At 43.2% G+C, this 57,671-nt stretch carries 62 protein-coding genes and 1 other RNA gene (2 of these 63 running past the window's edge); 51 read left to right on the top strand and 12 right to left on the bottom strand.

The genetic code is table 11. The features are described from left to right. The 3 genes from hisS to ssrS all read left to right on the top strand — a co-directional run. Positions 1 to 1,272, top strand: partial view of a histidine--tRNA ligase gene (hisS, locus tag ACZ444_RS09320; RefSeq protein ID WP_382360762.1) — the 3' portion only. Its footprint begins 18 nt before the window's first position; only the last 1,272 of its 1,290 coding nucleotides appear in the window; the start codon falls outside the window, past its left edge; it ends in the stop codon at positions 1,270 to 1,272. Next, on the top strand, positions 1,265 to 3,028 hold the full coding sequence (gene aspS / locus ACZ444_RS09315; RefSeq protein ID WP_382360765.1) for an aspartate--tRNA ligase: 1,764 nt from the start codon (positions 1,265 to 1,267) through the stop codon (positions 3,026 to 3,028). Before hisS ends, aspS begins: the two co-directional genes overlap by 8 nt. A gap of 113 nt (positions 3,029 to 3,141) precedes the next feature. Further along, positions 3,142 to 3,326: non-coding RNA, 6S RNA (ssrS, locus tag ACZ444_RS09310), on the top strand. A gap of 72 nt (positions 3,327 to 3,398) precedes the next feature. Here the strand turns inward: ssrS and ACZ444_RS09305 are convergent. Continuing rightward, positions 3,399 to 4,073, bottom strand: coding sequence for an RsfA family transcriptional regulator (locus ACZ444_RS09305; protein WP_382360768.1), 675 nt, complete (start codon positions 4,071 to 4,073; stop codon positions 3,399 to 3,401). 99 nt (positions 4,074 to 4,172) lie between these two features. After that, positions 4,173 to 5,459 carry a replication-associated recombination protein A gene (locus tag ACZ444_RS09300; RefSeq protein WP_382360771.1) on the bottom strand — a complete coding sequence of 429 codons (1,287 nt, stop codon included), beginning with the start codon at positions 5,457 to 5,459 and terminating at the stop codon, positions 4,173 to 4,175. A 154-nt stretch (positions 5,460 to 5,613) separates the two neighbouring features. Between ACZ444_RS09300 and cymR the strand changes: the two genes are divergently transcribed. The 17 genes from cymR (at position 5,614) to mtnN (ending at position 21,650) form a co-directional block, all read left to right on the top strand. Continuing rightward, complete coding sequence (gene cymR, locus ACZ444_RS09295) at positions 5,614 to 6,033, top strand: cysteine metabolism transcriptional regulator CymR (protein ID WP_382360774.1); 420 nt, start codon at positions 5,614 to 5,616, stop codon at positions 6,031 to 6,033. Between the two features lie 29 nt (positions 6,034 to 6,062). Then, positions 6,063 to 7,205 (top strand): cysteine desulfurase family protein, encoded by a 1,143-nt coding sequence (locus ACZ444_RS09290; protein ID WP_382360777.1) that lies wholly within the window; start codon positions 6,063 to 6,065, stop codon positions 7,203 to 7,205. Positions 7,206 to 7,221: 16 nt separating this feature from the next. Further along, positions 7,222 to 8,328: a tRNA 2-thiouridine(34) synthase MnmA gene (mnmA, locus tag ACZ444_RS09285; protein WP_382360780.1), complete on the top strand. Its 1,107-nt coding sequence runs from the start codon at positions 7,222 to 7,224 to the stop codon at positions 8,326 to 8,328. 46 nt (positions 8,329 to 8,374) lie between these two features. Next, positions 8,375 to 9,046 carry a tetratricopeptide repeat protein gene (locus ACZ444_RS09280; RefSeq protein ID WP_382360783.1) on the top strand — a complete coding sequence of 224 codons (672 nt, stop codon included), beginning with the start codon at positions 8,375 to 8,377 and terminating at the stop codon, positions 9,044 to 9,046. Between the two features lie 18 nt (positions 9,047 to 9,064). After that, a complete protein-coding gene (recD2, locus tag ACZ444_RS09275; protein ID WP_382360786.1) occupies positions 9,065 to 11,392 on the top strand; it encodes an SF1B family DNA helicase RecD2 in 2,328 nt (775 codons plus the stop codon). Between the two features lie 61 nt (positions 11,393 to 11,453). Next, the gene (locus ACZ444_RS09270; protein ID WP_382360789.1) at positions 11,454 to 11,645 is read left to right on the top strand and encodes a hypothetical protein; all 192 of its coding nucleotides are present in this window, start codon (positions 11,454 to 11,456) and stop codon (positions 11,643 to 11,645) included. 48 nt (positions 11,646 to 11,693) lie between these two features. Beyond that, complete coding sequence (locus ACZ444_RS09265; RefSeq protein ID WP_382360792.1) at positions 11,694 to 12,761, top strand: AI-2E family transporter; 1,068 nt, start codon at positions 11,694 to 11,696, stop codon at positions 12,759 to 12,761. A gap of 439 nt (positions 12,762 to 13,200) precedes the next feature. Then, positions 13,201 to 15,843, top strand: a complete 2,643-nt coding sequence (alaS, locus tag ACZ444_RS09260) for an alanine--tRNA ligase (protein ID WP_382360795.1) — start codon at positions 13,201 to 13,203, stop codon at positions 15,841 to 15,843. Between the two features lie 97 nt (positions 15,844 to 15,940). Then, positions 15,941 to 16,210, top strand: coding sequence for an IreB family regulatory phosphoprotein (locus tag ACZ444_RS09255; RefSeq protein ID WP_382360798.1), 270 nt, complete (start codon positions 15,941 to 15,943; stop codon positions 16,208 to 16,210). Next, on the top strand, positions 16,211 to 16,639 hold the full coding sequence (gene ruvX, locus ACZ444_RS09250; RefSeq protein WP_382360801.1) for a Holliday junction resolvase RuvX: 429 nt from the start codon (positions 16,211 to 16,213) through the stop codon (positions 16,637 to 16,639). Positions 16,640 to 16,641: 2 nt separating this feature from the next. Beyond that, entirely contained in the window at positions 16,642 to 16,926 is a 285-nt protein-coding gene (locus ACZ444_RS09245) for a DUF1292 domain-containing protein (RefSeq protein ID WP_382360804.1), read from the top strand. Between the two features lie 165 nt (positions 16,927 to 17,091). Next, positions 17,092 to 18,210, top strand: coding sequence for an endolytic transglycosylase MltG (gene mltG, locus ACZ444_RS09240; RefSeq protein ID WP_382360807.1), 1,119 nt, complete (start codon positions 17,092 to 17,094; stop codon positions 18,208 to 18,210). Positions 18,211 to 18,310: 100 nt separating this feature from the next. Continuing rightward, positions 18,311 to 18,955: an O-methyltransferase gene (locus ACZ444_RS09235; RefSeq protein WP_382360809.1), complete on the top strand. Its 645-nt coding sequence runs from the start codon at positions 18,311 to 18,313 to the stop codon at positions 18,953 to 18,955. A gap of 7 nt (positions 18,956 to 18,962) precedes the next feature. Beyond that, a complete protein-coding gene (udk, locus tag ACZ444_RS09230) occupies positions 18,963 to 19,604 on the top strand; it encodes a uridine kinase (protein ID WP_382360812.1) in 642 nt (213 codons plus the stop codon). A gap of 99 nt (positions 19,605 to 19,703) precedes the next feature. Beyond that, a complete protein-coding gene (gene greA / locus ACZ444_RS09225; protein ID WP_382360815.1) occupies positions 19,704 to 20,180 on the top strand; it encodes a transcription elongation factor GreA in 477 nt (158 codons plus the stop codon). Between the two features lie 98 nt (positions 20,181 to 20,278). Beyond that, positions 20,279 to 20,926: a YrrS family protein gene (locus tag ACZ444_RS09220; protein ID WP_382360818.1), complete on the top strand. Its 648-nt coding sequence runs from the start codon at positions 20,279 to 20,281 to the stop codon at positions 20,924 to 20,926. Positions 20,927 to 20,960: 34 nt separating this feature from the next. Further along, entirely contained in the window at positions 20,961 to 21,650 is a 690-nt protein-coding gene (gene mtnN, locus ACZ444_RS09215; RefSeq protein WP_382360821.1) for a 5'-methylthioadenosine/S-adenosylhomocysteine nucleosidase, read from the top strand. A gap of 162 nt (positions 21,651 to 21,812) precedes the next feature. Here mtnN and sigK read toward each other — a convergent pair whose 3' ends face one another. The 8 genes from sigK to ACZ444_RS09175 form a co-directional block, all read right to left on the bottom strand. Then, complete coding sequence (gene sigK, locus ACZ444_RS09210; protein WP_382360824.1) at positions 21,813 to 22,520, bottom strand: RNA polymerase sporulation sigma factor SigK; 708 nt, start codon at positions 22,518 to 22,520, stop codon at positions 21,813 to 21,815. A gap of 152 nt (positions 22,521 to 22,672) precedes the next feature. Further along, positions 22,673 to 23,050 (bottom strand): monovalent cation/H(+) antiporter subunit G, encoded by a 378-nt coding sequence (gene mnhG, locus ACZ444_RS09205; protein ID WP_382360827.1) that lies wholly within the window; start codon positions 23,048 to 23,050, stop codon positions 22,673 to 22,675. Next, a complete protein-coding gene (locus ACZ444_RS09200; protein WP_382360830.1) occupies positions 23,031 to 23,342 on the bottom strand; it encodes a monovalent cation/H+ antiporter complex subunit F in 312 nt (103 codons plus the stop codon). Before ACZ444_RS09200 ends, mnhG begins: the two co-directional genes overlap by 20 nt. Continuing rightward, on the bottom strand, positions 23,339 to 23,815 hold the full coding sequence (locus ACZ444_RS09195) for a Na+/H+ antiporter subunit E (RefSeq protein ID WP_382360833.1): 477 nt from the start codon (positions 23,813 to 23,815) through the stop codon (positions 23,339 to 23,341). Before ACZ444_RS09195 ends, ACZ444_RS09200 begins: the two co-directional genes overlap by 4 nt. A 6-nt stretch (positions 23,816 to 23,821) precedes the next feature. Continuing rightward, positions 23,822 to 25,297, bottom strand: coding sequence for a Na+/H+ antiporter subunit D (locus ACZ444_RS09190; RefSeq protein WP_382360836.1), 1,476 nt, complete (start codon positions 25,295 to 25,297; stop codon positions 23,822 to 23,824). Continuing rightward, positions 25,290 to 25,628, bottom strand: coding sequence for a Na(+)/H(+) antiporter subunit C (locus ACZ444_RS09185; protein ID WP_382360839.1), 339 nt, complete (start codon positions 25,626 to 25,628; stop codon positions 25,290 to 25,292). The genes ACZ444_RS09190 and ACZ444_RS09185 overlap by 8 nt, the downstream gene beginning before the upstream one ends. Beyond that, positions 25,629 to 27,965 (bottom strand): Na+/H+ antiporter subunit A, encoded by a 2,337-nt coding sequence (locus ACZ444_RS09180; RefSeq protein ID WP_382360842.1) that lies wholly within the window; start codon positions 27,963 to 27,965, stop codon positions 25,629 to 25,631. It abuts the gene before it with no gap. A gap of 171 nt (positions 27,966 to 28,136) precedes the next feature. Continuing rightward, positions 28,137 to 28,277, bottom strand: a complete 141-nt coding sequence (locus ACZ444_RS09175; protein WP_382360845.1) for a sporulation histidine kinase inhibitor Sda — start codon at positions 28,275 to 28,277, stop codon at positions 28,137 to 28,139. A gap of 391 nt (positions 28,278 to 28,668) precedes the next feature. Between ACZ444_RS09175 and ACZ444_RS09170 the strand changes: the two genes are divergently transcribed. The 11 genes from ACZ444_RS09170 to ACZ444_RS09120 all read left to right on the top strand — a co-directional run bounded on the left by ACZ444_RS09170 (position 28,669) and on the right by ACZ444_RS09120 (position 37,369). After that, entirely contained in the window at positions 28,669 to 29,184 is a 516-nt protein-coding gene (locus ACZ444_RS09170; protein WP_382360848.1) for a YqeG family HAD IIIA-type phosphatase, read from the top strand. A gap of 2 nt (positions 29,185 to 29,186) precedes the next feature. Then, on the top strand, positions 29,187 to 30,287 hold the full coding sequence (yqeH, locus tag ACZ444_RS09165) for a ribosome biogenesis GTPase YqeH (protein ID WP_382360851.1): 1,101 nt from the start codon (positions 29,187 to 29,189) through the stop codon (positions 30,285 to 30,287). Between the two features lie 12 nt (positions 30,288 to 30,299). Continuing rightward, positions 30,300 to 31,145: a shikimate dehydrogenase gene (aroE, locus tag ACZ444_RS09160; RefSeq protein WP_382360854.1), complete on the top strand. Its 846-nt coding sequence runs from the start codon at positions 30,300 to 30,302 to the stop codon at positions 31,143 to 31,145. Positions 31,146 to 31,148: 3 nt separating this feature from the next. Continuing rightward, complete coding sequence (yhbY, locus tag ACZ444_RS09155; protein WP_382360857.1) at positions 31,149 to 31,451, top strand: ribosome assembly RNA-binding protein YhbY; 303 nt, start codon at positions 31,149 to 31,151, stop codon at positions 31,449 to 31,451. Positions 31,452 to 31,465: 14 nt separating this feature from the next. After that, positions 31,466 to 32,029, top strand: coding sequence for a nicotinate-nucleotide adenylyltransferase (locus ACZ444_RS09150; RefSeq protein ID WP_382360860.1), 564 nt, complete (start codon positions 31,466 to 31,468; stop codon positions 32,027 to 32,029). Beyond that, on the top strand, positions 32,022 to 32,606 hold the full coding sequence (gene yqeK / locus ACZ444_RS09145; protein ID WP_382360863.1) for a bis(5'-nucleosyl)-tetraphosphatase (symmetrical) YqeK: 585 nt from the start codon (positions 32,022 to 32,024) through the stop codon (positions 32,604 to 32,606). The genes ACZ444_RS09150 and yqeK overlap by 8 nt, the downstream gene beginning before the upstream one ends. Next, positions 32,599 to 32,955 (top strand): ribosome silencing factor, encoded by a 357-nt coding sequence (gene rsfS, locus ACZ444_RS09140; protein ID WP_382360866.1) that lies wholly within the window; start codon positions 32,599 to 32,601, stop codon positions 32,953 to 32,955. Before yqeK ends, rsfS begins: the two co-directional genes overlap by 8 nt. 5 nt (positions 32,956 to 32,960) lie before the next feature. Next, positions 32,961 to 33,713: a class I SAM-dependent DNA methyltransferase gene (locus ACZ444_RS09135; RefSeq protein WP_382360869.1), complete on the top strand. Its 753-nt coding sequence runs from the start codon at positions 32,961 to 32,963 to the stop codon at positions 33,711 to 33,713. 198 nt (positions 33,714 to 33,911) lie between these two features. Beyond that, positions 33,912 to 34,469, top strand: a complete 558-nt coding sequence (locus tag ACZ444_RS09130) for a helix-hairpin-helix domain-containing protein (RefSeq protein ID WP_382360872.1) — start codon at positions 33,912 to 33,914, stop codon at positions 34,467 to 34,469. 52 nt (positions 34,470 to 34,521) lie between these two features. Continuing rightward, a complete protein-coding gene (locus ACZ444_RS09125) occupies positions 34,522 to 35,085 on the top strand; it encodes a ComE operon protein 2 (protein WP_382360875.1) in 564 nt (187 codons plus the stop codon). Positions 35,086 to 35,089: 4 nt separating this feature from the next. Then, the gene (locus ACZ444_RS09120) at positions 35,090 to 37,369 is read left to right on the top strand and encodes a DNA internalization-related competence protein ComEC/Rec2 (RefSeq protein WP_382360878.1); all 2,280 of its coding nucleotides are present in this window, start codon (positions 35,090 to 35,092) and stop codon (positions 37,367 to 37,369) included. Positions 37,370 to 37,425: 56 nt separating this feature from the next. Here the strand turns inward: ACZ444_RS09120 and ACZ444_RS09115 are convergent, their stop codons facing one another. After that, positions 37,426 to 37,560: a YqzM family protein gene (locus ACZ444_RS09115; protein ID WP_382360881.1), complete on the bottom strand. Its 135-nt coding sequence runs from the start codon at positions 37,558 to 37,560 to the stop codon at positions 37,426 to 37,428. 337 nt (positions 37,561 to 37,897) lie between these two features. Here ACZ444_RS09115 and holA point away from each other — a divergent pair, with 337 nt between their 5' ends. Further along, positions 37,898 to 38,905, top strand: coding sequence for a DNA polymerase III subunit delta (gene holA / locus ACZ444_RS09110; RefSeq protein WP_382361683.1), 1,008 nt, complete (start codon positions 37,898 to 37,900; stop codon positions 38,903 to 38,905). 109 nt (positions 38,906 to 39,014) lie between these two features. Here holA and rpsT read toward each other — a convergent pair whose 3' ends face one another. Further along, entirely contained in the window at positions 39,015 to 39,290 is a 276-nt protein-coding gene (gene rpsT / locus ACZ444_RS09105; RefSeq protein ID WP_464433275.1) for a 30S ribosomal protein S20, read from the bottom strand. Between the two features lie 174 nt (positions 39,291 to 39,464). Between rpsT and gpr the strand changes: the two genes are divergently transcribed. The 19 genes from gpr to yqfD form a co-directional block, all read left to right on the top strand. Next, positions 39,465 to 40,562: a GPR endopeptidase gene (gene gpr, locus ACZ444_RS09100; protein ID WP_382360887.1), complete on the top strand. Its 1,098-nt coding sequence runs from the start codon at positions 39,465 to 39,467 to the stop codon at positions 40,560 to 40,562. A gap of 109 nt (positions 40,563 to 40,671) precedes the next feature. Further along, positions 40,672 to 41,844, top strand: a complete 1,173-nt coding sequence (spoIIP, locus tag ACZ444_RS09095) for a stage II sporulation protein P (RefSeq protein ID WP_382360890.1) — start codon at positions 40,672 to 40,674, stop codon at positions 41,842 to 41,844. Positions 41,845 to 41,855: 11 nt separating this feature from the next. Beyond that, entirely contained in the window at positions 41,856 to 42,143 is a 288-nt protein-coding gene (locus tag ACZ444_RS09090) for a hypothetical protein (RefSeq protein WP_382360893.1), read from the top strand. Between the two features lie 135 nt (positions 42,144 to 42,278). Beyond that, the gene (lepA, locus tag ACZ444_RS09085) at positions 42,279 to 44,090 is read left to right on the top strand and encodes a translation elongation factor 4 (protein ID WP_382360896.1); all 1,812 of its coding nucleotides are present in this window, start codon (positions 42,279 to 42,281) and stop codon (positions 44,088 to 44,090) included. A gap of 51 nt (positions 44,091 to 44,141) precedes the next feature. Next, on the top strand, positions 44,142 to 45,302 hold the full coding sequence (hemW, locus tag ACZ444_RS09080) for a radical SAM family heme chaperone HemW (RefSeq protein WP_382360899.1): 1,161 nt from the start codon (positions 44,142 to 44,144) through the stop codon (positions 45,300 to 45,302). Between the two features lie 76 nt (positions 45,303 to 45,378). After that, positions 45,379 to 46,410, top strand: a complete 1,032-nt coding sequence (gene hrcA / locus ACZ444_RS09075; RefSeq protein ID WP_382360902.1) for a heat-inducible transcriptional repressor HrcA — start codon at positions 45,379 to 45,381, stop codon at positions 46,408 to 46,410. 192 nt (positions 46,411 to 46,602) lie between these two features. Then, the gene (grpE, locus tag ACZ444_RS09070; protein WP_382360905.1) at positions 46,603 to 47,193 is read left to right on the top strand and encodes a nucleotide exchange factor GrpE; all 591 of its coding nucleotides are present in this window, start codon (positions 46,603 to 46,605) and stop codon (positions 47,191 to 47,193) included. A 34-nt stretch (positions 47,194 to 47,227) separates the two neighbouring features. Further along, positions 47,228 to 49,087 carry a molecular chaperone DnaK gene (dnaK, locus tag ACZ444_RS09065; RefSeq protein WP_382360908.1) on the top strand — a complete coding sequence of 620 codons (1,860 nt, stop codon included), beginning with the start codon at positions 47,228 to 47,230 and terminating at the stop codon, positions 49,085 to 49,087. Positions 49,088 to 49,384: 297 nt separating this feature from the next. Continuing rightward, positions 49,385 to 50,503, top strand: a complete 1,119-nt coding sequence (dnaJ, locus tag ACZ444_RS09060; RefSeq protein ID WP_382360911.1) for a molecular chaperone DnaJ — start codon at positions 49,385 to 49,387, stop codon at positions 50,501 to 50,503. A gap of 159 nt (positions 50,504 to 50,662) precedes the next feature. After that, a complete protein-coding gene (prmA, locus tag ACZ444_RS09055; protein ID WP_382360914.1) occupies positions 50,663 to 51,619 on the top strand; it encodes a 50S ribosomal protein L11 methyltransferase in 957 nt (318 codons plus the stop codon). Between the two features lies 1 nt (position 51,620). Beyond that, positions 51,621 to 52,379: a 16S rRNA (uracil(1498)-N(3))-methyltransferase gene (locus ACZ444_RS09050; RefSeq protein ID WP_382361686.1), complete on the top strand. Its 759-nt coding sequence runs from the start codon at positions 51,621 to 51,623 to the stop codon at positions 52,377 to 52,379. A 143-nt stretch (positions 52,380 to 52,522) separates the two neighbouring features. Then, the gene (gene deoC, locus ACZ444_RS09045) at positions 52,523 to 53,182 is read left to right on the top strand and encodes a deoxyribose-phosphate aldolase (RefSeq protein WP_382360917.1); all 660 of its coding nucleotides are present in this window, start codon (positions 52,523 to 52,525) and stop codon (positions 53,180 to 53,182) included. 163 nt (positions 53,183 to 53,345) lie between these two features. Then, entirely contained in the window at positions 53,346 to 53,519 is a 174-nt protein-coding gene (rpsU, locus tag ACZ444_RS09040) for a 30S ribosomal protein S21 (RefSeq protein ID WP_382360920.1), read from the top strand. A 15-nt stretch (positions 53,520 to 53,534) separates the two neighbouring features. Continuing rightward, complete coding sequence (locus tag ACZ444_RS09035; RefSeq protein ID WP_382360923.1) at positions 53,535 to 53,987, top strand: GatB/YqeY domain-containing protein; 453 nt, start codon at positions 53,535 to 53,537, stop codon at positions 53,985 to 53,987. A 184-nt stretch (positions 53,988 to 54,171) separates the two neighbouring features. Continuing rightward, positions 54,172 to 55,506 (top strand): NfeD family protein, encoded by a 1,335-nt coding sequence (locus ACZ444_RS09030; protein WP_382360926.1) that lies wholly within the window; start codon positions 54,172 to 54,174, stop codon positions 55,504 to 55,506. Between the two features lie 24 nt (positions 55,507 to 55,530). Continuing rightward, positions 55,531 to 56,535 (top strand): flotillin-like protein FloA, encoded by a 1,005-nt coding sequence (floA, locus tag ACZ444_RS09025; protein WP_382360929.1) that lies wholly within the window; start codon positions 55,531 to 55,533, stop codon positions 56,533 to 56,535. A 30-nt stretch (positions 56,536 to 56,565) separates the two neighbouring features. Beyond that, positions 56,566 to 57,087, top strand: coding sequence for a hypothetical protein (locus tag ACZ444_RS09020; RefSeq protein ID WP_382360932.1), 522 nt, complete (start codon positions 56,566 to 56,568; stop codon positions 57,085 to 57,087). Between the two features lie 78 nt (positions 57,088 to 57,165). Continuing rightward, entirely contained in the window at positions 57,166 to 57,447 is a 282-nt protein-coding gene (gene yqfC / locus ACZ444_RS09015) for a sporulation protein YqfC (protein WP_382360935.1), read from the top strand. A 21-nt stretch (positions 57,448 to 57,468) separates the two neighbouring features. Then, positions 57,469 to 57,671, top strand: the start of a protein-coding gene (gene yqfD / locus ACZ444_RS09010) for a sporulation protein YqfD (RefSeq protein WP_382360938.1). 1,021 nt of this gene lie beyond the right edge of the window; the window shows 203 of its 1,224 coding nt (coding positions 1-203); it begins with the start codon at positions 57,469 to 57,471; the stop codon falls past the right edge of the window.

Below are 57,671 nucleotides of genomic sequence, written 5' to 3'. Positions count from 1 at the left end.
CGGGGAACGTTTGATATTTTACCCGAAGAGGCTGCCAAATGGCAGTTTATTGAAAATACAATCAAAGATATTTGCCGCAGATATCATTTTGATGAAATAAGAACACCATTGTTTGAGCATACAGAGGTGTTTCAGCGAGGCGTCGGTGATTCAACTGACATTGTTCAGAAGGAAATGTATACATTCGAAGACCGCGGCGGCCGCAGTCTGACACTGCGCCCCGAAGGAACGGCATCGGTTGTCCGCTCGTTTATCGAGCATAAAATGCATGGTTATCCGACTCAGCCGGTTAAATTATATTATTTTGCCGAAATGTTCCGGTATGAGCGGCCGCAAAAAGGGCGGATGCGGCAAATGAACCAATTCGGGGTCGAGGCAATGGGCAGTGCTGATCCGGCAATTGATGCAGAAATTATCGACCTGGCGATGTCAGTATATAAGGAACTTGGCCTTTCATCTCTGAAACTCGTCATTAACTCACTCGGTGATCAAGAAAGCCGGGTAAATCACCGGGAGGCACTTGTGAATCATTTTACGCCTTATAAAGATGAATTATGCAGTGATTGCCAAACACGTTTAACGCAAAATCCGCTGCGTATTTTGGATTGTAAGACAGATCAGGACCATCCTGCTATGAAGACAGCACCTTCCGTTCTCGATTACTTGAATGACGCTTCGACCATGTATTTTGAAAAAGTTAAGAACTATCTCACCGCAATGGGAATTGACTATGAAGTTGATCCTACGCTTGTCCGGGGCCTTGACTATTATAACCATACTGCTTTTGAAATTATGAGCGAGGCAGAAGGATTCGGAGCGATCACTACCCTGGCCGGCGGCGGCAGATATAATGGATTGGTCGAAGAATTGGGCGGACCGAGTACGCCAGGCATCGGGTTCGGCATGGGACTGGAACGTCTGCTGATGGCGCTGGAAGCTGAAAACATCACCATACCGACTGATGAGGAGCTGGATTGTTTTCTGGTGACGGTTGGTGATGAGGCGGATGAGGCCTCAGTCCAAATTGCCCATGAATTGCGCCGTAAAGGCATTCAGGTTGACAGAGACTACCAGGACCGCAAAATGAAAGCACAGTTCAAAGCAGCAGATCGATACCAAGCCAAATTTGTGCTTGTATTAGGTGAGAGTGAAATTGAGCAGCAAGTGATTAATGTGAAAGATATGCGTACAGGCGAGCAACAAGAAGTGCCTTTAGCACAACTCGCAAACTACTTGCAAGGCAAGCTGTCAGGAGGAAATGTTGATGAGTGAACGAACATTAGCAGGTACATTGGAAGTTAAAGATGTTGAACAGACAATCTCATTAAAAGGCTGGGTACAAACGCGCCGTGATTTGGGCGGCCTTATCTTTATTGATTTGCGTGACAAATCCGGTATCGTCCAAATTGTGTTTAACCCGGATCATTCCCAGGAAGCTCTGAAAACCGCTGAGGAAGTCAGATCGGAATATGTTTTGGAAGTGAAAGGTAAAGTCGTTGAGCGTGATCCAAGTACAGTAAATCCGGCTATCGGAACAGGACGCGTTGAAGTTTTGGCGTCAGAAGCCAGCGTTTTAAATAAGGCTAAAACACCTCCGTTTCTGATTGAAGACGAAACAGAGGTCAGTGAAGACTTGCGCTTGAAATATCGCTATATTGATCTGCGTCGTTCATCACTGCAGGAAACGTTTAAAATGCGTCACCGTATAACCCAGGCTGTCCGGAACTTTTTGAATGATGACGGGTTTATTGAAATGGAAACACCAATTCTTACAAAAAGCACGCCAGAGGGTGCCCGGGATTATCTGGTGCCGAGCCGTGTCCATCAAGGTGAATTTTATGCACTTCCGCAATCACCGCAGTTGTTTAAACAACTGATCATGATGAGCGGCTTTGAAAAATATTATCAAATCGCTCGCTGCTTCCGTGATGAGGACTTGCGGGCTGATCGGCAGCCGGAGTTCACACAGATTGATATTGAAACCTCGTTTATGACAAGTGATGAGATCATGGATATGACTGAAAAGATGATGAAGCACGTCTTAAAAGAAGCAACAGGTGTGGATATGCCGCTGCCATTGCAAAAAATGCCTTATCGTGAGGCAATGGAACGATTCGGTTCAGATAAGCCAGATACGCGATTCGGTCTGGAACTAATTCATGTGTCGGATATTTTAGCTCAATCATCATTTAAGGTATTTAAAGGTGCATTGGATACTGGCGGGAAGGTCAGTTTGTTAAATGTTAAGGGTCAGGCAGCCCGTTATTCCCGCAAGGATATTGATCAATTAACCGAATTTGTTAAAGTCTATGGTGCCAAAGGTTTGCCTTGGCTAAAAATTGAGGACGGACAAGTTACTGGTCCGATTGCTAAGTTTTTGACAGACGAGGAGGCAAATAGCCTGATTGACCGAGCCGAAGCTGAAGAAGGCGATTTGCTGCTTTTTGGCGCTGACAAAGCATCAGTTGTTTATGACAGTTTAGGTGCTCTGCGGCTTAAGCTGGGTAAAGAATTGGAGCTGATTGATGAGAATCGCTTCAATTTCCTCTGGGTTACTGACTGGCCGCTATTGGAGTATGACGAAGATGAGGAGCGCTATGATGCCGCTCACCATCCGTTCACGAAACCATTTGAAGAAGATATGGATAAGCTGGATACTGATCCGGGAAGTGTCCGGGCCAATGCATATGATCTTGTGCTGAATGGCTATGAATTGGGGGGCGGCTCGTTACGTAACTATAAACGGGACCAGCAGGATAAACTTTTTGATGTTTTAGGATTCAGTCCGGAAGAAGCAGAGGAGCAATTTGGATTTTTGCTTGAGGCACTTGAGTACGGAACACCGCCACATGGTGGCGTTGCGCTTGGCCTCGACAGGATTGTTATGCTGCTGGCAGGCAGATCAAACCTGCGGGATACCATTCTGTTCCCTAAGACCGCCTCAGCCTCTGATTTGCTGACAGATGCGCCAAGTCAAGTAGCTGATAAACAATTGGATGAACTGTCAATTAGAACCAAATATGAGTGATGGTGTCGTGATTAACGACTTGTAATAGTTACCATTTTACTTATTGGGTGATTCAATATTGATCATCCATGACCGTTATGTTAATATGAATTTACAGTTAATCAGCTGAACGTTCAATCCTGATGTGTGCGTCTGTTACATTCATTTTGACCGAACATCTATATACAAGGGAGCCCACATAGGTTTTCATATTGCGTGCACGCCCCGATACGGGGAAGCACAATAGATATGGAACAGGGCACCCACCTGCCTGAAGCGGGTTCAAAACTGGACAACAGACGGCACAATTGGGATTGATAGATACATATGTCCCAAAGAGGAATCGGCAGACTGCCGGTTCCTTTTATATTTAAAAACGGAAAGGCCATCTCTATTGGTGTGATGAGCTGTCGGCGACTTGTTCAAGATTTCCGTTCTTATCCATCCGGAATGCCGGTGCTTCAGAACTGTCCTGCTGCTTATCAAAAACAGTCATTTTGCGGGCCTTGTCCATAATCTGCATAAACACTTGATAGTCTTCCTGAACAGCTTTAAGCTTTTGGGATGTTTGTGTTAACTGGCTTTCCAGATCACGCACCTGGTAACGAAGCTGCTCATTTTCCTGTTCCATTTGCTCCAATGACTTTTGAGCCTGGCTGGAAGCATGATAGTCCTCGTTAAACTGCTGCAAGTATTGAATAACGCTTTTAAGCGTCAGGGTCTCTTGAGCCGTTTCCATTTCTGTAGTAACTGGAACTGGCTGGGGCAGATTCCTGTCACTTTCTGCTGAGTCTGCCGCGGATAAAACCGGCTGTCTTTCTTGAGAAGCAGCGGCCCGCTTTTTCTCTTTTCGCTGCCGTTTGGCAAGTTCGATAGCATCATGGTATTTATTGCGTACTTCAGCATTCCAGCGAAAGCCGCAAGCGGCAGAAGTCCGGTTTAACTGATCGCCTACTTCTTCAAAGGCATTTAATTGTGTGCTGCCTTCCCGGATATGCCGCAATACGGTTTCCGCCAGTAATAAATCATCTTCGTGGGACCATGCATCCTGTCTAACTTTTGTCATTATAGTCAACTCCTTTTTCAATTACGATCAAAAGCAATATTTCTAGCGAATTGTTAGCTGTATTGTTTAGTTTGACCGTATGAAAAAGGAATTATACCTCTAGAATCTAGTATTATTTTTTTCAGATTGAATATTTTCATGAATCCTTTTTAACTGCTGTTCAAATTTACTGCTGGCTTTTGGCTTGTAATATGTTTTGTCTTTAATCGTATCCGGCAGATATTGCTGGTTCACCCAGCTGCCTTCATAATTGTGAGGATACTGATACGCGAGTCCCCGCCCCATTGCTTGAGCTCCCTGATAATGGCTGTCTTTCAGGTGGGCTGGGACGTCACCGCTTTTGCCGCTGCGAATATCGCTCAGAGCTTCGTCAAGCGCTTTGTAAGCCGTATTGGACTTAGGTGAGAGAGCCAGTTCGACAACAGCTGATGCCAGCGGTATGCGCGCCTCTGGAAATCCAACACGCTCCGCGGCCTGAACAGCTGTAACGGCACGCGGTCCGGCTTGCGGATTAGCAAGGCCAATATCCTCGTAAGCACAGACCACCATGCGGCGCGCGATGCTGTCGAGATCACCAGCTTCAATCAGGCGCCCCAGATAATGTAAGGCGGCATTGGCATCGCTTCCCCGTATGGATTTTTGGAAAGCGGATAAAACATCATAATGCGCGTCGCCATCTTTATCATGTGTGAAACTTTTTTTCTGCATGCATTCTTCAGCAGCTTCAAGTGTCAAAACAATGTTACCTTTCGCGTCTTTAGGGGTTGATGAGACGGCAAGTTCAAGACCATTCAAAGCTGCACGCATATCCCCGTTGGCAGCAAATGCCAAATGCTCAAGCGCTTCATCCGTTAACACGACTGGTTCAGACCCAAGGCCGTTTGTATCGTCATCAATGGCCCGGCTGACAGCTGTTTTCATATTGGCTACCGTTAATGGGTGCAGCTCGAATAAATGGCAGCGGCTGCGTATGGCCGGGTTAATAGAATGATAAGGGTTGCTCGTTGTACAGCCGATCAGTGTCAAGAGATTGCTTTCAATATGCGGGAGCAAAAAGTCCTGTTTTGATTTATCCAAACGGTGCACTTCATCGAGCACCAGGACAACCTGGCCGCTCATTTTGGCTTCTTCAACGACAATTTCCATGTCCTTTTTCTTATCAACCACAGCATTCAGCATTTTTACTTGGATATTCAGGCTCCTGGCCAGAGCGTAAGCAAGAGAGGTTTTGCCAGTGCCGGGTGGCCCAAAAAGGATCATGGGCGCCAGACGGCTGGCCTGGACCATGCGGTTTAAGATTTTCCCTTGGCTAACCAGGTGCTCCTGTCCGATAATATCGTTTATATGGTCGGGCCGCATACGATAAGCGAGTGGTTTTTGGTTCATTTTGATCGTCCTTTATAAAAATGATATGAGCTGTCTATGTAAAAGCGTAAAGCGGATTATGCTAAAATGCAAGAAACAGGTGATTCATGCTATAATGGTTATTTAGAGAGCAACAATGACTAACAGATTTAGCGATGTCGCGGGGTGTTTTAAAATGAAGATTTCCACAAAAGGACGCTACGGCTTAACCATTATGCTTGAACTGGCACGAAACCATGGCAATGGCCCAATTTCGTTAAAGACCATTGCACGGGAGAAGGGACTGTCCGAACATTATCTGGAACAGCTGGCATCCCCTTTAAAAAACGCTGGACTGGTGAAAAGTGTTCGTGGCGCGTATGGTGGTTATGTGCTGGCACAGGATCCGCGCGACATAAAAACCGGTGATATCATTCGCGTGCTGGAAGGGCCAATCACGCCTGTTGAAGGAATGGAGGACGAAGAGCCAGCGAAACAGGCTTTATGGATACGCATTCGTGATGCTGTTAAAGATGTGCTGGATACCACGACTTTGGAAGATTTGCGTCGGCACGAAAACGATCAGCATCAGAATACGTACATGTTTTACATTTAAATTATTTTAAGATAGAAAGGGCATTAACCATGGATCATATATATTTGGATCATGCAGCCACAACACCGATGGATCCCCAGGTAGCTGAAGCCATGCAGCCAGTTATGACGACTGTGTTCGGCAATCCATCAAGTGTGCATAGGTTTGGCCGGAAAGCCCGCCAGTATCTTGATGAAGCACGGCGCAGTATGGCTAAAAGCATTCAGGCTGATGAAAAAGAGATTGTTTTCACCAGCGGCGGCACAGAGGCAGATAACTTGGCACTGATCGGGACCTCTCTGGCTAATCAGGCAAAAGGCAATCATATTATTACAACGGCTCAAGAGCATCATGCTGTATTGGATACGGCTGCGTATTTAGAACAGCTCGGTTTCAGTGTCACTTATTTGTCTGTTGATGAAACAGGCCGTATCAATCCGGATGAGCTGAAAGCCGCTTTGACGCCGGAAACAATCCTGGTTTCTATTATGTACGTCAATAATGAAACAGGCGTTATTCAGCCGATTGAGGCGGCTGCTGAGATTTTATCAGATCATCAGGCCTATTTTCACACCGATGCTGTTCAGGCTTTTGGTTTAATCGATATTGATGTTAACCAGACCGGGATTGATCTGCTGTCAGCGTCCTCACACAAAATTAATGGCCCAAAAGGGGTCGGCTTCTTATATGCAGCTGATGGTATTAAACTGGAGGCACGTCAGCACGGCGGTGAGCAGGAACGGCAGCACCGGCCGGGAACAGAAAACATGGCAGGTGTCGTCGGTTTCCAGACAGCGGTTGAGCTGGTGATGGCAAACAAAGCTGAGAGACGAGGGAAGTACAGTCAGTTCAGGGAACAGTTTATGGAGCGGCTGACTGCTGATGGCATCACTTATACTGTAAATGGCAAGCTGGATGACAGTATTGCTTCTATTGTTAATCTTAGTTTTCCAGGAACTGGTGTTGAGTCTTTGCTGACCAATTTCGATTTGGAAGGCGTAGCAGCTTCAAGCGGAAGTGCTTGCACAGCAGGCTCAATTGAACCCTCGCATGTTCTCGCGGCCATGTATCAGGACAATGATGAACGCATCATGAATTCGATCCGTTTCAGTTTCGGATCGTTTAATACGACAGAAAATGTGATCGAAGCAGCTGATCGTGTTGCTAAGATCGTTAAACGTTTAACCAGTTAAAAGGCGGTGACTATTTATGAAACGAAATGAGGATACACGGGTAGTTGTTGGTATGAGCGGTGGCGTAGACTCGTCTGTCGCGGCACTGCTTCTGAAACAGCAAGGCTATGATGTCGTTGGCATTTTTATGAAAAATTGGGATGATACTGATGAAAATGGCGTCTGTACGGCGACCGACGATTATGATGATGTTGTCCGCGTCTGCAATCAGCTGGACATCCCCTATTTTGCCGTCAATTTCGAGAAACAGTACTGGGATAAAGTGTTCACTTATTTTCTTGATGAATATCAATCAGGCCGAACACCCAACCCAGATGTTATGTGCAACAAAGAAATTAAGTTTAAAGCATTTTTGGATCATGCCATGTCGCTTGGTGCCGATTACCTGGCGACAGGCCATTTCGCCCGCGTGAGAGAGAATAATGGACATTATGACATGCTGCGGGGTGTGGATGATAATAAAGATCAGACATACTTTCTGAATCAGCTGACATCAGATGTTCTGGAGAAGGTTATGTTTCCTTTAGGGGATATGACTAAAAATGAAGTCAGGGAAATTGCTCACCAAAATGATCTGGTGACAGCATCGAAAAAGGACAGTACCGGTATCTGTTTTATCGGCGAACGTAACTTCAAGGAATTTTTAAGCAGCTACTTGCCAGCACAGCCAGGACTGATGCAAACACTGGACGGTGTCGAAAAAGGCACTCATGACGGTCTGATGTATTATACGCTTGGACAGCGCCAGGGACTTGGCATCGGCGGAGCTGGTGAACCATGGTTTGTTGTCGGGAAAAACCTCGATGATAATATTCTGTACGTCGGACAGGGCTTTTATAATGACAATTTGTATTCTGACAGTCTAGTTGCCTCAGAGGTTAATTGGATTAGAGAGATGCCTGATCAATTTACCTGCACAGCTAAATTCCGTTACCGTCAGCCGGATTGCGGGGTAACCGTTACCAAAAAGGAAGATGGCAATGTTCATGTTGCTTTCCATGATACACAGCGTGCAATCACGCCTGGACAATCGGTCGTCTTTTATGATGACGAGGTTTGTCTCGGCGGCGGGACAATTGATGAGGTTCTAAAAGATGACACGTATCTTGACTATGTCGGCTGAACCATGACAGCAGCATGCTACTTTAGACAGTTAACGAGGTGACATAATGGAAGATAAAAACCAGCAGGCGATTGAGTTGATGAAAGAGCAAAAATATGAAGAAGCAGCAGGGCTGTTTAATGCCATTATTGAAGAAAGTCCTAAGGATCCGGTCGGCTATATCAACTTTGGCAATTTGTTGTTGCATATTAATGATACAGAGCGCGCTGAGCTTTTCTACAACCGGGCGATTGAGCTGGATCAGAATGCAGCAACAGCCTATTATGGGCTGGGGAGCCTGTATTATGATCAGGCAGATTTTGCAACAGCCCAAAAGCATTTTTTTCAGGCGGTTGAAATCGGACTGGAAGAAGCAGATGTTTATTATTTGCTCGGTATGACTTTCTTTCACCAGGAGGATTACAAGCTGGCGCTTCCGTATTTAATGCGTGCAGCTGAGCTGGATCCAAATGAGGCAGATTATTTATTTCAGTATGGGTTGTCACTTGCCCAGGGTGAGTATATCGATGATGCCAAACCGATTTTCAAACAGGTCCTGAAATTGGATGAGTCGCACAGTGATGCGCATTATAATCTCGGGGTTATTGCGTTGTATGAAGAGGATCTTGAGGGAGCTCTAGACCATTTTGATCAGGCGTTGGCCATCCAGCCTGAGCACATGCTGGCTTCCAATGCCAAGAAACAGATTATGGATGTATGGCATAATTCTGACGCGTAAGATAGTGAGGTAATCCGTATGGCAACAGATCAACAAACCCAAACGGCGTATGGCTATATTAAAGGGGAGCTGCTGCATACGATTTTTCGTAATGAGCAGGAAAATTTCTCAATTGCTAAAATTAAAGTTCTTGCGACCAATGAGGATTATCAGGAAAAGGACATCGTGATTAAAGGTTATTTTTCGGATCTGCAGGATTCGGCTGCCTATTATTTTTATGGTGATTTTGAGCGGCACCCCAAGTTCGGACTGCAGTATAATGTAACTTCTTATAAGACGTTTATTCCCGATACCAAAGATGGGTTAATTGATTATCTTTCCAGTGATCTGTTTTACGGAATCGGCCAAAAAACGGCCCGGAAAATTGTCGAAACGCTGGGGACTAACGCTGTTTCCAGTATATTAAATGATCCCAGTGTTCTGAGGCAGATTCCCGGGCTGAAACAGGATAAAGCTGACCAGCTTGTAAAAACGTTAAAAGAAAATCAGGGCTTCGAGTATGCTGCCGTTTATCTGGCTAAATATGGAATTGGTCTAAAACTTGCACAAAAAATGTATAAAGAATATCAGGATGAAACCGTCAGCGTACTGCAGGAAGATCCTTATCAATTTGTGCTTAATATTGAAGGGTTTGGGTTTCATACCGCTGACCAGATTGCCCAGGAGAACGGTTTGTCTTTAACACACGCAAACCGGATTGGAGCCGGGTGCGTTTATGTGCTGCAGCAGAATATCCAGGATGGTCATGTTTACTTGCCAGTTGAGGAGTGTATTCATCAGGTTGTGACGCTTTTAACTCAACCGGACGCGGAGCTTACAATCGACATGGTGCAAAATCGGCTGGAAGAATTGAATCGTGATAAGACTGTGATCATGTATGAAGGGAATGTGTACCTCCCCTCGCTTTATTATGCGGAAAACGGGTTTGCTGGAAATGTTGATCGGCTGCTCAGCAAATCAGTTGAGCATGATACGCCCTTGGCTGAACTGATGAAAATCATCGGCGATGTCGAGGAACAAGAAGTGCTCAGTTATGGCAAAGAGCAGTTTGAAGCGATCCAAGAAGCTATCAGTTCTGAGCTGATGATTGTAACAGGCGGCCCAGGCACAGGGAAGACAACGGTTATCAAAGGCATACTGAACGCCTTTGCTGAGATTCATAACTTGTCGATAGACCCTGATTCATATAGTGATGATGCCGATTACCCGTTCATTTTGACGGCGCCTACTGGACGGGCGGCTAAACGCCTGACTGAGTCAACCGGCCTTCCAGCCGTGACTATTCACAAATTGTTGGGCTGGGATGGTCAAAACGGCTTTGAAAAAGATGACTATGATCCGCTTAAAGGCCGTTATTTAATTGTTGATGAGTTTTCCATGGTTGATATCTGGCTGGCAAACAGCCTGTTTAAGGCGATTCCCGATGATATGCAGGTACTGCTGGTGGGGGATGAGGATCAGCTTCCCTCTGTTGGGCCTGGCCAGGTTCTGGCTGATCTTTTGACGAGTGGGCAGATTCCTTATGTTAGTCTGCAGGATGTGTACCGGCAAAAAGAAGGATCGAAAATTATCGAGCTGGCACATGCGATTAAACAGGACGCCTGTGATCATCATGCTCTGGAAAAAGCTCAGGACTTCAGTTTTATTTCCTGTCATGAACAACAGCTGATTGATGTGGTGACAACGGTTTTTGATCGTGCGCAAAAAAAGGGAATTGATGTAAAGGATATACAAGTTCTGGCTCCCATGTATCGCTCACAGGCGGGTATTACGATGATTAATCAGCATTTGCAAGCACTGATTAATCCAGCATCGCCGCAGAAGCGTGAAGCACGCACACAAGATGCTGTGTTCCGGGTCGGTGATAAAGTGCTGCAGCTTGTTAATCAGCCGGAAGACGGGATTTACAATGGGGATATTGGCGAAGTTGCTGCCATATTTTCAGCAAACGAAAATGTCGATCATGTTGAACAGCTCGTGATTGACTTTGAAGGCAAGGAGATTAGCTTTGAGCGAAAAGATTATATTAATATAACACTCGCTTACTGCATTTCCATTCATAAATCCCAAGGGAGCGAATTTCCGATTGTTATGCTGCCGGTTTTTCCTGTCTACCGGCGTATGCTGAAGAAAAACTTACTGTATACAGCGATCACCCGGAGCAAACAATCCTTAGTTATTTGTGGCGACAAGCAGGCTTTTTTAGATGGCGTTAAACGTCAGGATACCAATCAGCGCTATACGTCTTTAATTGAGAAACTGCAGGAGCGGCTGGTAGATGGTTCATCCGATGAACAGCCAGAAGAAAATGATGAAGCGGCTATATCGCCTTACGATTTTATGTGACAGCGATGTATAGCGACCAGTTATTTGGTGAAAGCTGACCTAATAAAAAGGAGCTTTTACCATGTTCGTTTGCCCGAATTGTAATGGGAAAAATATTGGAAAAATCGGGGCGCGGCACTATTACTGCTGGAATTGCTTTATTGAACTGTCCGTAATACATAACCGACTGGCAATCCACCAGGTGGAATCAGATGGGTCATTAAGTTCCCTGGATGATTTATTTACGGAAAATGAGCGCAGAATTCAATGGTAACGGTTCTCACACGATCAGTTGATCATGTTGTTCCTGGGGGTGCTTTATATGTTCCAGGACAATAAACCATTGAATTTTCTTTTCTGGACAGTAACAGGAATATTTGTATTCTTATTCGTTTTTCTGCTTGTTAAACTGTTCCCGGTATATGGGGCTATTGCAGCGTTTTTGTGGCATTTATTGCTCCCGTTTTTAGTTTCAGCCTTAATTGCTTATTTATTGTATCCGGTTATTGATAAACTTTATGAACGCCATATACCAAGAAGTCTGGCCATATTGCTGATTTATATCCTTTTTTTCGGGGGTCTTGGCTATTTGGGTTACAGAGTTTATCCTGCCTTTATTCAGCAATTGAATCAACTGCAGGAGCAGTTGCCCCAGCTGATTGGCATGTACCGCGAATTCATTTACAACCTATATGACTACACAGCGTTTTTACCAGAAGCGGTGCATGATAAAATGGATGAACTTGTTTATGAAGCTGAAGCCCATATTGAGAATTTGCTGACGGACTTGGTGAAACGTTTTACGAAAGTTTTTGATATGATCATTGTCATAACGGTGATCCCTGTGATCGTATTTTACTTTCTGAAGGATTTCGCGACTGTTAAACGACACGGCAAAAAGTGGATTCCGCAAAAATATCACGCGCACGCTGGAGAACTGATTCGGGCGATAGATAATGGACTGGGCAATTACATTCGGGGCCAGGTTATTGTTTGTTTGTTTGTCGCTTTAGCGGCATATGCAGTATTTAAATTCTGGGACATCCCGTATGCCTTGCTTCTAGCTATCATTATGGGGCTGACGAATATTATTCCTTACTTTGGCCCAATTATTGGTGCTGCTCCAGCTGTGGCGATCACGGCAACGATTTCCGGAAAATTAACGTTGTTTGTCTTAGTCAGTATTTTTCTTATCCAGCTGATTGAGGGCAATCTTCTGTCGCCGTTTATCGTTGGCAGAAGTATTCAGATCCATCCGCTCGCCATTATTTTTGCTCTATTGCTGGGCGGGCAGGTAAGCGGTGTTATAGGCATGATATTAGCTGTTCCGCTTCTGGTCATTTTAAAAGTTGTCATGTCGCATTTTTTGCGGGAGCGGTACAATAATTGACAATCAGCAAAATCTTGACTATACTATCAGCATAATAAGCGAAATAATCTAATGCGCAGATGGTTCTGAGTACATGAGCCTCCGTTCAAAGCATTTCCGGCCAGGCTAAGGTCAGCGGTGATGTATAGAGAGGGATTTCCACAGGCTGTAAGAAATCCCGGACGTTGAATCATGGAAGCTAAACCTGAGTGCGGCTAATTCCCGCCGGTTCCAAACCGTTATCAGACTGAGTGATGAATGAAGGCACATGCTTTTGTTCATAATTAGGGTGGTACCGCGACGTTATCTCGTCTCTAACACAAATTTAGAGAGGAGATTTTTTATTTCGTACAAGCTTGTATGCCACTGTAAAGCAGCTAACTCTTATGAACGGTTACATAACGCGGGCGTATGTTTTTCAGTCGGAAAAATAGCTTAACGATTACTGGAGGGTAAGGGCATGAAACAGTTAACGTCAGCACAAGTGCGTCAAATGTTTTTGGATTTTTTTAAAGAAAAAGGCCATCAGATCGAGCCGAGTGCACCGCTTGTACCGCAGGATGATCCGACACTTCTCTGGATTAACAGTGGTGTAGCGACCCTGAAAAAATATTTTGATGGACGCGTCGTACCGGATAATCCCCGGCTTGTAAACGCCCAAAAATCTATTCGAACGAATGATATTGAAAATGTCGGTTTCACAGCCAGACATCACACATTTTTTGAAATGCTTGGGAACTTCTCTATTGGTGACTATTTTAAAGAAGAGGCTATTGCGTTTGCGTGGGCGTTTTTAACAAGTGAGAAATGGGTTGGCTTTGATCCTGAACGATTGGCCGTGACAGTACATCCGGAAGATGATGAAGCCTACGATATCTGGCTTAACCAGATCCAACTTCCGAAAGAGCGCATCATCCGGCTTGAAGAAAACTTTTGGGATATTGGCGAAGGTCCAAGCGGCCCGAATTCAGAGATTTTTTATGATCGCGGTGAACGGTACGGGGCTGATCCATCCGATCCGGAATTGTACCCGGGCGGTGAGAATGAGCGGTATCTGGAAATTTGGAATCTCGTCTTTTCCCAGTACAATCATAATCCTGACGGCACTTATACCCCGCTGCCGAAAAAGAACATCGATACTGGTATGGGGCTGGAACGCATCGTATCCGTCATTCAGGATGTGCCAACTAACTTTGAAACAGATCTGTTCATGCCGCTCATACGGAAAACAGAAACGATCTCCGGAAAAACATATGGCAACAACGAGCGGGATGATACAGCATTTAAAGTGATTGCTGATCATATTCGCACGGTTACGTTCGCTATCAGTGACAAAGCACTTCCCTCCAATGAGGGCAGAGGCTACGTATTGCGCCGTCTGCTCCGTCGCTCCGTCAGATTTGCTAAACAAATGGGGATCGATGAGCCGTTTATGTATAAACTCGTCCCGACAGTCGGCAGCATTATGCAGGACTTTTATCCGGATGTCCTGAATGATAGCAGCCATGTGGCAAATGTTATTAAAGCAGAAGAAGAACGCTTTCATGAAACGCTGCAGGATGGTTTGGATATTTTGAATGCTATTATCGAAAAAGAACAGCAAAAGGGCAGTGACATCTTCCCGGGTGCTGAAGTCTTCCGGTTGTACGATACGTATGGGTTTCCGAAAGAATTGACAGAAGAATATGTAGCTGAGCATCATTTTACGATTGATCAGCAAGGATTCGAACGCGAAATGGAAAAACAGCGTGAACGCGCTCGAAATGCTCGGCAAAAAACGGATTCGATGCAGATTCAGGATGGCGTACTTGGTGAAGTGGACATAGACTCTGCGTTTGTCGGCTATGACCAGCGTGAAGCAGTGACAACGATTGAGACAATTGTGAAGGCTCAAGCATTTGCCGATACTGCTGAGGCGGGCGAAGAAGCACTTACGTTTCTGAAAGAGACACCATTTTACGCAGAGAGTGGCGGTCAAATCGGTGATAATGGCTGGATTTATACCAACAGTGCATCAGCATGGGTTGAGGATGTCCAGCAGGCGCCTAAAGGCCAGCATGTCCATAAAATTCATGTGAAAGAAGGTACCATTCGCTCGGGTGACAAGGTAACAGCAGTGGTCGATGATGCTTTCCGCACAGGCATTATAAAAAATCATACGGCGACACATTTGCTTCATCAGGCACTGAAAGATGTCCTTGGTGACCATGTTAATCAGTCGGGTTCACTTGTAACCCCTGATCGTCTGCGCTTCGATTTTTCGCATTTTAGTTCAGTCAGTCAGGACGAACTGCAGCAAATCGAGCAGATTGTTAATGAAAAAATCTGGGAGAATCTGCCTGTTGTCATCGATCGCAAAAAGCTTGATGAGGCCAAAGAAATGGGCGCCATGGCACTATTCGGTGAGAAATACGGTGATGTTGTCCGGGTTGTTCAAATTGGCGACTACAGCATTGAACTATGCGGTGGCTGTCACGTCAGTAATACAGGAACGATTGGCTTATTTAAACTTGTTTCAGAAACAGGCGTCGGTGCCGGTACAAGAAGAGTGGAGGCCGTTACGAGCAAGCAGGCTTATCAATTTATCAATGAGAAGCTGATACAATTACAAACAGCGGCTGATTTGCTGAAAACCACAGAGGACAAAGTCGCAGAACGGGTTAAAGGTTTATATGACGACATAAAATCGCTAAATAAAACAAATGAGTCACTCAATGCTAAATTGGCCAATCAGGAAACATCATCCCTTGTTGATCAATATGAAACAGTGAATGGCATTCCCCTTTTAGCACAACAAGTCAATGCCAAAGATATGAATCAGCTCCGGGATATGGTTGATGACCTGAAACAAAAGCTTGACTCCGGGATTATCCTGCTTGCCGCAGCTAATGAAGAAAAAGTGCAATTGGCTGCAGGTATTACAAATGATTTGACTGATCAGGGTTTTCATGCTGGCAATCTGATTAAACAGGCAGCCGAAGTATGTGGCGGTGGCGGCGGCGGCCGTCCGGATATGGCCCAAGCCGGCGGCAAACAGCCTGAAAAAATCAATGATGCTCTCAAAGCAGCGAATCATTATGTTACAAATCGTTCAAAAGTCTAGACAAACTTGTATTCAATTTGCTATAAAAGCTATAATGTGTAAAATAGACATGTTAGAATAGCCAGTAAAGGTAAAACATGCGGAATGAGGTGTCACGATGAGCTCTATTGATAAAACCATGAAGTTTAATTTTTCTGAGGAGCCTTTTGATCATGATATAAATGATATCTTGCTCACAGTTCATGCGGCGCTTAAGGAAAAGGGCTATAATCCCATTAATCAGATTGTAGGGTACTTATTATCCGGTGATCCGGCTTATATTCCGAGATATAAGGATGCCCGGAATCTGATCCGTAAAGTTGAACGGGATGAGGTCATTGAGGAAGTTGTGACATTTTATCTCAAACAACAGCAAAGGGAAAGCTAAATGAAAATTGTCGGATTAGATGTAGGTTCCAAAACAATCGGAGTTGCAGTAAGTGATCCTTTAGGCGTGACTGCCCAAGGTATTACGACTATCAAATGGGATGAAGAGGATATCTGCTCTGCCGATGGTCAATTGGGACAAATCATAAAAGAACATGAGGTAACGAAAGCGGTTGTTGGTCTTCCCAAGCATATGAATGGCTCGATCGGTGAACGCGGCGAAGCTTCTGAACGTTATGCTGAGCATGTAAAGGAAGCGTTTAATATACCTGTGCAGCTTTGGGATGAGCGTTTGTCGACGCGGGCGGCAGAGCGCGTTTTGCTTGAGGCGGATATGAGCCGTCAAAAACGCAAAAAAGTTATTGATAAAATGGCAGCCGTTATGATTTTGCAAACTTATCTTGATCAAGAGACATTTAAAGGAGTGTAGTCATGGCACTGGAAGAGAATGAACGAATTGTCATCCCTGATGAAAATGATGAAGAGCATCTTTTTGACGTGTTATTCACGTTTGATGTTGATGAGACGGGCAACTCTTATTTAGCAGTTATGCCGTCTGAGCAACAGGAAAATGACGAAGTAGAAGTATATGCCTTCCGCTATGAGGAGGATGAGCAGAACGAGGATTTCTCTCTTTTCCCGATCGAGTCTGATGAGGAATGGGAAATGGTTGAGGAGATGCTCAATACCATTGCTGATGAAGAGGATCAGACATGAAGCCGAATGATTTCAGGCTGATATCTTGATGGGATATCAGCTTTTATTTAAGACGGAGTGAACGATTAATTGAGACATTAATATCAGTAATGTCCGGAAAGCTGAATCCGGTCCCTGCCGATGCTTGACATTTATGCAGCATAAGCCGGATGAGGGGGATAATGGATGTCCAAAAAGAAAATGTCAGGAAGTTATAAAGACAATCTGCTGCAACGCAGTAAGGATGCCACAATCGTCCGAAAGTATGCCGCTATCATTATTATCTCAGCTATTCTGATATTAGTTATCGGTGGTATCTCGGGTTATTTGTATGTCAAATCTGCTTTACAGCCGGTTGATCCTGATAGCCAGGAGGACATTGCGGTTGAGATCCCGACAGGTTCCTCCACATCGGATATTGCATCCCGCCTTGAAGACAATGGGCTCATCAAGGACGATACGATATTCAAATTTTACATAAAGCTGAAAAACGTGACAAATCTTCAGGCGGGGAATTACATGCTTTCCCCTTCTATGGATATTGAAAAGCTCATCAAGGCACTGCATAAAGGCAGGGTTGCGAAGGACCCGATATATTCTGTCACAATACCTGAAGGGAAAACGATTAAGGAAATAGCTTCTATTTATGCGAATAAATTGCCATTTAGCAAAACCGATTTCCTGGACAAGGTCAATGACCGGGATTATATTAAATCATTAATTAACACGTACCCGGATATTTTGACAGAAGATGTCCTGAATCCGGAACTCCAGACACCGCTGGAAGGTTATTTATTTGCAGCAACATACGACTTTTACACGAAAGAACCAACAGTTGAAACAGTGATCAGTCGTATGGTGGAAAAAACAGGCAATGTCGTGACGCCTTATTTGGATGATATAGCTGAAAAAGATTTATCGGTCCATGAAGCTTTAACAATGGCCTCACTCGTCCAAAAAGAAGCTGGTTCGAATAAACAGCGCCGGAAGATAGCGGGTGTCTTTTATAACCGGCTGGATGAAGGAATGGCTCTGCGGACGGATCCGACCGTATTATATGCACTTGGCGAACATAAAGCTAAAGTGCTGAAAAAAGATCTGAAAGTTGATTCGCCGTATAATACGTATCGCATTCATTCACTTCCCGTCGGACCGATTTCCAATTTCGCTGCTGCATCCCTTGAGGCCACCGTTGAACCGGACGATACCGATTATTTGTATTTTTTGCATGATGATAAAGGCCGCATTCATTACTCTGAAACAAATAAAGAGCACAATCAATTAAAAGAAAAGTATATTGATTAATTCCGTGAATAACCAGGACGTTGACACGTCCTGGTTTCAGATAAGATGTCCGTTGCGGCACGTTAAGGATGACGTTTAAACGACTAAGGAGAGAAAGTGAATGGACGAAAAGCTGAGGAACTACCTGACGCGCTGTCTTCCGTCGCCTGCAGAATCGGTGATGGATTTGGAAGAGGAAGCTGCGCGTGACAGGGTACCGATTATGGATCCTCTCGGGATGGATTTTGTTATGCAGTTAATCCGGCTAGCAAAGCCTGAGCGCATACTGGAGATTGGCACGGCAATTGGTTATTCAGCATTAAGAATGCTTGAAGCCAACCCGTCAGCAGAAATTTGGACCATTGAAAAAGATGACGCCTGGTACAGACGAGCAGAGCAAAATATTCAACTCAGGCAGAAACAGGATCATATTCACGTCCTTTATGGTGATGCTCTGGAAAAGCTGGAGACATTAAGCAACGTTTACTTTGATCTTATACTGATAGATGCTGCCAAGGGTAAATATCAGCGTTTTTTTGAACTAGCCGCACCACTGTTACGTTCTGATGGTTTCATCCTGACTGATAATGTTTTGTTTAAAGGTTATGTCGCTGATAAAGAGAAGCAGCATCCCAGATATCAGGCCATTGCGGAGAAACTGCGCGCATATAACAGCTGGCTGGTATCCCATCCAGATTTTACAACGACCTTTGTTCCCATTGGAGATGGCATTGCGATCAGCAGCAAAGATGGACGAAAGGAGTGACTGTTTTATGTCTGATAAGCCAGTTGTTATTGGTGTTGCCGGAGGAAGCGGCAGCGGGAAAACATCTGTGACACAGTCAATCTGCCAGCGCTTTCAAGATAAAACAATTCTGGTTATTGAACAGGATTACTATTATAAAGATCAAAGCCATTTGCCATTTGAGGAAAGACTGAATACCAATTATGATCATCCCTTGGCATTTGATAATGACTTATTAATCAGTCATATTCATAAACTGCTTAATCATGAACCGGTTCAGAAACCTGTATATGATTATAAGCTGTATACAAGGTCTAATGAGGTGATCAAAGTTGAGCCGAAACAAGTGATCATTCTCGAAGGCATTTTAGTATTAGAGGATCAGCGGCTGGTAGACTTAATGGATATTAAAACATTTGTGGATACAGATGCTGATATCCGCATTATCCGCAGACTGTCCCGAGATATGAAAGAAAGGGGGCGAACACTGGATTCTGTGATTGAACAATATGAAAATATTGTTCGCCCAATGCATTTGCAATTTGTTGAACCAACCAAGCGCTATGCAGATATTATTATTCCGGAGGGCGGTGAGAACCATGTGGCAATTGATATTATAGCCACTAAAATCGAACAGTCTCTATCTCGGGATACAGAAAAATATCAATGAAAAAGCATTGAAAATCTAAAAAAAATCTGCCATAGTTGTTTTTAGTAATTAGTCAGAATGACGTTTAAATTATTTGACAATAAAGGAGTGTCACTGTTCATGGCAACAGAGAAAAGTTTCTATATGACACAAGAGGGGAAAGAAAAACTGGAAAATGAGCTTGAATATCTGAAATCGGAAAAAAGGCAGGAAGTCGTTGAACGCATTAAGACTGCACGGGATTTCGGAGACCTTTCCGAAAACTCCGAGTATGATGCCGCGAAAGATGAGCAAGCTTTTGTTGAGTCCCGCATAGCGCAAGTGGAAAACATGATCCGCAATGCAGTTATTATTGAAAATGATACAGAAAATCCGGATGTTGTTACATTAGGAAAATCCGTTACATTTAAAGAACTGCCGGATGGCGACGAGGAAACCTATACGATTGTCGGCAGTGCTGAAGCTGATCCTTTTGAAGGTAAAATTTCTAACGATTCGCCTATGGCCAAAAGCTTGATCGGGAAGGAGTCCGGTTCTGAAGTAACTGTCTCCACACCCGGCGGTGATATACTTGTTAAAATTGAGAAAGTAGAGTAGGCGCAAGTCTGAATCCAACACAAGAAGAGCCCGGATATACCGCGAGCTTTTCTTGTGTTGTTTAATCAATTGCGATAAGAGCAAGGAGGGGAGAGTCAGTGGCATCCTCACGTGTTGATAAATATGAAAAACGACGAAAAAACACAAAACGTCTGTCTTTGTTGCTGATATTAGCGGGAGTTTTAGTTATTGTATTGCTGGGTTTCCTCTTTTTTGGTGGTGACAGTGAGTCACATGAGTCAAATGAAAGCGGTACTGCGGAACAGACTTCAGATGATTCACCGTCCGATACGGAGAAAGATCCGGCTGACGACGAAAGTGAATCCGAAAAACAGAGTACGGGAGAGAACCCCGACTCTAAATCAGATGACGAAAATGAGAATGAAAAACAGGAACGGGAACAGCTCAAGTCTTTTGATGATAATGTGATAAAGGCTTATACATCTGATTGGGAACCCGTAGGCACCGAGCAGACCGGATCCCATACGACGAATTATGATGATGGCTCACAGGACAGGCAGGAAATGCGAAAAGCTGCTGCAGCTGCCACTGATTTAAATGAGAGTGATCTTATCATGTGGTGTGCTGAACGGAATGACAATCAGAATGACGATCAGAAGGTGATTAATACGGTTTCAGATTCAGATAAAGATGACATTTACCGCGTGTATAATAAGTGGGTTGCTAATGAAGGCTGGCAGCCGACAAAAGTTGAAAAGCTGAAAGAAAACGATAAGAAGCAGTAGACGTCTGCTGCATATTTAGGAGATGGAGGTAACCATGACCATAGGGATTATTGGTGCAATGGATGAGGAAGTTGCTCTGTTGCAAAGCAATATGATAGACACAGAAACCGTTACGATTGCCAATTGTTTATTTATGCGAGGAAACCTGCATCACCGTGACGTGGTATTATTGAAATCAGGCATTGGCAAAGTAAATGCTGCGATGGCGACAGCGATTTTGCACGAACAATTTCAACCTGATCAGATCATTAATACTGGTTCGGCCGGTGGCATTACGGATAATATGCAGGTCGGGGATGTCATTGTTTCGACACAGGTTGTCCATCACGATGTCAATGCCACAGCCTTTGACTATGCATATGGTCAAGTACCTGGTATGCCGGCAATGTTTCAAGCTGATACGGATTTAGTAGCTCAGGCAGGTCAAGCGATGAAGCAATTAGCCATACCTTTTTATGAAGGTGTTATTGCCTCGGGTGATTCTTTTATGAGTGATCAGACGAGAGTAGATACTGTCCGGCGGAATTTCCCTTCTGTACTGGCAACAGAAATGGAAGCAGCTGCGATTGCCCAAGTATGTTATCAGTATGACACACCATTTGTTATTATTCGAGCGTTATCAGATATTGCTGGAAGGGATTCCTCAATCTCCTTTGATGCGTTTATAGAGACGGCAGCACGCAATGCAGCCAATTTGATCATGACCATTATCAAAGCGCCATAATCAAACTGAACACCTGCAGCAAATTTTTCAGACTCCCTGCCTACAGCCGTTTTCGTTATTGTAATAGCAGGGAGCGACACCATAGGTAGCAGAATAGTTCCATATGTTAGTATTCAGTCCAGCTGATTAGGTTCCAAGCAGGCGACGCGTTCATAGCAGGTGTTACGTTTCGCGGTATTCTTGGCGGTAATATTCATGAAAGACTTTCATAAGCGCACGCTTCTCGATGCGCGATACATAGCTTCTGGAAATATCCAGCATGTTAGCAATTCCCTTTTGAGTCATTTCCTGATAATTATTCAGCCCATACCGGTATAGAATAACTTCTTTTTCACGAGTGTCCAGAATGGCCAAGTAATCATTCATTTTGTCAATTTCCATATTTAATTGAATGTATTCAATGATATTCTGGTTTTCGGCTTCTAAGATATCAACTAGACTGATCTCATTGCCTTCTTTATCCTGCCCGATCGGATCATACAGCGACACATCTTTTTTCACTTTCTTCAGTGCGCGCAGATGCATTAAAATTTCGTTTTCAATACATCGTGCTGCATACGTTGCAAGCTTTGTTCCTTTATCAGCCGAGTAGCTTTCAATGCCTTTAATCAATCCGATAGTGCCGATTGAAATAAGATCCTCCATATCTTCGCCAGTGTTTTCAAACTTTTTAACAATGTGTGCGACTAATCTTAAATTGTGTTCAATCAGCTTGTTGCGAGCTTCTTCATCACCTTCCTGCATTTGCTGAATATACTTGGATTCATCTTCTGGGGGAAGTGGCTGAGGAAATGCATGGTTTTTGACATAGGACACAAAAAAAATCGTTTCTTTAATCAGCAGTCCAAGAAAAGTTAAAATCCCCGACAAGATAGGCACCTCCTTTTGAGTCAGCTGGGCTATGGCCCATACACTAACTGTATGAGGGAGGTGCTGTTTTTGTGTCTGTCCAGTATAAACTTTGGATGTGTGGCACGGGAAAACAGCTGTTTAAAGTTAATAAAAAAGCGACCCGCTGGGGGTCACTTCTGATGTTCCTTTTGCTTCTGAATAGCTTTTTCGTATTCATCTGGCTGATGTTTTGTAATAGGTTTAATACCAGACCGGTGAGCAGCTCGTGAAATGAGATGGCCTGCAACAGGAGACGTGAGCATCGTAAAGACAATAGCCAGCAAAAGTTTTCCGCTGATAATATCATGTTTAACATACATAAATATAAAGGCGCCAATAAGCAATCCTGCAATACCTAATGTAGCTCCTTTTGTGGTGGCATGGAGCCGCGTATAAACATCCGGAAATCGAACGGTTCCAATCGAGCTCGATAACAGGAAAAATGACCCTGAAAGCAAAAATAAAGCAATAATGATATTGGCAATTCCCTCAATCCAAGTCTCGATCAATGATAACACCCTTTTCCAGATATTTCGCAATACCGATTGTACCAATAAACAACAAGATACCAATCACTAAGACGACATCATTTAATGTTGTGGTCGGGATAATGATGGCTATTAGAGCTGTAAGGCCCATCATACTCATTCCAACGGCGTCAAGGGCTACAGCACGATCAGCAGATGTCGGTCCTGCTATAATCCGGTAAAGCAGCAGGACCAGCGAAATAGCAATCGCCACTACACTAATAAGCGCAGAAATGGTTAATACGCTTTCGCTGAAATTCAAAACACTGTTCATCGTGTCACCTCCTTGATCGCTTTTTCAAATGTGTTTTTAATAGCATCAATTTCCTCATCAATATCATCAATGTTCATGGCATGAACATATAAATGGCTCTTATCCTGTGCAACGGCTACTGCCAGTGTCCCAGGTGTCAGGGTTGTTAAGTTAGCCAGGAGTGTGATTTCCCAATCCGTTTGGACGTCCATTGGCAGGGCAAAAATACCTGGTTCAAATTCCGGTTTTCGTTTAAAGACAAGTTTAACAATATCAATATTTGATGTGATTAACTCTTTTATGAACAGTATAATCAGATTGAATATTTTAAAGACGCGCCTTAAGTAAAAGTTTCCTGGAATAAACCGGTTAAGCAGCAGCAGTAAGAAAATGCCGATAATGTAGCCGATTATAAAACTTGAGATCGTATAACTTTCACTTAAAAACATCCACATGACGGCAATGATCACGTTAATGACGATTTGAAATGGCATAGAGCATTACTCCTTCATGACAGAATTTATATAAGCTTCCGGATCAAGTAAGTACCCAGCTATCGACTCAACAGATGGGTAAATAAATTCTGCTCCAATTCCCATAAATACGGATAAAACCGTCAATATTACAATTGGCGCTGTCCGCGCTTTGACTGATATCGGCTTGAATGCCGTGTCTTTTTCGCCCCAGAATCCTCTGATGAAAATCTTCATGATAGAATACAGTATCAGCAGACTGGACAACAAGGCAATAATGACAATTGCGATATGTTTATCGGCCAGCGCTCCTCTTATTAATTGAAGTTTACCAATAAAGCCGCTGAAAGGAGGGATGCCGGCAAGAATGAACCCTGAAACAAATAACAGCCAGCCCAGAAATGGATAGTAGTGAATCAGGCCGCTGAATTTCCGCAAATCAGATGTTCCGGCAACGTAAGTAATTGTTCCTGCTAAGAGAAACAAGCTTGTTTTAATGAGCATATCATGAATTAAATAGTACAGTGATCCACTCAAAGCATCCTGATTAAACAGGCCGACACCCATCAGGACAAATCCAATGGCGGGAATAATATTATAAGCCATAATTAATTTGATGTTATTGGTAGATAGAGCCCCAATGACTCCGAAAATCATTGACAAGCCGGCAATCCAGATGAATGTTTCGTGCGTGAGTTCTGGTTTATGTATGAAGATTAGAGAAAACACGCGGATAATGGCATAAATACCTACCTTCGTAAGCAAAGCTCCAAACAATGCGGAGATGACCGGGTTCGGAACAACGTATGATTTAGGCATCCAGTAATACAGCGGAAACAACGCAGCTTTTGTGGCAAACACGAAGAATAAGAGAATACTAACGGTTGTCAGGATTCCTTGCTGATCAACGTCTTGCACACGATCGGCGATCTGGGCCATATTAACAGTTCCAAGCGTCCCATAGATAAACGCGACAGCTGTCACAAACAGCATAGACGAGAAAAGGTTAATGAATACATATTTAATGGATTCACGCAGCTGTGTTTTATCACCGCCTAAAATAATCAGGGCATACGAAGCCATTAACAGGACCTCAAAGAACACAAACAAGTTAAAGAGATCGCCTGTCAAAAAGGCACCCGAGACACCTGTTATCAAAAAGAAAAAGAACGAATAAAAATAGTAGCGTTCTTTTTTGTTTGGTAAGGAATACGGCGCGTAGAAGGCGCAGGCAGAGGCCACAATGTTTGTTGTTAAAACAAGCAAAACAGCCAGTTTGTCAGCGACCATAACAATTCCGTATGGTGCCGCCCAGCCCCCGACTTCAAGTACAAGCGCTCCTTCGTTAAATACATGCCAGGCAATGCCAGCTGCAACAGCCAGATTTATAAGAATAAATAGTTTGGTTAACCGACGGACAAGGACTAATTTTTTTGGAAAAAAGGCCAGTATGATGCCCGAAATTAACGGAATAATGATTGGTAAAACTGCAAAATTACTCATTTTCGTTACCCCTTAGTTGCTCCATATTATCTGTATCGTTCTCCTCAGTTGTGCGGTATGCCAGAACAAGAAGCAGGCTCGTGATCCCAAAACTGATAACGATTGATGTTAGAATCAGCGCTTGCGGCAGGGGATCGGTGTAGTTCTCAACTCCGTCACTCAGGATCGGCGGACTGCCTCGTTTCAATTTCCCCATTGTCAGTATAAATAAATGAGCGCCGTGGGAAAGCAGTACAGACCCGATAACAAGTCTAAGCAGCTGTTTTTGCAATAAATTGTATATAGCAGCGGCAAATAGTATTCCTGCCAGAATTAAGATTATAAACTCCATTTATTTGTCTCCCTTGCCTGTTTTTAATTTAATGAGCGAGTAAATGGCCAGCACAGCAATGCCCAGTACCGTTATCTCAAATAATGTATCAAAGCCGCGCATGTCAACGAGAATAACATTGACAATGTTATGGCCGCCGCCAATGGTATCAGCCGTCTTCACGAAGTAATCTGAGATCGTTTCAAACCAGTCACTGCTGTAAGCCGAAATTCCCACAAGCGTTACCATGGCACCAAAACCGACGGACACAAGCGTATTGGTCGTCTTAGTGCGTATTGGTTCATGTTGTTTTTTAAGATTCGGCAGGTGGTGAAAACAAAGCAGGAATAACGCCACAGAGATTGTTTCAACGACCAATTGCGTTAAGGCGAGATCCGGTGCTCGGTAAATAACGAACAAAAGCGATACGCCATAACCAACAACACCTGCGATTAATATAGCGGCCACATTTCGCTTGGCAAAGATCGTTCCAATCGCTGCAGCTGTAATAACCAGGGAAATAACTACTTCTACGGTTGACACTGGTGCCAGGTCGCTGAAATCAATCGTAAAGCCGCTTGTTATCAGCATGAAACCAATTGTGACCACAAATATGGTGCTTAAGATAATAAGCATATACTGTCTGAGTGAACCAGTCATGTAAAAAGACGTCACGTTTTCTGTCCAGTTATCCAATTTAGCCATGATCCAATCGTAAATCTTCGTGACACTCCATCTGCCTGGCAATATCTGATAAATACGGTTCCATTTTGTTCTTGTGATAAGAAGAACGATCCCAGTCCCAACAACTACAAGGGACATAAGAAACGCAGGCTTGAAAAATCCATGCCAGAATTTTACATTCTCCACTACGTCTCCCCCGTACACAGCCTTGGCAGCATGGGCAATAAATGTGCCATTCACCGCATTTGGGAATAAACCGATTAAAATCACACCCAATACAAGAATCATGGGCGCTAAGAGCATGCCAAACGGCGCTTCATGCGGTTTTTTAGGCAGCTTTTGCAATTGTGTTTTGCCGCCGAACGTTCCAAATAAAAAGTACAATGCATAAACAAATGTAAAGATACTGCCAAAAACGGCCAAATATGGAACAGCTTCAACGAGAAATGTCGTTATAGCATGCGTTCCCCCATCCAGGCCAAGACTTGATTCAAAGAACAATTCTTTACTGTAAAACCCGTTTAAGAACGGCAGGGGAATGCCTGCCATAGAAAATGTTCCGAATAAGGCAAGCGTTGCTGTGATGGGCATTAACGTATACAAACCCCCGAGTTTTCGAATATCACGTGTGCCCGTTTCGTGATCAACCGTACCAGCAACCATGAACAGACTGCCTTTAAAGGTGGCATGGTTTAAAATGTGGAACATAGCAGCGAAAATAGCTGCGCCTGTTCCAAAGCCAAGCATTGCCATAATCATCCCAAGCTGGCTGATAGTGGAAAATGCGAGAATGGCTTTTAAGTCTGTCTGGCGAACAGCCATATAGGATGCCCAGCACAGTGTGACAATACCCGTTATGGTCACAATGATAAAGAACCACTCGAAATCAGCGAATACTGGCGAAAACCGGGCAACTAAATAAATACCAGCTTTAACCATGGTTGCCGAATGAAGATACGCGCTGACAGGCGTTGGAGCTTCCATGGCATCAGGCAGCCAGATATGAAACGGAAACTGTGCCGATTTTGTAAAGGCGCCAAGCAAAATGAAACCGAGCGCAAGCGGCATGTAGGAACTATCCAGTATGGTATCGGCATTTGTAATCATAGCCTGAATGCTTGTTGTTCCAGAAATGACGGATAAAAGTGCAAAGCCGCCCAGCATGCTCAGGCCGCCAAAGACGGTTATCATCATCGATTTCAGAGCACCATATCGTGACCGTTCATTAAAATGCCAATAACCAATCAGCAAAAACGATGAAATTGATGTTAATTCCCAAAAAGTATAAAGGGCAAACACGTTATCCGACAACACAATACCAAGCATGGCGGACATGAATATGAGCAGATAGACATAAAAGTGACCCAGACGCTCACTCTTATCGAGATAGTAAATCGAATATAACACGACAAGTGTCCCGATGCCGGTTATTAATAAGGCAAATAGCAGACTGAGACCGTCCAGGTATAAGTCCAGATTTATTCCAAGGGATGGAATCCACGGATATGTATTGGTTACTGTCTGAAAATCAGGTCCGATAAATCGGATGAAATACAAAAAAATGGCTAGTGGAATGATTAATACGAAAACGCCTGTATGGATTGTATATTTATACTTACTGATAAGTGGTATAAAACAAGCCAGTATAAGCGGAATTAATACTGTAAATAGCATCTGAATCGACGTCCTCCTCTAGATCGTCAGGGCATTATCGGAATCAATGAAAGCATGATCTCATATACGTTTTATACGCATGCAAAAGTTGTCATCAATAGCTTATCATAATCTTGTTCAAGAGAAAATAAAAAGCCCCGCGCTCAGCGGGGGTTTTATATACTGGAACAGTCAGATGCGTGTTTTGAGTTTGTGTGTCAATCCTCGTCTTTGAATTTCTTGTTCAATCAAATTTATAAAGTCGGGGCTTAAGTTCAGTCTGTTTGCCTTGTCATGGGATTCCATCAGCAGTTCATTCGATAGATACTCCATCGTTAGCCCTCCTTATATTGGATTATCCGGGCTTTACTGGATTGATTAACATTAATTTACCATGGAACAGCTATTAGAACAAGCTGGCAGTTATCTACAATCGCTTGTAGATAACTTGTGCACAAATGGCTAATTAAAGGGAAAAATGCTGATATTTCAGTGTGGATTTTGTTGATAGACTTATCCACAAATCAAAAAATGAAAGAAAATGTCGAACGTTTTTTGGCATACTTCTGGATGACATATATTTTTTGGCAGAGAATTGCTTACTATAATGGAAACCTCATAGTGATGTGCGTTATAATAAGTACCTGTTGTGTTATTTGCAGTTGTCTGGTTAAGATTCACCCTGATTAAAGCGGTTTTTATTATTCGCAAGAGGTGTAGATTGTTGCTAAAATATTTTTTGCCAAGTAAACATGTTAAAAGCATTTTTGATATTTATCCCGAATCCTTGAACGAACAGTCTGTTAAAGGTATCATTACTGATCTGGATAACACCCTTGTGGCTTGGGATGCACCCCATGCAACATCGAAAATAGCCGAGTGGTTCAGACAGATGAATGAGCATCATATTCATATAACGATTATCTCAAATAATAATCTGGAACGTGTGAAAAAATTTTCCGAGCCGCTGAACGCGCCGTTTCTGTTTAATGCCAGAAAACCGTTGCCCCATTCCTTTAAACGGGCTGCCAAAGAGATGAAACTGAGTCAAGATAACATCATAGTCATTGGTGATCAGCTGTTAACAGATGTGCTGGGCGGGAATCTCGCAGGGTTTTCGACAATTTTAGTTACGCCGATCGCTCAGACAGACAGCAAAGCAACCAGGTTCAATCGAAAAATTGAGCGGCGAATTTTAAGTTATATGCGGAAAAAAGGCAAGATAAGCTGGGAGGAATGATCATGACAGACAGATACTGTGTTGGATGTGGCGCGCCGATTCAAACGACTGATCCGGAGAAAGCCGGGTATACCCCTGCTTCAGTCTTAAATAATGATACCATTTTATGCAAACGCTGCTTTCGTTTAAAACACTATAATGATATACAGGATGTGTCGATGACGGACAGCGATTTTTTGGCTATGGTCAGCCAGATACGTGACAAGCCGGGTCTCGTCGTTCATTTGGTGGATATTTTTGACGCGGATGGAACGATGATCAGCAGTTTGCCGCGTATTGTCGGCAATAAGCGTGTTCTCCTGGCGGCGAATAAAACGGATTTATTGCCAAAGTCCGTTAACCGGAACAGTTTAACGAAATGGCTGCGTTCAGCGGCCAAAGAAGCCGGTATTGCGGTAGAAGGGGTTTATTTAATATCCTCGCAAAAAGGTTATGGTATCACTGAATTGAGCACGGCCATTGAAGAGGAACGGGCTGGTCAGGACGTTTATATCGTTGGCACGACAAATGTGGGGAAATCCACGTTTATCAATCAGCTGATCCGTAATACGACAGGGGATTCGAATGTTATTACAACATCCTATTTCCCTGGTACGACACTTGGGTTTATTGAAATGCCACTTGATAATGAAACAGCTATGATTGATACGCCGGGTATTGTGAACATGCAGCAGATTGCTCATTATGTTTCAGACCATGATCTGAAAATTATCAAGCCAAAAAAAGAAATGAAACCGCGGGTATACCAGCTTAATAGCCAGCAGACCCTTTATTTCGGCGGATTGGCCCGTATTGATTTCGTGAAAGGCGAGCGGCAATCGTTTGTTTGTTATTTCGCCAATGATTTGACGATCCATCGGACTAAATTAGAGAACGCCGATAATCTGCTGACAAAACATAAGGGAGAACTTTTATCGCCGCCTGATGAGAAAACATTGCAAACACTCCCGGAATTAACAGCCCAGACACACAAATTGCCGCAGGAGGATATAGATATTGTGCTTCCTGGCTTAGGGTGGGTGGCTGTTCCCGGCGGAGGCGTCACGGTTACGGTTCATACACCTAAAGGTTTTCAGACATCACTGCGGAAATCGCTGATATAGGGGGGGAGACAGTTGTATTATCAATTAGGGTTAATCGGCTATCCGATTGAACATTCAATGTCCCCATGGCTTCACCGGCAATTTCTTCAAAAGAGTGACTTGCCTGGTGAGTATTCGCTCATCGAACTAGCGTCAGAACAGTTACTGGCCGAAAAGTTGCAGCAGATTAAACATGTACCATTCGACGGCTTTAATGTAACAGTGCCATACAAACAGGAGATCATACCATATCTGGATCAATTAGATGCTCATGCGCGAGCAGTTGGAGCCGTTAATACGGTCGTACAGGAAAACGGGCAATGGGTTGGCTATAATACAGATGGACTGGGGTATACGGCCAGTTTGAAACAGCATTATCCTGCTATTTTTCAGAAACAGACGAGCCGGGTTTTGCTGATTGGTGCGGGGGGAGCGGCCCGTGGTATATTTGACGGGCTGGTGACAGCTGGTCTGACCCGGATTGATATTGCAAACCGGACGCATTCCCGTGCCGAGCCTATTGCCGAACTGGGCGATGATAACGTTCATTCAGTTATTCTGACATTACAAGAGGCGGAGCAGCAACTCCACTATTATGATCTGATTATCCAGACAACGAATGTCGGAATGAAACCGAATGATAAAACACTTATTCTGTCATTGGATAACCTAAGGGAAGACACAATCGTCAGTGATATTGTCTATCAGCCGATTGAAACGGCATTTCTGCGGCAGGCAAAGCAGAAAGGGGCTGCCATTCTTCATGGTCATACGATGCTGTTTTATCAGGCGCTGTATGCCTTTGAATTATGGACGTCGGAAAAAGTCAAAACGGAAACTATGGAACAGACGTTAAAAACAGTACTGGAAGGGAGATAAACTATGCTGACAGGTAAACAGAAACGCTATTTGCGCTCACAGGCAAATTCATTAAAACCCGTTTTTCAAGTCGGCAAAACAGGTGTCAACGCTAATATGGCTGACCAGATCAGCGAGGCGCTAGAGAGACGGGAATTAGTGAAAGTGAGTGTGCTTCAGAACTGTCCGGAAGATAAAAATACAGCAGCTGAAAAGCTTGCTGACCGGAGCGGAAGTTATGTTGTGCAAGTCATTGGCCACACCATTGTTCTTTATAAAGAATCGGATGAGCATAAGCAGATTGTACTTCCAAAAAGCAATGGTTAAGGAGTGACTTCTGTATGAAATCTATTGGGATATTGGGAGGTACATTTGATCCGCCGCATATTGGTCATTTAATAATAGCTAACGACGTCTGCCATGCTCAACAGCTTGATGAGGTATGGTTTATGCCTTCGTATGAACCGCCGCATAAGGAAAGCGCTGCTGCTGACACAATGGACCGTGTGGCGATGCTTGAACGGGTGACGGCGGACAATCCTCTTTTTAAAGTTGAGACGACTGAAGTGAATCGTTTAGGAAAATCCTTCACCTTTGATACAATGAAATGGCTTCAGGAAGCTCACCCTGACACATCGTTTTATTTTATTATTGGTGCTGATATGGTGGAGAACTTACCGCGCTGGAGGCATATTGAGCAACTGCTGGAGATGGTGACGTTTGTTGGTGTTAATCGCAAAGGCTACACGATTAACAGTCACTATGCCATACGGACAATGGATGTTCCGCTCATGGAAATTTCCTCAACGGCAATAAAAAACCGTGTGCGCAGCGAAAAAACGATTAAGTACATGGTCCCAGAGAGCGTTGAAACTTATATAAAGGAGAACCGATTGTATGAATAGAGATGAAGCTATTGAAATTGTCAAACCTCATTTAAAACAGACACGTTTCGATCATACACTTCGAGTAGCTGACGTTGCCAAACAACTGGCGGAAAAAAACGGGGCTTCAATTGAAAAAGCTGAGATAGCAGCTATTTTGCATGATTATGCTAAATATTTTCCGCTCGAAGATTTGCGCGGGATCATTCAGGATAATGATTTGCCAGCCGATCTGCTTGATTACCATCATGAACTGTGGCATGGTCCGGCAGCCTACATGATCGTTAAGCAAAAACATGGTGTAGCTGATCAGGACATACGAAATGCTATTTATTATCATACAACTGGCAGAGCTGATATGAGCTTGCTGGAGACGATTCTGTTTGTTGCGGACTATATTGAACCCGGCCGATCGTTTCCCGGCGTAGAGGAAGCCAGGGAGATGGCTGAAACGGATTTAAATCAGGCAGCTTGGATGGCTTTAAGGAATACGATTCAGTTTTTAGTCAGTCAGCATAAAACCGTCTATCCCGATACATTTTATGCTTATAATGATTTAACGATACGTTTAAGCGGAGGTAATAACAGTCATGGATAATCAAACGGTCATACAAATGGTTGCAGATGCCTGTGATGCTAAGCAGGCAAAAGATATTATTGCTTTGGATATGGAGGATATTTCGCTGATGACAGATTATTTTCTAATTTGTCATGGAACGAATGAACGTCAGGTTCAGGCCATTGCGAGAGCTGTTAAAGACACAATGGACGAAGCGGAACTCCAGGTTATACGCATGGAAGGTTTTGATCAAGCCCGCTGGATCCTGGTTGATCTGGGCGATATTGTGTGTCATATTTTTCATCATGATGAACGACAGTATTATAATCTTGAGCGTTTATGGGGGGATGCTTCCCGAGTTGAACTTAACGCCGGCCAGAATGGGTGACAGCTATGACGTATGAGCAAATGGCTTATTATTACGACCAGCTTATGGAAGATGCGCCATACGATGATTGGATAGACTTCACAGGTCAGACAATTCGATCATGTGGAAAGGATATTGACTCAATTGTCGATTTAGGGTGTGGCACAGGCCAGATTACCACGAGGCTTTCCCAGTTGGGCTATCGCATGACGGGCGTTGATAATTCAGGTGCCATGCTGAGCGTGGCGGAACAGCGTGCCAGTCAAATTGATGTCCCAGTTCAGTGGCTTCAGCAAGATTTACGTGAGCTGAACGGCATTGTAGATCAGGATATGGCGATCAGTTTTTGTGATGTTATCAATTATATAACGAAAGAAGAAGATGTTTATACGGTCTTTGAAAACGCAGCCAGCGTACTTAAACAAGGTGGGCTGTTTGTCTTTGATGTCCACTCCCTTTTTCATGTTGAACACCATTTGGTCAATCAGACATTTGCTGTTGTTTCGGATGATATTTCATACATATGGTTTTGTCAGGAAGGTGACGGGCCAGGTGATATGTATCATGACCTGACTTTTTTCGTCAGAGATCAGGAGCAATTTAACCGGTTTGATGAATGGCATCATCAGAGGACCTTTTCAATTGATTTTTATAATCAGGCGTTAAAGCAAGCGGGTTTTGACATACAATCTGTTTCGGCCGATTTTTCACTGCATCCGAATGATCATGAGAACGAGGCTGAAAGACTGTTCATAACGGCTGTTAAACGATCGGAATAATTTTTTCCGATCTTTTCATATGTTTAAGAAGGATTTTGCCAGAGAATGTCGAATAGATTAACCAGAGGTATAGAGCGTCTCGTGAAGAACCCCCCATTAACTGCTTCCAAACGCTAAACCGATTGACCTCTGACTTTTCCCCGAAGGATGTGACGGCATACATTGTTAACCCCTCTTAAGAAGTTTGGTTTCCCGCTAGTGATTGTGTTAATAATTGGTCTGGTTTTGCTTTTTAACCACAATACGGGTGCTGATACGGCAGTATCTGACCCAAGTTTGCCATCAGAGGAAGAAGGTACTCTCACAAAAGCAAGTGAAGATGACGTATCGGAAGAAGGGCGTGTTATGGTAGATGTGAAAGGTGAGGTGGACGAACCTGGTGTGTATGAGGTGGAATCTGACACCCGCGTTAATGACGTTATTAAGATGGCCGGCGGTTTCACAGAAAAGGCTGAGCAGGCCACGGTCAATCTAGCTCAAAAAGTGCAGGATGAAATGATTGTGAACGTGCCGAAAGACGGTGCTGACAATGCAAAACCGGCATCTGCAAACAATAAAACGTCGCAAATGCGAATTAATAAGGCATCACAGGAAGAATTGGAAGAATTGAATGGCATTGGTCCATCCAAAGCAGAAGCGATTATTCAGTATCGAGAGGAGAATGGTTATTTTAAAACAGCCGACGATATTCTGGACGTATCAGGTATTGGTGATAAGACATTGGAATCTCTGAAGGACGATATTCAAGTTCCCTAGTATTTCAATAATGGAGAGGATCTATTCAGTTAGAAGAAGGAGGACGATCATCATGGAACGTATTTCCTGGAATCAGTATTTTATGGCGCAAAGCTACCTTCTGGCATTGCGGAGCACTTGTACAAGACTTATGGTGGGGGCAACAATCGTCAGAGATAAACGCATCATTGCCGGTGGATATAATGGAAGTGTTTCCGGTGATGTGCATTGTATTGACGAGGGGTGCTACATGATTGATGGGCATTGTGCCCGTACTATTCATGCAGAAGCCAATGCACTTCTGCAGTGTGCTAAGTTCGGTGTCCCAACGGATGGCTCCGAGATTTATGTCACCCATTTTCCATGTCTGCAGTGCTGCAAACAACTCATCCAGGCCGGCATCAAAAAAATTTATTATGCTGAAGACTATAATAACCATTCGTATGCGATGGAATTGCTTAAAAAGGCCGGGGTTGAAACGTATAACGTTGTGTTAACGGATCTGCAGATTGATCAGGAGTATCAGGAAAAAGAAGCGTATGTCGACCGGCTGCTTCAGGAACTTGAAACGCAAACGAATGACCGCTCTCGTTATGAAATGTTAAAAGCTGAAGCTGCTGGTTTGTTTCATAGGTGAAGGCATGAAAGGTTTCTGGCATTTTCCTGCCTTGGGCGTCACGGTTGCTTTTCTGACAGTCTTATTTGGCCAAAAATGGCTGCTGGCTTTATTTGTTATTTGGTTATTGTATTTAGTTTATTACAATAGGTTAGGGAAGCTTACTCTCCTCATTTCCTTAGCCTTTGCCATGTCAGCCTCAATTTATATCCCTCAGTTAGAAAAACCACAGAGCAGCAGTGAGACGTATCCCATGAATGAATCCAATTTTACAGGAGAAATTACCAGCCCCATAGAAACATCTGACAGCCGGACTGCTTTTGAGCTCTCCGATGACAGATCAGACCACACATTTCTTGTTGTCCATTTTAATGATGCGAAAAATATAGGCAAGCAATTAAAATCTGGTGCGACCTGTACAATTCGGGGCGATCCCGAAATACCGCCGTCAAACAAAAATCCCGGTCAATTTGATTATCAGCGGTATTTACTGACACAGGACATTCGTTATCAAGTGGTACTTGATTCGCCGCAGGACATTAGCTGTACTGGGGCTTCAATGATGAACACGGTTTATGAGCTGCGTAGTGATCTGATTAAGTATGTTGATAGTAAGGTTAGTTCCGATACTGCTTCATGGTTAAATGCTCTTGTATTTGGTGATGATTCCGGGCTGGATGAGGAAATGACGGAACGTTTTCAGCGGTGGAGTTTATCACATCTGATGGCCATTTCCGGACTCCATGTTGGTATCGTTGTCGCCTTAATCTATTTTCTGCTTGTGAGATTGAATCTGCTCACCAAAGAAAAAGCACACTGGATCGTTATCTTCTTTTTACCGCTCTATGTCTTCCTTGCTGGTGGTGAGCCATCTGTTCTGCGGGCAGCTTTTATGGTTGTTTTATTCTTGCTTGCTAATAAGTGGAAGTGGACGTTGAGCGTGACTGACGTTCTCAGTATTGTTTTTTTACTGCTAGTGCTGTTTGATCCATATATGCTGTATTATGTCGGTTTTCAATTCTCGTTTTGCGTCACGTTTGGTCTGCTTTTATCCAGAAGCTGGCTTGCTCAAACGACCAGTTCTTTTTTCACCGTTCTAAATATCAGTTTTGTCTCACAAATGATGATTTTGCCGCTGCAGATAGCCTATTTCCACACATTTCATCCGCTGTCTATACCCTTAAATCTGATCGTTGTTCCTTACTTCACACTGTTTGTTATTCCTTTTATGTTCGGGATCCTGCTGGTGGCTCCAGTGTCTCAGTGGCTTGTTTCTTATGCTGATCAATTATTTATTTCAATTCATGATATGTTTCTGTCATCTGTTGAATGGATTGATCAGACTTTATACATTCCCTGGGTGATTGGCTCCTTTCCGCTTGCCGGAGCGCTCGTATACTATACTTTGTTTGTTATTTTTATGAAGAAAGTGACGTTAAACCAGCTGTGGCAAGCCTTTAAGTACGGTTGTTTCATAACCGCGCTTATAATGCTGCTTATGCTCCGTCCTTATTTTTCTCCGGCAGGTCATTTCACCATGCTTAATATTGGGCAAGGGGGTGCAATGGTTATTGAACTTCCTTATCGCCAAGGTGTGATAGTTGTGGATGCCGGGGCAGAGTTATCTTTTGGCGATGACGCTGCATCGGATAATGAATACAAACAAATTATTCGTCCGTATTTATATTCGCGGGGTATAACGCAGGTGGATGCTGTCTTTATTTCACATGATCATATGGACCACATGGGCAGTGTGAAATTTATGGCCGATGAGCTGACCGTTGGCAGTGTCATTGTAAGTGATTATTTTGTCTTTTCGAAACAGCTTGCAAAGGCATTGGAAAGGAATGAGACAGAGGTGATCCGTGCATCGACTGACGACGTTATGACGGTAGGTAAACAGACCTTCCAGGTATTAGCACCCCATACGGATAAAAATGATAAGGATCAAAACTCACTTGTCCTCTATACACAAATGGGCGGAGAAGAATGGTTGTTTACGGGTGATATCGGAAAGGAAACAGAAAGACAGCTGGCGGGTGATTATCCTGGTTTGAACCCCTCGGTTCTGAAGGTGGCACATCATGGTAGTAACACGTCTACGGATCCCGGCTTTATCGAGCAGTTAGAGCCGGCATATGGGCTGATTTCAGCCGGTGAGAATAATCAATACGGCCATCCGACTCCGAGTGTTATCAAGACACTTGATGAGGCAGGTGTTACTATTTTAAGAACTGATCAGAAAGGTGCCATTCAGTTTCATTTCACAGGGTCAAAGGGAACCTTTTCTGTCTTTAAGCCATAGACTGTCATACAAACAAAAAAGAGACTGTTTATCATCTACAGTCTCTTTTGCTGCCATTATGAGCCGAAATAATTGACGGCTGAACCAATAGCAAAGATCAGAACAAAGAAAACGAAGGAGAATCCAAATCCTTTAATTGAGTCGACAACATCATTATTTTTTGACTGCACATCTTTTTCAAAATCGTTCATCGTCACCCCTCCTAATATATTCCAAGTATAAAATAAATACATAAAAAAATCCACATTTAGTCTGAAAATGATTAACAAGAGTTGACATCTATACTTTCATCAGTCAGGGATATGCTAATAACTGCAGGGCCAAACACCGTTTAAAAGTCCGTTTCTAGGGCTGGCTTTTAAACGTTTATTTATAGATGATAGGCGGGGAATTAACTGTTCCCCGCCATTTTAAGTGCATGTATGTCTCACTTCAGCGTTTTCCTTACGTACGTGAAAACTGTTTGCTATTCGGTGCATTAAGCTTTACGATTGTTTATATCGCATTGGAGTGAATATCTTGGCATATATGGATGTACTGCAACGAGTTAAGCAAGAACAAATCGCACCTGTCTATTTATTATATGGAACGGAATCTTATTTTATACAAAATATAACAAAGTACATTAAAAGTGCTGTTCTCACAGAAGAATCTGAAGAGAATTTAGTGGTTTACGATTTGCAGGAGACACCGATCCAGGATGTGATAACAGACGCTGAAACTTACCCTTTTTTTGGAGGCACTAAACTAATTATGGCGGACAATCCGTCGTTTTTAAAGCCCAAACCGGATAAACTCCCCTTTGAACATGATTTAAATGCTTTAATTCACTATTTGGAACAACCGGTTGACTATTCGGTGCTTATCTTCTCTGCCCCCTATGAGAAAATTGATGAACGCAAAAAAGTCAGTAAAGTTCTGAAACAAACAGCTGTTACAGCTGAGTGTCAGCCAATCAAAGAGTATGAACTCAAATCCTGGATTAACAATTTAGCCGGTGCTATGCGTGTTTCAATTGAAGAAGAAGCATTGGATATGCTGGCGTCAGAGCTGTCAACGAATCTGTATCAGGTTCAGAATGAATTGGCAAAGCTAGCGACTTTTACGGGCGGAAATGGTGTCATCACCAAGGATATAGCTGATCATCTAATCTCACATACCGAAACCGGTTCTTCATTGCGGCTTGTTGATGCTGTTATCAATCGTGATTTGCACAGAGCTGTTTCCATATATAAGGATCTGGAGAAAATGAAGGAAGATCCTATTGGGCTGATTGCACTGCTTGCTTTTCAGTTTCGGACTATCTTGCGCGTAAAGCTTATGAGTCACAAAGGATACACGCAATTTCAAATGCAAAAACAAATTGGTGCCCATCCGTATGTCATTAAAATGGCCAGCCAGCGAATGAGTCAGTTTACAATTCAGGGGTTGGAGAAGATTATAGATCAATTAACACAGACCGATACAGCAATCAAACAGGGCAAAATGGAAAAAGAACTTGCTTTTGAGCTTTTACTCTATCAACTAATCCGCTGAATAGCCATAAAAAAAGCGATCCCCATAGGAGGATCGCTTTTTTTATGGCTAAAAACAACCATGTAACATGTACAGTCTTAGCTGTATTAGTCAGAACTGACTGTAATCATCAGGCACCCAGTTTATTAATTTCTTTTGTTAAACGGGATTTTTCGCGATTGCCACTATTTTTATGGACACCGCCGTGCTGAACAGCTTTATCGATTTTCTTGATAGTGTTTGGAAGGGCCTCTTTAGCTCCTTCTGCATCATTTTGCTGGATTAGTTTATCCAAATGTTTAATATAGGTGCGCATTTCTGATTTGAATTCGGCGTTCCGAATGCGGTTTTTTTCATTAATGTCAATACGCTTTTTTGCTGATTTAATATTTGCCAATGAAGTCACCTCCTGAAAATATACATTTAAACCTTGTAAAACTCATTAAGTTCTAGCACAACAACGGATATTTTATCAGACACGTTACCCCTTTTCAATAGATATCGCTTGCGTCTGTATGATTTACACAGAAAACGTGAAACCTATAAACACGTTTAGAAATGTATGAAAGTGAGGGTTTGTATGACTGTAGAGGACGAGTTGTTCAATGTTCGAACTGATTTGGCAGTTGAGTCCCGTGATATGTATGTGGAAAAAGACAAAGAAAACAAGCAGGATATTAAGGGTGTCACGGTCCGTGATAAACAAGAGCGAGACATCGCTCTAACGTATATTGACATTAATGCAGAAGGTGAAAAACGGATCGGAAAAAAAGAAGGTTCCTACATTACGCTTTACGCTGATGGCGTTAAAAAGCAGGATACGCAAAAACAGCAAAACGCGGCTAATGTATTTGCAAGTGAATTAAAAGAACTATTAAAGAAACATCATGTGCCAGCTGACAGTACGGGATTAGTTGTCGGGCTTGGCAATTGGAACATCACACCAGATGCGCTCGGACCAATGTCTGTTGAAAAGGTGCTTGTCACGAATCATTTGTTTGAGCTGGAACACGAAACAGTCTCAGACGGTTACCGGCCAGTAGCTGCTGTTACACCGGGGGTGATGGGGGTAACAGGGATTGAGACCAGCAACATTATTTTTGGAATTGCAGAGAAATTCAAGCCGGATTTTGTCATTGCTGTTGATGCTCTTGCTTCCCGCTCGGTTGATCGTGTGAATGAAACCATTCAAATTTCTGATACGGGTATTCATCCGGGCTCGGGTGTGGACAATAAACGAAAAGAATTAAGTCAGGAAACACTTGGCGTGCCGGTATTTGCTGTTGGCGTTCCAACCGTTGTGGATGCTGTCACCATTACAAGCGATACCATTGATTTGATACTAAAACACCTTGGCAGAGAATGGCGGGATAAAGACAGACCTGCCAACTCATTAACGCCTGCCGGATTAACATTTGGTCATAAGGAGTTAACTGATGATGATTTGCCTGATGACGAAAAACGGAAGCGATTTCTGGGAATCGTTGGAACGTTATCTGAACAAGACAAAAAATCATTAATTGAGGAGGTTCTAACACCAGCTGGTTACAATTTAATGGTAACTCCGAAAGAGGTGGACGGATTCATGAGGGATATGGCGGATGTTATAGCTAAAGGATTAAATGCAGCCATGCATAGCAGCATAACAGCTGATAATGCTGCAGACTATTCCCGTTGAAGGCCGCTTTTGATTTGTCTATCATTTCTGGCATTTAAGAGAATTGGTTCTATCTCCTGAATGAATGTCATAGATTCTACTAAGGGACATTCTTAAGAGGAGTGGGACGATGGATCATAACAACAAATCAGAGCCAAAACGCAAAAAACTATTGCGGCATTTTTATCAGAAAAGCGGTCTTTATATCATCTGTGTAGCTGTTTTATTTATCGGTATTGGTTTTTTGACGACTGTATCACCGGCTTACCGGTTTTCCTCGAACACAATTACCAACTGGACGAGTGATTTGGACAGTTCGATTTTTTTATACTTGATGCGTATGGAGAACAAAGGGTTTGAAGAAGCCTATCCGGAAGATCAGGAAATGCCGGATATCTCCAATATGCTGTTTGAAATGGCTACCAATATCAAACCAAGTGATACACGGAGCCTTTTAGGTCAGGAATTGCCGGGATTTCTAACGTTTCAGAATGAAATCATCGTAGCTGGAGAAGGAACAGATTATACGAATTTGCCTGTCGAGTCAGCGCCTCCTCTGGATGAGATTTTAAAAGAACGCGATGCAGTAGTTGAGGAGGAGAAAAATCAGGAAGAGACAGACGGTGATAAAAAAGGACCGACCACAAAAGATCGTAATGTTGTCTTTATCTACAACACGCATAATCGGGAATCATTTTTACCTCATTTGCCCGATGCTGACAATGGTGATGAGGCTCAGCACGATGAGGTGAATGTTGGCAAAGTAAGTGAGCGGTTTGCTGATGAATTGGAGACAAATGGTATTGGGACTAAAGTAGATCATACTGATATTATGCATGAACTGAACGAACAGGATCTGGAATACTATGAATCCTATCAGGCGTCAAGAGAGGTCGTTGAGGAGGCGTTCACGGGTAATGACGACTTGCAGTACTCTTTCGATGTGCATCGGGATTCGATGAAACGGGGCAAAACGACTAAAGAAATAGACGGTGAAGATTATGCCCGGATTATGTTTGTTGTTGGGGCGAAGTATGAGGATTATGATAATAATCTGGAAATCGCCAATGAGCTTCATAAGAGAATTGAAGAAACATATCCAGGCCTCAGCAGAGGTGTCATTACCAAAAAAGGTGCTGGCAGTAATGGAATCTATAATCAGGATCTATCACCGAACGCTATGCTGATGGAAATTGGAGGCATTGAAAATAATCTGGATGAGCTGTACCGGACGGCTGATGCAGTTGCTGATATTTTCAGTGATTATTACTGGGATGCTGAGAAAGTGGATGCTGATGAATAGGGGGGGATCTTGTGCGTACGCTTATTGTCATGCTGTCATTAGCCGTGTTTTTTTTAATAGGCCTGGTCATTGGAATGGACCGTGAGAATCAGGCGAACCAGACTGATTCCGATAAAACGGTTGAACAAGCTGAGGAAAAACAGGTAATTGTTGAAGAATTGCCTGAAGAGGAACCGGAGATGTCTGACTCACCCGACCATTTAACACAGAAAACGGCTCAATTTTTAGAGTCTGGTGTCAAGGGATTTTATGAAATAGTCGTTGGTATGACATATGATTTGGTGCAGGTATTTTTTTAAAGTGCTTGTTGTTTAGGTGGCTGTTTCTTGAATGTATGCCGTGCTATTGCTATAATCAAACCTAGTTATCATGGTTTCCGTGCAGATTCGTTAAGTTGGAGGAAACAGGAAATAAAGTAGGAGTGGACGGTCAATATGACTATTAAACAAGCGAACGTACGCAACTTTTCTATTATTGCCCATATCGATCATGGCAAATCGACATTAGCAGACCGCATTCTGGAAAAAACAAAAGCCTTGACACAGCGTGAAATGAAAGAGCAGTTTTTGGATGCGATGGACTTAGAGCAGGAGCGGGGTATTACGATTAAGTTAAATGCCGTGCAGCTGAATTATAAAGATAAAAACGACGAGGACTACCTCTTTCATTTAATTGATACGCCCGGACATGTCGATTTTACATATGAGGTTTCCCGAAGTCTTGCAGCATGTGAGGGAGCTGTTTTAGTTGTGGATGCAGCTCAGGGAATTGAAGCTCAGACGCTTGCGAACGTCTACCTCGCCCTTGATAACGATTTGGAGATTATTCCGGTTATCAATAAAATTGATTTGCCAAATGCCGATACAGAACGGGTGGCGCAGGAACTGGAAGACGTTATTGGTATCGATAAGGACGAGATTATACTCGCATCAGCCAAAGATGATATAGGAGTTGATGAAATTCTGCAGCGAGTTGTTGCCGATGTACCAGCACCGGCTGGCAAGCCAGATAATCCGCTGAAAGCTCTAATATTTGATTCGCTGTATGATTCTTATCGCGGTGCTGTCTCTTATATTTGTATTAGAGAGGGTTCAGTCAAAGTAGGTGATAAAATCCAGCTGATGGCCAATGGTAAAGAATTTCAAGTTAATGAGCTGGGCGTTTTTAAACCTAATCCGATAGCCCAGGAGGAATTAACGGTTGGCAATGTTGGCTATTTGACAGCTTCCATCAAGAATGTCAGCGATACAAAAGTCGGTGATACGATCACGCGTTCCAAGAATCCGGCCAGTGAACCGCTGCCTGGTTATCAACAAATGAAACCAATGGTATTTTGCGGTCTGTTCCCCGTTGAATCTGACCAATACAGTGATTTGCGTGATGCTTTGGGGAGACTGGAATTAAATGATTCATCACTGCAGTATGAAGCTGAAAGTTCACAAGCATTAGGATTTGGCTTTCGTTGTGGTTTTCTGGGCATGCTGCATATGGAGGTCATACAGGAACGGATTGAACGTGAATTTAATGTTAATTTAATTACGACGGCTCCATCAGTTATTTACGAGGTCGAAAAGACAGATGGTGATGTAGTTGAAGTTGATAATCCAACTATGATGCCTGATTCACAGCTCGTTTATGAAGTCCGGGAGCCATTTGTGGAAGCATCAATCATGGTGCCGAATGAATTTGTCGGTTCTGTCATGGAAATTGCTCAGGCAAAGCGCGGCCAGTTTACTGACATGAAATATCTTGATGAGGTCCGCGTCAATATTGTCTATCATATGCCATTGTCGGAAATCGTTTATGATTTCTTTAATCAGCTGAAATCCCAGACTAAGGGATATGCTTCATTTGATTACGAAATAATGGGATATCATCCTTCCGATCTGGTTAAAATGGACATTCTTTTAAACGGCGATACCATTGATGCCTTGTCTTTTATTGTTCATCGGGATTTTGCTTATGAACGCGGAAAACACATCGTTGATAAGCTGAAAGACCTCATTCCCAGGCAGCAATTTGAGGTGCCGGTTCAGGCTGCTATCGGTAATAAAATTATCGCCAGGTCAACCATTAAAGCCGTGAAGAAAAATGTCACAGCGAAGTTATATGGCGGCGATGTGACACGAAAACGCAAGCTTCTGGAAAAACAAAAAGAGGGTAAAAAACGTATGAAAATGGTTGGATCAGTTGAAATTCCTCAAGAAGCATTCATGGCTGTATTGAGAATGGACGACGGCGACTAATTTTGACAGAACTGGGCATGCCCTGTCCTGTTCTGTGTAAGGGAGATTATCATGGAGGCTCAATCGGTTTATATTCATATACCGTTCTGTCAGCAAATTTGTTACTATTGTGATTTTAATAAAGCTTTTTATAAAGAAAAACAGGCAACAGACTATATTGAGGCACTTGCCCAGGAAATGAATACACAAGTTCCCGGGCTGAATAATCCTGTCAAAACGATTTATATTGGTGGCGGAACCCCCACTGCTTTAACGATATACCAGATGCGATCACTCTTGCAGGTGATCAGCAGTAAATTTGATGTATCCAGCTGTTCTGAATTCACGATCGAAGGTAATCCCGGCGATTTTAATAGTGATATGATCGAATTGCTGAAAAGTTATGGTGTGAGCCGCATTTCATTAGGTGTTCAGGTATTTGATGATGCTTTTCTTAAAGAGATTGGGCGGTTGCATACAGTCAGTGATGTGTACCGGACACTTGATAGTTTGCAGCAGCATCATTTTAATAATATAAGTCTTGATCTGATTTATGCGTTGCCGAACCAGACAGTTGAGCATTTCAGGCAGACACTTGATGAAGCTGTGGCATTTGATTTGCCGCATTATTCTGCATATGCTTTACAGATCGAACCCAAAACGGCCTTTTACCGCCGTTATAAAAAAGGAAAATTGCATCGTCCGCCACAAGAAGAAGAAGTTGAAATGTATCACATTTTAAAGAAAACGATGCGCCATCTGGGAACCAGGCAATATGAAATCAGCAATTTTGCCAAACCAGGCTTTGAAAGCCAGCACAATCTTGTTTATTGGGATAATGAGTATTACTACGGGTTTGGAGCGGGTGCCCACGGTTATCTGCCCGGCAAACGAGTGAGCAATATTGGGCCGCTTCCGGATTATGTGCAGAAGGCTATGGAAGACGGAAAGCCGGTAGTGCATACTGAAGAGATAGGTCTTAAGGAAATGATTGAAGAAGAGATGTTTCTTGGTTTGCGCAAGACGGAAGGTGTTAATGCTGACCGTTTCATGTCGCGATATGGATTTTCCCTGGAGACGCTTTTCAATGACGCTCTCGCTTTTCTCAGTAAAAAAGGCTGGCTGCAGCAAAACGGGAATAATCTTCAGTTAACTGACAAGGGTATGTTGTTTGGTGACGATGTCTTTGAACAATTCTTGCTGGATGAACAGGAACTGGAACATGTTCGTTGACAAAAAAAACGGGATTTGATAATTTATGGTTAGCATTAGCACTCGGAAGGGCGGAGTGCTAACAGAGGTGATCCTCATGTTAACAGAAAGACAGTTACTGATTCTGCAAGTCATTATTGATGATTTCGTTGAATCAGCACGTCCTATTGGTTCACGTTCGATTGCTAAGAAGAATGACATTCAGTACAGCCCGGCAACCATCCGGAACGAAATGGCTGATTTAGAGCAATTGGGATTCCTGGAAAAAACACATTCATCTTCCGGTCGAATTCCATCAGAACTGGGGTATCGGTATTATGTTGATCATCTGATTTCGCCTTTGAGAATGAAAGACGATCGACGGATTATCCGAAACAGGCTGCAGAATGGGCTGTTTCAATTTGAACAGATTGTCCAAAGTTCTGCGGAGATTCTGTCCGAGATAACAAACTATACCTCCATTATTCTGGGGCCGGAAATGTTTGAGACGAGAGTGAAACAGCTGCAAATCATTTCTTTATCGCCTTCAACTGCAGTGGCTATTTTGGTAACCAATACTGGCCATGTGGAGCATCGTTTGTTTTCAGTACCGGAAATGATTGATGCATCAGATCTGGAAAAGATGGTTAACATTTTAAATGATCGATTGCATAACGTGCCTTTAATTAATATGCCCAATAAGCTAAATGGTGAAATGGCTAATATAATGGGCAAGTATATGGGAGATGTCGAATCGTCCCTTGCCTATCTGAAAGCGGCATTTGATAATGAAAACACGTTCAAATTGTATTTCGGCGGTAAAACAAATCTGCTGATGCAGCCTGAATTCAATGACATTGATAAAGTGCGTTCGGTTTATTCACTGATTGAGGAAGAAGATAAACTGGCAGACTTGCTAAAAGATGCTTCTTATGGCATTAGAGTTTCCATTGGTCATGAAAATAAAGTTGATGCGATTAAAGAATGCAGTCTGATTACAGCAACATATGACATGAATGATGGGCAAACGGGAACGATTGCATTAATCGGACCGACACGGATGGAATATAAACGGATGATTGCCTTGTTGAATGCCATATCATCCGAAATGACTGACGTACTGGGTGAGTGGTATCATCCTGATGACTGAGATGCTTGCAACCCGTCAATGTTAAAGAAGAAAATCAGGAAACTGTCTTCTTCTTACATGGACAAAAACACTTGTTTTGTCCAATATTGACTGTTTAGCATGACGTCATATTTTTTAGGAACAATATGTTTATATTCAACATGTTTCGTGGTATATTCTATCTTGGCAAATTTCATACTGGAGGTGGCAGGGATGGCAGATAAAAATCAGGAAACAATGAATCAGAATGACGAAAAGGATGAAGAAACAGAAGAGACCGTTACAGCAGAAGTTATTGATGCTGATAATCAGGAGAGCTCTGAAGAGAAGTCATCAGAAGACGGCGAAAAGCCCAATCAGGCTGAATTGGATCAGCTCCAGCAGGAAAGGGATGACTTAAATCAGCAGCTGCTCCGTGTTCAGGCAGAATTTGACAACTTCAAAAAACGGTCGCAAAAAGAAAAAGAGTCAGAGCGCAAATACCAGGCAGAAGATCTCGCGAAAGAATTACTGCCAGTTCTTGACAATTTTGAACGCGCGCTTCAGACAGATGTGCCGGATGATACAAAAAGTTTTGCTGATGGCATGAATATGGTATATAACCAGATGAAAGACGCATTGAAGGCACAGGGCGTTGAGGAAATTGAATCGGTTGGAAAGCCATTCGATCCAAACATCCATCATGCCGTTATGCAAGTTGAAGATGAACAAGCAGATTCAGAAGTAGTTACAGAAGAGTTGCAAACAGGTTATTATTTGAAAGATCGCGTTATCCGGCCAGCTATGGTCAAAGTCAATAAATAATCTATTGGATAAGCTTTGAAGGAGGAGATTGACTATGGGTAAAACAATTGGCATCGATTTAGGAACAACAAACTCGGTTGTAGCAGTGATGGAAGGCGGCGAATCAGTCGTTATACCAACACCTGAAGGTAATCGTACAGTACCATCTGTTGTAGCCTTCAAAAATGATGAACGCCAGGTTGGCGAAGTAGCTAAGAGACAGGCTATTACAAACCCTGATACAATTGAGTCTATCAAAAGATATATGGGTACTGATCAAAAAGTAACCATTGGCGAAAAAGAATACACGCCACAAGAAATTTCTGCGATCATTCTGCAGCATATTAAATCTTATGCTGAAGATTATTTGGAAGATACGGTCGATAAGGCAGTCATTACAGTACCAGCATATTTCAACGACGCTGAACGTCAAGCAACAAAAGACGCAGGCAAGATAGCGGGAATGGAAGTTGAACGGATTATTAACGAACCGACAGCAGCATCTCTGGCTTATGGCATTGATAAAGAAGAGCAGGATCAGACAATTCTCGTTTTTGACCTTGGCGGTGGTACATTTGACGTATCCATCCTAGACATTGGTGAAGGTACGTTTGAAGTTGTTGCGACAGCTGGTGACAATAAACTGGGCGGCGATGATTTCGATGAATTGATAATGAATCATATGATTCAAGAATTCAAAAAAGAATATGGCATTGACCTTTCACAAGACAAAATGGCTAAACAACGCATGAAAGATGCTGCCGAGAAAGCTAAGAAAGAACTATCTGGTGTCAGTCAAACACAAATTTCATTGCCGTTTATTACAGCTGGCGAAAATGGCCCGCTGCATTTTGAAATGAACATGACACGTGCTAAATTTGAAGAACTCACAACAGATCTTGTTGAGAGGACGATGGGACCAACACGTCAAGCACTTAAAGACGCGGATATGGCAGCGAAAGATATCGACAGGGTCATCTTGGTAGGTGGTTCAACCCGTATTCCTGCTGTACAGGAAGCTATCAAGAAAAACATCGGCAAAGAGCCATCAAAAGGCGTTAACCCTGATGAAGTAGTTGCAATGGGTGCTGCTATTCAAGCCGGTGTTCTGCAAGGCGATGTCAAAGACGTTGTGCTTCTGGACGTTACACCACTGTCACTGGGTATTGAAACAATGGGCGGTGTTACGACAAAACTGATTGAGCGTAATACAACGATCCCTACCAGTGAATCTCAGGTCTTCTCAACGGCAGCTGATAATCAAACGGCTGTTGATATTCACGTGCTCCAGGGTGAACGTGAAATGGCTGCCGATAATAAGACGCTGGGCCGCTTCCAGCTGACGGATATTCCGCCAGCACCACGTGGCACACCGCAAATTGAAGTAACATTTGATATCGATGCAAATGGCATTGTCAATGTCAGTGCTAAAGATAAAGGCACGAATAAAGAACAGTCTATCACCATTAAGTCGTCATCGGGTCTGTCAGACGATGAAGTCGAAGATATGGTTAAAGAAGCAGAGCAGAATGCGGAAGAAGACAAAAAACGCCGTGAAGAAGCCGATCTTCGTAATGAAGCTGATCAGTTAGTATTCACAACTGATAAGACGATCAAAGACTTGGGCGACAATATAACAGATGATGAAAAACAAAAAGCTGAAGATGCTAAAAAAGAATTGCAGGACGCTATTGAAGCGGATGATCTTGAACAGATCAGAGAAAAGAAAGATGCGTTACAAGAGCAAGTCCAGCAGCTGTCTGTTAAGATGTATGAACAAATGGCTCAGGAACAGCAATCTGAAGAAGGTCAGCAAGATGATGGCCAAAATTCAGATGACAATGTCGAAGATGCGGATTATAAAGACGTCAATGATGACGAAAATGATGACGAAGACAACAAAAATAACAGTTAAGGGACTAAATGATAGTCGCTTCATAAAACGTGATCAATGACGTTAGCTCTGCAGGGGGGGAGGAAAGCGTGCCCGTCACGTGTCTGTCAGCAGTATGAGCGTTTCTGTGAGACTTCTATTTCCTCCTCCAACAGGGTGACGAACTGACCTTTATTCAGTAAAACCAAGTCAAAGTCAGGTTTTCTTGACTTTGACTTTTTTCACTGATGAACAGACCATGATACCAATATTTGCGATGAAAATGGTATTAATGGTACGATAATATGTATTGAATAGTGTCGGGAGAGTGATGCACAAGTGAGTAAACGCGACTATTATGAAGTGCTCGGCGTCGATAAAGATGCTTCGAAGGACGATATAAAAAAAGCTTATCGCAAATTGGCAAGAAAATATCATCCGGATGTCAGTGAAGAAGAAGATGCTTCTGAAAAATTCAAAGAAGTCAAAGAAGCTTATGAAGTACTGAGTGATGAACAAAAACGAACACAATATGATCAGTTCGGCCATGCTGGAGCTGAAAGCCAAGGTGGATTTGGTGGTGCTCAAGGCTTCGGTGACTTTGGCGGTTTTGGTGATATATTTGATATGTTCTTCGGCGGCGGACGCAGACGTGATCCGAACGCACCGCAGCAAGGCGCTGATTTACAGTATACCATGACATTGGATTTTGATGAGGCCATCTTCGGGAAAGAAACAGATATCAATATACCAAGCGAAGAAGAATGTGACACATGCGATGGTTCCGGTGCCAAACCTGGTACGAAAACGGAGACTTGTTCCCATTGTCAGGGATCTGGTCAATTAAATACCGAGCAGAACACACCATTTGGCCGTGTCGTTAATCGCCGTGTATGCCATTATTGTAATGGTACTGGTAAAATCATTCCGGAAAAATGTAATACATGTGGCGGCAACGGCAAAGTGAAGACGAATAAAAGCATTCACATCACCATTCCTAAAGGTATTGATGAAGGTCACCAAATCAGAGTAGCCGGCAAAGGCGAGCCAGGTGTTAATGGCGGACCGCCGGGAGACTTGTTTGTCGTTATTCAGGTGCGCACGCATGAGTTTTTTGAACGTGATGGCGACCATATCTACTGTGAACTTCCAATTACGTTTGCACAGGCAGCTCTTGGCGATGAAGTTGAAGTGCCGACTGTTCACGGCAAAGTGATGCTGACAATTCCTGCGAGCACACAAACAGGAAAAGTCTTCCGATTAAAAGGTAAAGGTGCTCCTAACGTACATGGCTATGGCCAAGGCGACCAGCATGTTGAAGTTAAAGTGGTCACACCGAGCCAGCTGTCTGATCGGCAAAAGGAATTGCTGAGAGAATTTAATGAAATTGGCGGAAATGAAGCCACAGACGAACAAGGCTCGTTGTTCCAGCGTTTCAAAAATGCCTTCAAAAATTAACATCCGGCTGACATAAGAAAGATTATGAGGGACTTCTGAACGCCCCCCTAAATAAGAATTATTTTTATAGAATGGGGGTGCTGGCAGAAGTCCTTTCATTCTAATGGTTTGATTAAATTTTAATTGTTTGCTATCGCCAGAAAAGCAGGAGGCTGTATTGTGAACTGGTCTGAAATACGTATACATACAACCCGTGAAGCTGTTGAACCAATTAGCAATATTCTATATGAGACAGGCATTAATGGGCTGGTTATTAATGATCCGGCCGATTTAAATAAGGAACGAAGGTCTTCTTTTGGTGAGATATATGAATTGAATCCCGCTGATTATCCTGAAACAGGCGTTTATGTTACAGCCTATTTGCCGGTAAACAGTGACTTGCAGCAATCAATTAAGCATATTGAGTCAGCTGTTCAGGCACTGCCTGCATATGAAGTGGATACCGGAAAGACGCAAATTGAGGTGTTGAACGAAGTTAACGAAGAAAATTGGGCGAACGCTTGGAAGAAGTATTATAATCCCGTTAACGTATCTGACACAATGACAATTGTCCCGACTTGGGAAGACTATGAACCAGCAGATCATGAAATTATGATTGAACTTGATCCAGGTATGGCATTTGGAACTGGGTCACATGCGACAACGCTGTTAAGTCTTCAAGCTGCAGAGTGCTATATACATACGAATGATACCGTCATCGATGTAGGATGTGGTTCCGGTGTGCTAAGTATTGCTGCCGGTCTTCTCGGTGCCGGGGTCGTTCATGCATTGGATCTCGACGATGTTGCTGTTAAAAGCACGCAGATTAATCGTGATTTAAATGGTCTCCAGGATAAGATTTTTGCGGAACAGAATGATTTGCTCGATCAGGTTGATAGACAAGCTGACACTATTATAGCCAACATTCTAGCGGAAATTATTGTGACTTTTATTCCTGATGCCTGGAAAAACCTGAAACCAGGCGGCTATTTTATCACGTCTGGCATCATTCAGGATAAGCAACAGATGGTGGAAGATGGTCTGAAAGAGGCTGGTTTTCACCTTGTTGGTGTGAGTGCTATGGAAGACTGGATCGCGATTGTTGCACAAAAGCCTCAAAAAGAGAGTGGTGCGTGAGTTGCAGCGCTATTTTGTACCAGCAGAAAATTGGAATGATAACGAAATTGTGATAACCGGTGATGATGCCCATCACATCATCCGCGTTATGAGGTCTAAAACGGGTGAAACGATTATTTGCAGCCATCCGAACGGGCAAGCTGCCACCTCAACCATAACGTCCATTACAAATAATGTGGTTCACGCGGTCGTTAAGGAATGGCTGGAGGGATCTGCCGAATCCCCTGTTGAAGTGACGATTGCCCAGGGACTGCCAAAAAACGATAAAATGGAAACAGTCCTGCAAAAGGGAACAGAACTGGGTGCGGCTTCATTTATTCCTGTCCGGTCTGAACGGACAGTTGTTGTCTGGGATGATAAAAAAATGGACAAAAAGATGCGGCGATTTAATAAAATTGTCAAAGAAGCAAGTGAACAAAGCCAGCGTAATAAAATGCCGTCTATTCAGCCGATCAGTGATCTTAAGAAACTGGCTGAGGTGAATGCAGGCTATCATCTGAAATTGTTCGCTTATGAGGAAGAGGCAAAAAAAGAAACACAGCAGTTATTCAGCAGTTATATCAAGAACGTGCGGCCGGGAGAACGCGTACTGATTGTTATTGGTCCAGAAGGCGGTTTTTCCGAAAAAGAGGCTGATTTGTTAAAACAAAATGCATTCTACCCTGTACGTCTGGGGCCGCGTATTTTACGCACAGAAACAGCTGCTTTATATGCGCTGGCAAGTATCTCTTACCAATTTGAAGAGTCAGCGTATTATTAATATCGAACAAGGTGCTGTTTCTTTCGCCGTTGCGTGATTTGCTGTGATCTGAATCTGGTACATGCCGGCGTTAACGCCTGCATCTCTGATACCGATATGTTAAACTCAAGAGATACCATTGATGATTTAGGAGGAATCAGAAAATGAGCCGGGAACTAGCTAAATATATTGACCATACACAATTAAAACCTGATACAACTGAAGACAAGATGAGCCAGGTCGTCAGAGAGGCACGGGAGTACGGGTTTGCCTCGGTTTGCATTAATCCTTACTGGGTCCCATATTGCTATGCTTATTTACATGACACAGACGTGAAAGTATGTACTGTTATAGGGTTTCCGCTTGGAGCCACATCGACAGCATCCAAAGTTGCTGAAACAAATCAGGCACTTAAAGATGGTGCGACTGAAGTGGATATGGTAATGAATATCGGTGAATTAAAGTCGGGCAACGATGAAACTGTCCAGCAGGATATTGGGGCCGTTATTGCTGCAGCAAAGGAACACGCTTTGACAAAAGTGATTATTGAAACGTCTCTTCTGGAGAATGCAGAAAAAGTACGTGCCTGCTACTTGGCTGAACAGGCAGGTGCCGACTATGTTAAAACATCGACAGGATTTTCGGGCGGTGGAGCCGCTGTCAGCGATGTTCAATTGATGCGGAAAACTGTTGGAAACGCTATGGGTGTTAAAGCTTCAGGCGGCATTCGTGATCTGTCAACGATGACAGCCATGATTGATGCTGGCGCTTCCAGGATTGGTGCCAGCGCCGGTGCTGCGATTATAGACAGTGCAGAAGAGTGATTCCGACAGGCAGGTGCCTCTGAGTCGGTCTTGGTTATAAACTTTTAGTTGATTTAAAGACTTAAATATATTATACTGTATCCAGACATGTTTGACATAAGTCTTGAAGTTATACATGTATTATTTTATTTTTGTTTTGTGCTTCGGAGGGAGGGAAATTAGTATGTCAAATACAACTCGCGTTCGTAAAAACGAGTCTCTTGATGATGCTCTTCGCCGCTTTAAACGCGATGTATCCAAAAGTGGTACATTGAAGGAATACCGTAAGCGTGAACATTACGAAAAACCAAGTGAGCGACGTAAGAAAAAGTCTGAAGCTGCCAGAAAGCGCAAATAAAGAAGGTGCAGGCCCATGGCATTGATGGAACAGCTGAATGAGGACATGAAACAGGCAATGAAAGCCAAAGAAAAAGACAGACTTGCGGTCATTCGCATGCTGAAAGCTTCATTGCAGAATGAAACCATCAAACTTGGTAAGCAAAGTCTTTCAGAAGACGAGGAATTAACGGTACTTTCAAAAGAGCTGAAGCAAAGGAAGGATTCCCTCCAAGAATTTAAATCAGCTGGCCGCGATGATCTTGTTGAGCCACTGGAAACGGAAATTGATGTTATTCAAACATATATGCCCCAGCCGCTTTCCGAAGAAGAACTGGAACGAGTTGTGAAGGCAGCCATCGAAGACGTCGGGGCAACTTCCAAACAAGATATGGGCAAGGTTATGAGCACAGTTATGCCAAAAGTTAAAGGAAAAGCTGATGGTGCTCAAATTAACCAATTGGTCCAAAAACATTTAGAGTCATTTTAAAAGTCTTGCCGGCTTACGGTAAGACTTTTTTAACGTCTATGGTTTAGTCGAATCAGTTCTTTAGTGAAAAAACCTATAATATTATGAATGGTTTATGTTATGATTTTAAACAAATGTCTAAATTGAAACAATCATCTATCATTAAGCATGGCGAGTGATTTGGTATAAAGGAAGGAGGAATTGGGTGAAAGGGACTGGATACAGGCAATTTTTTCTGATAATGATCGTTAGTGTATTATATGCTTTATCCGGTATGCTGCTTCCGTCCTTTGCCGCAGAAAGTGGTCATGACAGTGAGCACGTTTATGTTATCCCGATTAAGGATGAGGTCGAAAAGGGACTTGAAGCATTCCTTAGTCGTGCGGTTGATGAAGCGAAAGAGAATAAAGCGGATCATATTATTTTTAAAATTGATACCCCAGGCGGGGCCGTGAATGCCGCTGAACAAATCGCTCAGAATTTCCAAAAGGTGGACATTGAGACGACTTCCTTTATAGCCAATCGAGCTCTGTCTGCTGGATCTTTCTTAGCACTGAATACAGATAATATTTATATGAAACCACAGGCGACTATGGGAGCAAGCGGTGTTATCAACCAGGACGGGACAGCTGCTGACAAAAAAGCCCAATCAGCGTGGCTGTCAGCTATGAAGAGTGCTGCCGAATCGAATGGACGCGATCCACAGTATGCTGCTGCGATGGCTGATCCAAGTATCGATATGCCGAAATATGGAGCGGGTGAAGGAAAATATTTGACTCTTGAAGCAAGCACAGCGAAAGAAATTGGTTATTCAAATGGGACAGTTGAAAGCCGTGCAGAACTTTTGGATAAATTAGGCTACAGCGATGCTGATGTCACAGAGGTCGAAATGACCTTTTCCGAACATCTGGCAAGATTTATTACGAGTCCTGTTGTTGTTCCGATTCTTTTATCAGTAGCCAGCATTGGTTTGATTGTGGAGCTGTTCTCACCAGGTTTTGGTATTCCTGGAAGTATTGGTATACTGGCACTAATCTTATTTTTTTATGGCCATATCATCGCTGGCCTCGCTGGCATGGAAGCTGTCATATTATTAATACTGGGTATTGGACTTATCATTGCGGAATTCTTCCTGTCAGGTGGGATTGCTGGAATACTGGGCGTTGCTTCAGTTATTGGGTCGCTTATCATGTCAGGTCAGGATCTTGGTGAAATGGTGATGAGTATCAGCATTGCTTTAGTTGTAACGCTAATCGCCGCGGCTATCCTGTTTAAAACCATTAGCCGCGAAAAAAGTTTTTTCAACCGTATTGTACTAACTGATCAGACCTCAACCGAGCACGGGTATGTGGCTACAGACAACCGGGAAGAACTTCTTAATTGCACAGGCGAAACGCTGACACCTCTAAGACCGTCCGGCAGTGCCTTAATTGGCAATGAGCGGGTTGATGTTGTTTCTGAGGGGGGATTTATTGAAAAAGACAGATCAATAAGCGTTGTCAGAGTTGAAGGGATTCGTGTGATTGTAAGAGAAATTTAAATCATTAAGAAATGAGGGATTTATTTGGGTCTGGAACAACTGATGCCGATTATCATTATTGCAATTATTTTAATTGCTCTGGCTATATTATTCACATTTATTCCAGTTCTTCTATGGATCAGTGCCCTTGCTGCAGGGGTGAAAGTTGGCATATTTACACTCGTTGGGATGCGCTTGCGCCGGGTTGTACCGGCCAGAGTCATCAATCCGCTGATCAAAGCTCATAAAGCAGGACTGGGTGTGTCCACGAATCAGCTGGAAAGTCACTACCTTGCAGGAGGAAATGTTGACAGAGTTGTCAATGCCCTGATTGCTGCCCAGAGAGCGAATATTGAACTGTCATTCGAAAGGACGGCAGCTATTGATCTGGCTGGCCGTGATGTATTGGACGCTGTGGGCATGAGCGTTAATCCAAAAGTAATTGAGACTCCATTTATTGTGGGTATCGCGATGGATGGCATTGAAGTGAAAGCAAAAGCGCGGATTACGGTACGTGCAAATATTGACCGACTGGTCGGCGGCGCCGGAGAAGAAACGGTTATCGCCCGTGTTGGCGAAGGCGTTGTCAGTACAATCGGGAGCTCTAAGGCGCACACAGATATTCTGGAAAATCCTGATGCTATCTCTCATAATGTTTTAGGGAAAGGACTGGATTCAGGCACTGCGTTTGAAATTCTGTCAATTGATATTGCTGATGTCAACATTGGCGAAAATATTGGAGCTAATCTGCAGACAGACCAATCTGAAGCAGATAAAAACATTGCGCAGGCTAAAGCTGAAGAAAGACGTGCAATGGCTGTGGCAGAGGAACAGGAAATGGTGGCACGTGTGCAAGAAATGCGTGCTAAAGTGGTTGAATCTGAAGCTGAGGTGCCGCGTGCACTTGCTGAAGCCCTGCGTTCCGGCAACATGGGTGTTATGGATTATATGAATTATAAGAATATCGACGCTGACACGGATATGCGTGATATGATTGGCAAAATAACGGACGATGACAGCGAGAAAAATGACAACAATCGGAATGAATAACGGTCTCTTTGATGATATAGGAGGGTTATGATGGAAATCATTTTAGCCATTATCGGCATCATCATTGCGATCTTTTCGAACCACTTTTTTAAAGACAGTACGGAACATGATGATGGAGATGCTGGGAGTCCTCGCCGTGATCAAACGGCGTCTCGGTCTTCCTCTTCTGGCAGTGAAACGCAAACAGCTGGAGGCGCGAATTTCGAACGTGAGCCTGAACCAGTTGACTTGCCTGCATCTATTGAGGAACAACAAGAAGAGCAGCGAAAACAATTCGCTGACTATGTGAATCCGGCTGGCAATAGTCAAACACAGGAACCAGCTTATCATGCGCCGGATCAGCATAATACCAGGAAAACGGCAGAAGGTTTAACATCAGCCCAGCAAGTGATGCGAAAAGAGATGCGTCATAACTTGACGCGAGAGGGTATTGTTAACGGTGTGATTATGTCGGAAGTACTGGGGCAGCCGCGGGCTCTTAGACCATATCGAAGCCAAGTTGCCCAACGAAAACAAAAATATAGCAAAAGAACCAATTCCGGACAGATGTAGTCCGGGATTGGTTCTTTTTTTGTTCTTATCCTAGCCTTACAGTCATAAATATATGGTGAGAGAAGGGGGGAGGCTTCAGTGAAAAAATGGCAACAGCGAATTGGTCCATGGCTATCTAAACATTTTTCACTTCCTTCTGACGTTATGATGGAGTTACCCCGGATCACCATGATCGGTCAGCTGCATATCTATATTGAAAATCATAAGGGTCTAATGGTTTATTCCGAAACTGAGCTTAAGCTTAAAACGAACAAAGGGTATATACAAATTACTGGGACAGCATTTGTCTTAAAAATGATGCTGCCTGAAGAAATATTGCTGGAAGGCAATATCGAAGAAGTCAAATTTATGCCTGATTAACAGCAGATTAAGGAGGAGGACATGAAATATATACAAGGCACTTCACTGACAGGCTATGTGACCATTCTGGTAAAAGGCGCCAAACCGGAATTATTTTTTCAGAAATGCAGTGAACAGGGGATTGCCGTCTGGGATATTGAAAAAAAATCTGAGAATACCTGCTCCGGAAATGTGACGTTACAGGCTATACCTGATATAAAACGCTTGAAACAGGGGACGAGCTA

The organism is Lentibacillus kimchii (assembly GCF_055381965.1).
The sequence above is the reverse complement of the archived record's forward strand: the minus strand, read 5'-3'. Positions and strand labels throughout refer to the sequence as shown.

Coding starts and splice junctions, on each gene's coding strand:
- aspS (WP_382360765.1), top strand. CDS start 1,265: ATGAGTGAACGAACATTAGCAGGTACATTGGAAGTTAAAGATGTTGAA.
- ACZ444_RS09305 (WP_382360768.1), bottom strand. CDS start 4,073: ATGACAAAAGTTAGACAGGATGCATGGTCCCACGAAGATGATTTATTA.
- ACZ444_RS09300 (WP_382360771.1), bottom strand. CDS start 5,459: ATGAACCAAAAACCACTCGCTTATCGTATGCGGCCCGACCATATAAAC.
- cymR (WP_382360774.1), top strand. CDS start 5,614: ATGAAGATTTCCACAAAAGGACGCTACGGCTTAACCATTATGCTTGAA.
- ACZ444_RS09290 (WP_382360777.1), top strand. CDS start 6,063: ATGGATCATATATATTTGGATCATGCAGCCACAACACCGATGGATCCC.
- mnmA (WP_382360780.1), top strand. CDS start 7,222: ATGAAACGAAATGAGGATACACGGGTAGTTGTTGGTATGAGCGGTGGC.
- ACZ444_RS09280 (WP_382360783.1), top strand. CDS start 8,375: ATGGAAGATAAAAACCAGCAGGCGATTGAGTTGATGAAAGAGCAAAAA.
- recD2 (WP_382360786.1), top strand. CDS start 9,065: ATGGCAACAGATCAACAAACCCAAACGGCGTATGGCTATATTAAAGGG.
- ACZ444_RS09270 (WP_382360789.1), top strand. CDS start 11,454: ATGTTCGTTTGCCCGAATTGTAATGGGAAAAATATTGGAAAAATCGGG.
- ACZ444_RS09265 (WP_382360792.1), top strand. CDS start 11,694: ATGTTCCAGGACAATAAACCATTGAATTTTCTTTTCTGGACAGTAACA.
- alaS (WP_382360795.1), top strand. CDS start 13,201: ATGAAACAGTTAACGTCAGCACAAGTGCGTCAAATGTTTTTGGATTTT.
- ACZ444_RS09255 (WP_382360798.1), top strand. CDS start 15,941: ATGAGCTCTATTGATAAAACCATGAAGTTTAATTTTTCTGAGGAGCCT.
- ruvX (WP_382360801.1), top strand. CDS start 16,211: ATGAAAATTGTCGGATTAGATGTAGGTTCCAAAACAATCGGAGTTGCA.
- ACZ444_RS09245 (WP_382360804.1), top strand. CDS start 16,642: ATGGCACTGGAAGAGAATGAACGAATTGTCATCCCTGATGAAAATGAT.
- mltG (WP_382360807.1), top strand. CDS start 17,092: ATGTCCAAAAAGAAAATGTCAGGAAGTTATAAAGACAATCTGCTGCAA.
- ACZ444_RS09235 (WP_382360809.1), top strand. CDS start 18,311: ATGGACGAAAAGCTGAGGAACTACCTGACGCGCTGTCTTCCGTCGCCT.
- udk (WP_382360812.1), top strand. CDS start 18,963: ATGTCTGATAAGCCAGTTGTTATTGGTGTTGCCGGAGGAAGCGGCAGC.
- greA (WP_382360815.1), top strand. CDS start 19,704: ATGGCAACAGAGAAAAGTTTCTATATGACACAAGAGGGGAAAGAAAAA.
- mtnN (WP_382360821.1), top strand. CDS start 20,961: ATGACCATAGGGATTATTGGTGCAATGGATGAGGAAGTTGCTCTGTTG.
- ACZ444_RS09200 (WP_382360830.1), bottom strand. CDS start 23,342: ATGAACAGTGTTTTGAATTTCAGCGAAAGCGTATTAACCATTTCTGCG.
- ACZ444_RS09195 (WP_382360833.1), bottom strand. CDS start 23,815: ATGCCATTTCAAATCGTCATTAACGTGATCATTGCCGTCATGTGGATG.
- ACZ444_RS09190 (WP_382360836.1), bottom strand. CDS start 25,297: ATGAGTAATTTTGCAGTTTTACCAATCATTATTCCGTTAATTTCGGGC.
- ACZ444_RS09185 (WP_382360839.1), bottom strand. CDS start 25,628: ATGGAGTTTATAATCTTAATTCTGGCAGGAATACTATTTGCCGCTGCT.
- ACZ444_RS09180 (WP_382360842.1), bottom strand. CDS start 27,965: ATGCTATTTACAGTATTAATTCCGCTTATACTGGCTTGTTTTATACCA.
- ACZ444_RS09175 (WP_382360845.1), bottom strand. CDS start 28,277: ATGGAGTATCTATCGAATGAACTGCTGATGGAATCCCATGACAAGGCA.
- yqeH (WP_382360851.1), top strand. CDS start 29,187: ATGACAGACAGATACTGTGTTGGATGTGGCGCGCCGATTCAAACGACT.
- yhbY (WP_382360857.1), top strand. CDS start 31,149: ATGCTGACAGGTAAACAGAAACGCTATTTGCGCTCACAGGCAAATTCA.
- ACZ444_RS09150 (WP_382360860.1), top strand. CDS start 31,466: ATGAAATCTATTGGGATATTGGGAGGTACATTTGATCCGCCGCATATT.
- yqeK (WP_382360863.1), top strand. CDS start 32,022: ATGAATAGAGATGAAGCTATTGAAATTGTCAAACCTCATTTAAAACAG.
- rsfS (WP_382360866.1), top strand. CDS start 32,599: ATGGATAATCAAACGGTCATACAAATGGTTGCAGATGCCTGTGATGCT.
- ACZ444_RS09135 (WP_382360869.1), top strand. CDS start 32,961: ATGACGTATGAGCAAATGGCTTATTATTACGACCAGCTTATGGAAGAT.
- ACZ444_RS09125 (WP_382360875.1), top strand. CDS start 34,522: ATGGAACGTATTTCCTGGAATCAGTATTTTATGGCGCAAAGCTACCTT.
- ACZ444_RS09120 (WP_382360878.1), top strand. CDS start 35,090: ATGAAAGGTTTCTGGCATTTTCCTGCCTTGGGCGTCACGGTTGCTTTT.
- ACZ444_RS09115 (WP_382360881.1), bottom strand. CDS start 37,560: ATGAACGATTTTGAAAAAGATGTGCAGTCAAAAAATAATGATGTTGTC.
- holA (WP_382361683.1), top strand. CDS start 37,898: ATGGATGTACTGCAACGAGTTAAGCAAGAACAAATCGCACCTGTCTAT.
- gpr (WP_382360887.1), top strand. CDS start 39,465: ATGACTGTAGAGGACGAGTTGTTCAATGTTCGAACTGATTTGGCAGTT.
- spoIIP (WP_382360890.1), top strand. CDS start 40,672: ATGGATCATAACAACAAATCAGAGCCAAAACGCAAAAAACTATTGCGG.
- lepA (WP_382360896.1), top strand. CDS start 42,279: ATGACTATTAAACAAGCGAACGTACGCAACTTTTCTATTATTGCCCAT.
- hemW (WP_382360899.1), top strand. CDS start 44,142: ATGGAGGCTCAATCGGTTTATATTCATATACCGTTCTGTCAGCAAATT.
- hrcA (WP_382360902.1), top strand. CDS start 45,379: ATGTTAACAGAAAGACAGTTACTGATTCTGCAAGTCATTATTGATGAT.
- grpE (WP_382360905.1), top strand. CDS start 46,603: ATGGCAGATAAAAATCAGGAAACAATGAATCAGAATGACGAAAAGGAT.
- dnaK (WP_382360908.1), top strand. CDS start 47,228: ATGGGTAAAACAATTGGCATCGATTTAGGAACAACAAACTCGGTTGTA.
- deoC (WP_382360917.1), top strand. CDS start 52,523: ATGAGCCGGGAACTAGCTAAATATATTGACCATACACAATTAAAACCT.
- rpsU (WP_382360920.1), top strand. CDS start 53,346: ATGTCAAATACAACTCGCGTTCGTAAAAACGAGTCTCTTGATGATGCT.
- ACZ444_RS09035 (WP_382360923.1), top strand. CDS start 53,535: ATGGCATTGATGGAACAGCTGAATGAGGACATGAAACAGGCAATGAAA.
- ACZ444_RS09020 (WP_382360932.1), top strand. CDS start 56,566: ATGGAAATCATTTTAGCCATTATCGGCATCATCATTGCGATCTTTTCG.